At 65.7% G+C, this 56141-nt stretch carries 50 protein-coding genes and 1 pseudogene (2 of these 51 only partly in view); 27 read left to right on the forward strand and 24 right to left on the reverse strand.

Annotated features, from left to right (window positions below):
- On the forward strand, positions 1-326 hold the end of the coding sequence (locus tag SFA35_RS09220; protein WP_320577509.1) for an acyl-CoA dehydrogenase. It extends 883 nt beyond the left edge of the window; the window shows 326 of its 1209 coding nt (coding positions 884-1209); the start codon falls outside the window, past its left edge; its stop codon occupies positions 324-326.
- Positions 327-341: 15 nt separating this feature from the next.
- Here SFA35_RS09220 and SFA35_RS09225 read toward each other — a convergent pair whose 3' ends face one another.
- Positions 342-1658: a phosphate ABC transporter substrate-binding/OmpA family protein gene (locus SFA35_RS09225; protein ID WP_320577510.1), complete on the reverse strand. Its 1317-nt coding sequence runs from the start codon at positions 1656-1658 to the stop codon at positions 342-344.
- Between the two features lie 45 nt (positions 1659-1703).
- Positions 1704-2522: an exodeoxyribonuclease III gene (xthA, locus tag SFA35_RS09230; protein WP_320577511.1), complete on the reverse strand. Its 819-nt coding sequence runs from the start codon at positions 2520-2522 to the stop codon at positions 1704-1706.
- Positions 2523-2698: 176 nt separating this feature from the next.
- Here xthA and SFA35_RS09235 point away from each other — a divergent pair, with 176 nt between their 5' ends.
- From SFA35_RS09235 to SFA35_RS09245, 3 genes are read left to right on the forward strand one after another with little or no spacing between them, the layout of a single operon-like run.
- Complete coding sequence (locus SFA35_RS09235; RefSeq protein WP_320577513.1) at positions 2699-3349, forward strand: GNAT family N-acetyltransferase; 651 nt, start codon at positions 2699-2701, stop codon at positions 3347-3349.
- A gap of 60 nt (positions 3350-3409) precedes the next feature.
- Positions 3410-5140, forward strand: a complete 1731-nt coding sequence (locus tag SFA35_RS09240; RefSeq protein WP_320577515.1) for an autotransporter assembly complex family protein — start codon at positions 3410-3412, stop codon at positions 5138-5140.
- An 8-nt stretch (positions 5141-5148) separates the two neighbouring features.
- Entirely contained in the window at positions 5149-8847 is a 3699-nt protein-coding gene (locus SFA35_RS09245) for a translocation/assembly module TamB domain-containing protein (RefSeq protein ID WP_320578934.1), read from the forward strand.
- Positions 8848-8889: 42 nt separating this feature from the next.
- Here the strand turns inward: SFA35_RS09245 and SFA35_RS09250 are convergent, their stop codons facing one another.
- Positions 8890-9267 (reverse strand): transcriptional regulator, encoded by a 378-nt coding sequence (locus SFA35_RS09250; RefSeq protein ID WP_320577518.1) that lies wholly within the window; start codon positions 9265-9267, stop codon positions 8890-8892.
- Positions 9268-9570: 303 nt separating this feature from the next.
- The gene (locus SFA35_RS09255; protein ID WP_320579247.1) at positions 9571-9765 is read right to left on the reverse strand and encodes a hypothetical protein; all 195 of its coding nucleotides are present in this window, start codon (positions 9763-9765) and stop codon (positions 9571-9573) included.
- A gap of 151 nt (positions 9766-9916) precedes the next feature.
- On the opposite strand from SFA35_RS09255, the gene SFA35_RS09260 reads away from it, so the two are divergent.
- Positions 9917-10105, forward strand: a complete 189-nt coding sequence (locus SFA35_RS09260) for a hypothetical protein (RefSeq protein ID WP_320577520.1) — start codon at positions 9917-9919, stop codon at positions 10103-10105.
- Here the strand turns inward: SFA35_RS09260 and SFA35_RS09265 are convergent.
- Positions 10095-14444, reverse strand: a complete 4350-nt coding sequence (locus tag SFA35_RS09265; RefSeq protein WP_320577522.1) for a dermonecrotic toxin domain-containing protein — start codon at positions 14442-14444, stop codon at positions 10095-10097. The two genes, SFA35_RS09260 and SFA35_RS09265, sit on opposite strands and share 11 nt — an antisense overlap.
- Before the next feature lie 126 nt (positions 14445-14570).
- Between SFA35_RS09265 and SFA35_RS09270 the strand changes: the two genes are divergently transcribed.
- Positions 14571-15596, forward strand: a complete 1026-nt coding sequence (locus tag SFA35_RS09270) for an Ldh family oxidoreductase (protein WP_320577524.1) — start codon at positions 14571-14573, stop codon at positions 15594-15596.
- Between the two features lie 80 nt (positions 15597-15676).
- On the opposite strand, the gene SFA35_RS09275 is transcribed toward SFA35_RS09270, so the two are convergent.
- Positions 15677-15997, reverse strand: coding sequence for a DUF883 family protein (locus SFA35_RS09275; protein ID WP_320577525.1), 321 nt, complete (start codon positions 15995-15997; stop codon positions 15677-15679).
- A 160-nt stretch (positions 15998-16157) separates the two neighbouring features.
- On the opposite strand from SFA35_RS09275, the gene SFA35_RS09280 reads away from it, so the two are divergent.
- On the forward strand, positions 16158-16412 hold the full coding sequence (locus SFA35_RS09280; protein WP_320577527.1) for a hypothetical protein: 255 nt from the start codon (positions 16158-16160) through the stop codon (positions 16410-16412).
- A 14-nt stretch (positions 16413-16426) separates the two neighbouring features.
- On the opposite strand, the gene SFA35_RS09285 is transcribed toward SFA35_RS09280, so the two are convergent.
- Genes SFA35_RS09285 through SFA35_RS09300 form a run of 4 tightly spaced genes read right to left on the reverse strand, consistent with a single transcriptional unit; the run spans position 16427 to position 19410 of the window.
- Positions 16427-16882 (reverse strand): LEA type 2 family protein, encoded by a 456-nt coding sequence (locus SFA35_RS09285; protein ID WP_320577529.1) that lies wholly within the window; start codon positions 16880-16882, stop codon positions 16427-16429.
- A gap of 43 nt (positions 16883-16925) precedes the next feature.
- Positions 16926-17885 carry a D-2-hydroxyacid dehydrogenase family protein gene (locus SFA35_RS09290; protein WP_320577531.1) on the reverse strand — a complete coding sequence of 320 codons (960 nt, stop codon included), beginning with the start codon at positions 17883-17885 and terminating at the stop codon, positions 16926-16928.
- Between the two features lie 24 nt (positions 17886-17909).
- Positions 17910-18935: an alpha/beta hydrolase gene (locus SFA35_RS09295; RefSeq protein ID WP_320577533.1), complete on the reverse strand. Its 1026-nt coding sequence runs from the start codon at positions 18933-18935 to the stop codon at positions 17910-17912.
- A gap of 40 nt (positions 18936-18975) precedes the next feature.
- Entirely contained in the window at positions 18976-19410 is a 435-nt protein-coding gene (locus SFA35_RS09300; RefSeq protein WP_320577535.1) for an SRPBCC family protein, read from the reverse strand.
- Between the two features lie 122 nt (positions 19411-19532).
- Here SFA35_RS09300 and SFA35_RS09305 point away from each other — a divergent pair, with 122 nt between their 5' ends.
- From SFA35_RS09305 to SFA35_RS09325, 5 genes are all read left to right on the forward strand, one after another.
- Complete coding sequence (locus SFA35_RS09305; protein WP_320577537.1) at positions 19533-20552, forward strand: AraC family transcriptional regulator; 1020 nt, start codon at positions 19533-19535, stop codon at positions 20550-20552.
- Positions 20553-20622: 70 nt separating this feature from the next.
- Positions 20623-21390: an SDR family NAD(P)-dependent oxidoreductase gene (locus SFA35_RS09310; protein ID WP_320577539.1), complete on the forward strand. Its 768-nt coding sequence runs from the start codon at positions 20623-20625 to the stop codon at positions 21388-21390.
- Between the two features lie 78 nt (positions 21391-21468).
- A complete protein-coding gene (locus SFA35_RS09315; protein WP_320577541.1) occupies positions 21469-22656 on the forward strand; it encodes an acetyl-CoA C-acyltransferase in 1188 nt (395 codons plus the stop codon).
- Between the two features lie 10 nt (positions 22657-22666).
- Complete coding sequence (locus SFA35_RS09320; RefSeq protein WP_320577543.1) at positions 22667-23794, forward strand: acyl-CoA dehydrogenase; 1128 nt, start codon at positions 22667-22669, stop codon at positions 23792-23794.
- A gap of 14 nt (positions 23795-23808) precedes the next feature.
- A complete protein-coding gene (locus tag SFA35_RS09325; RefSeq protein WP_320577545.1) occupies positions 23809-24582 on the forward strand; it encodes an enoyl-CoA hydratase in 774 nt (257 codons plus the stop codon).
- A 23-nt stretch (positions 24583-24605) separates the two neighbouring features.
- On the opposite strand, the gene map is transcribed toward SFA35_RS09325, so the two are convergent.
- Positions 24606-25397 carry a type I methionyl aminopeptidase gene (map, locus tag SFA35_RS09330; RefSeq protein ID WP_320577548.1) on the reverse strand — a complete coding sequence of 264 codons (792 nt, stop codon included), beginning with the start codon at positions 25395-25397 and terminating at the stop codon, positions 24606-24608.
- Between map and SFA35_RS09335 the strand changes: the two genes are divergently transcribed.
- From SFA35_RS09335 to SFA35_RS09345, 3 genes are all read left to right on the forward strand, one after another.
- The gene (locus tag SFA35_RS09335; RefSeq protein ID WP_320577550.1) at positions 25396-25551 is read left to right on the forward strand and encodes a hypothetical protein; all 156 of its coding nucleotides are present in this window, start codon (positions 25396-25398) and stop codon (positions 25549-25551) included. The genes map and SFA35_RS09335 overlap by 2 nt on opposite strands.
- 49 nt (positions 25552-25600) lie before the next feature.
- Positions 25601-25873, forward strand: coding sequence for a general stress protein (locus SFA35_RS09340; RefSeq protein WP_320577552.1), 273 nt, complete (start codon positions 25601-25603; stop codon positions 25871-25873).
- 190 nt (positions 25874-26063) lie between these two features.
- The gene (locus tag SFA35_RS09345; protein ID WP_320577554.1) at positions 26064-26615 is read left to right on the forward strand and encodes an ATP-dependent Clp protease proteolytic subunit; all 552 of its coding nucleotides are present in this window, start codon (positions 26064-26066) and stop codon (positions 26613-26615) included.
- Here the strand turns inward: SFA35_RS09345 and SFA35_RS09350 are convergent.
- The 4 genes from SFA35_RS09350 to SFA35_RS09365 all read right to left on the reverse strand — a co-directional run bounded on the left by SFA35_RS09350 (position 26589) and on the right by SFA35_RS09365 (position 31003).
- Entirely contained in the window at positions 26589-27377 is a 789-nt protein-coding gene (locus SFA35_RS09350; RefSeq protein ID WP_320577555.1) for an SRPBCC family protein, read from the reverse strand. The genes SFA35_RS09345 and SFA35_RS09350 overlap by 27 nt on opposite strands.
- 86 nt (positions 27378-27463) lie before the next feature.
- Positions 27464-28240 carry a transporter substrate-binding domain-containing protein gene (locus SFA35_RS09355; RefSeq protein WP_320577556.1) on the reverse strand — a complete coding sequence of 259 codons (777 nt, stop codon included), beginning with the start codon at positions 28238-28240 and terminating at the stop codon, positions 27464-27466.
- A gap of 91 nt (positions 28241-28331) precedes the next feature.
- Complete coding sequence (locus SFA35_RS09360; protein WP_320577557.1) at positions 28332-29606, reverse strand: glucarate dehydratase family protein; 1275 nt, start codon at positions 29604-29606, stop codon at positions 28332-28334.
- On the reverse strand, positions 29603-31003 hold the full coding sequence (locus SFA35_RS09365; protein WP_414058505.1) for an MFS transporter: 1401 nt from the start codon (positions 31001-31003) through the stop codon (positions 29603-29605). Before SFA35_RS09365 ends, SFA35_RS09360 begins: the two co-directional genes overlap by 4 nt.
- 115 nt (positions 31004-31118) lie before the next feature.
- Here SFA35_RS09365 and SFA35_RS09370 point away from each other — a divergent pair, with 115 nt between their 5' ends.
- Complete coding sequence (locus SFA35_RS09370) at positions 31119-32018, forward strand: LysR family transcriptional regulator (RefSeq protein WP_320577558.1); 900 nt, start codon at positions 31119-31121, stop codon at positions 32016-32018.
- 157 nt (positions 32019-32175) lie between these two features.
- Here SFA35_RS09370 and SFA35_RS09375 read toward each other — a convergent pair whose 3' ends face one another.
- Positions 32176-33087, reverse strand: a complete 912-nt coding sequence (locus tag SFA35_RS09375) for an AraC family transcriptional regulator (RefSeq protein WP_320577559.1) — start codon at positions 33085-33087, stop codon at positions 32176-32178.
- A 316-nt stretch (positions 33088-33403) separates the two neighbouring features.
- Here SFA35_RS09375 and SFA35_RS09380 point away from each other — a divergent pair, with 316 nt between their 5' ends.
- From SFA35_RS09380 to SFA35_RS09400, 5 genes are all read left to right on the forward strand, one after another.
- On the forward strand, positions 33404-34753 hold the full coding sequence (locus SFA35_RS09380; protein WP_320577560.1) for an MFS transporter: 1350 nt from the start codon (positions 33404-33406) through the stop codon (positions 34751-34753).
- A gap of 25 nt (positions 34754-34778) precedes the next feature.
- A complete protein-coding gene (locus SFA35_RS09385; protein ID WP_320578938.1) occupies positions 34779-35477 on the forward strand; it encodes a fumarylacetoacetate hydrolase family protein in 699 nt (232 codons plus the stop codon).
- Positions 35478-35517: 40 nt separating this feature from the next.
- Positions 35518-36279, forward strand: coding sequence for an SDR family oxidoreductase (locus SFA35_RS09390; protein WP_320577561.1), 762 nt, complete (start codon positions 35518-35520; stop codon positions 36277-36279).
- A gap of 30 nt (positions 36280-36309) precedes the next feature.
- Complete coding sequence (locus SFA35_RS09395) at positions 36310-37266, forward strand: 2-hydroxyacid dehydrogenase (RefSeq protein WP_320577562.1); 957 nt, start codon at positions 36310-36312, stop codon at positions 37264-37266.
- Between the two features lie 207 nt (positions 37267-37473).
- Positions 37474-38130 carry an ATPase gene (locus SFA35_RS09400; protein WP_320577563.1) on the forward strand — a complete coding sequence of 219 codons (657 nt, stop codon included), beginning with the start codon at positions 37474-37476 and terminating at the stop codon, positions 38128-38130.
- Between the two features lie 54 nt (positions 38131-38184).
- Here the strand turns inward: SFA35_RS09400 and SFA35_RS09405 are convergent, their stop codons facing one another.
- Positions 38185-38721, reverse strand: a complete 537-nt coding sequence (locus tag SFA35_RS09405; RefSeq protein WP_320577564.1) for a hypothetical protein — start codon at positions 38719-38721, stop codon at positions 38185-38187.
- A gap of 1248 nt (positions 38722-39969) precedes the next feature.
- Here SFA35_RS09405 and SFA35_RS09410 point away from each other — a divergent pair.
- The 4 genes from SFA35_RS09410 (at position 39970) to SFA35_RS09425 (ending at position 44869) form a co-directional block, all read left to right on the forward strand.
- Positions 39970-41688, forward strand: a complete 1719-nt coding sequence (locus tag SFA35_RS09410) for a thiamine pyrophosphate-dependent enzyme (RefSeq protein ID WP_320577565.1) — start codon at positions 39970-39972, stop codon at positions 41686-41688.
- 94 nt (positions 41689-41782) lie between these two features.
- Positions 41783-42637 carry a pirin family protein gene (locus tag SFA35_RS09415; protein WP_320577566.1) on the forward strand — a complete coding sequence of 285 codons (855 nt, stop codon included), beginning with the start codon at positions 41783-41785 and terminating at the stop codon, positions 42635-42637.
- 80 nt (positions 42638-42717) lie between these two features.
- Positions 42718-44463 (forward strand): ATP-binding protein, encoded by a 1746-nt coding sequence (locus SFA35_RS09420; protein ID WP_320577567.1) that lies wholly within the window; start codon positions 42718-42720, stop codon positions 44461-44463.
- The gene (locus SFA35_RS09425) at positions 44456-44869 is read left to right on the forward strand and encodes an SRPBCC family protein (protein ID WP_320577568.1); all 414 of its coding nucleotides are present in this window, start codon (positions 44456-44458) and stop codon (positions 44867-44869) included. The genes SFA35_RS09420 and SFA35_RS09425 overlap by 8 nt, the downstream gene beginning before the upstream one ends.
- Positions 44870-44913: 44 nt before the next feature.
- Here the strand turns inward: SFA35_RS09425 and SFA35_RS09430 are convergent, their stop codons facing one another.
- From SFA35_RS09430 to SFA35_RS09440, 3 genes are read right to left on the reverse strand one after another with little or no spacing between them, the layout of a single operon-like run.
- Positions 44914-45576, reverse strand: a complete 663-nt coding sequence (locus tag SFA35_RS09430) for a response regulator transcription factor (RefSeq protein ID WP_320577569.1) — start codon at positions 45574-45576, stop codon at positions 44914-44916.
- Between the two features lie 2 nt (positions 45577-45578).
- Entirely contained in the window at positions 45579-46970 is a 1392-nt protein-coding gene (locus SFA35_RS09435) for a HAMP domain-containing sensor histidine kinase (RefSeq protein ID WP_320577571.1), read from the reverse strand.
- Positions 46948-47631 carry a response regulator transcription factor gene (locus SFA35_RS09440; protein WP_320577573.1) on the reverse strand — a complete coding sequence of 228 codons (684 nt, stop codon included), beginning with the start codon at positions 47629-47631 and terminating at the stop codon, positions 46948-46950. Before SFA35_RS09440 ends, SFA35_RS09435 begins: the two co-directional genes overlap by 23 nt.
- Positions 47632-47939: 308 nt before the next feature.
- Here SFA35_RS09440 and SFA35_RS09445 point away from each other — a divergent pair, with 308 nt between their 5' ends.
- Positions 47940-49658, forward strand: a complete 1719-nt coding sequence (locus SFA35_RS09445; protein WP_320577576.1) for a putative bifunctional diguanylate cyclase/phosphodiesterase — start codon at positions 47940-47942, stop codon at positions 49656-49658.
- Between the two features lie 1931 nt (positions 49659-51589).
- Here SFA35_RS09445 and SFA35_RS26685 read toward each other — a convergent pair.
- From SFA35_RS26685 to SFA35_RS09460, 4 genes and pseudogenes are all read right to left on the reverse strand, one after another.
- A complete protein-coding gene (locus SFA35_RS26685; RefSeq protein ID WP_414058534.1) occupies positions 51590-52462 on the reverse strand; it encodes a methyl-accepting chemotaxis protein in 873 nt (290 codons plus the stop codon).
- Positions 52463-52492: 30 nt separating this feature from the next.
- Positions 52493-53215: pseudogene (locus SFA35_RS26690) on the reverse strand (MCP four helix bundle domain-containing protein); the annotation flags it as partial.
- 97 nt (positions 53216-53312) lie between these two features.
- Positions 53313-54719, reverse strand: a complete 1407-nt coding sequence (locus tag SFA35_RS09455; protein ID WP_320577579.1) for a heavy metal sensor histidine kinase — start codon at positions 54717-54719, stop codon at positions 53313-53315.
- Positions 54692-55387 (reverse strand): heavy metal response regulator transcription factor, encoded by a 696-nt coding sequence (locus tag SFA35_RS09460; RefSeq protein WP_320577581.1) that lies wholly within the window; start codon positions 55385-55387, stop codon positions 54692-54694. Before SFA35_RS09460 ends, SFA35_RS09455 begins: the two co-directional genes overlap by 28 nt.
- A gap of 204 nt (positions 55388-55591) precedes the next feature.
- Between SFA35_RS09460 and SFA35_RS09465 the strand changes: the two genes are divergently transcribed.
- Positions 55592-56141: the 5' portion of a hypothetical protein gene (locus SFA35_RS09465; RefSeq protein WP_320578941.1), read on the forward strand. It continues 56 nt past the right edge of the window; only the first 550 of its 606 coding nucleotides appear in the window; it begins with the start codon at positions 55592-55594; its stop codon lies off the right edge, out of view.

Genomic DNA, 56141 nt, shown 5'->3' on the forward strand with positions numbered 1-56141 from the left:
GTGGCAATGTCGACAGGATCGCCGACTCGCGCATGGAGATCGACATGGCCCGGCTGCTGACCCTGAAGGCGGCCTACATGATGGACACCGTGGGCAACAAGGTGGCCCGCAGCGAGATCGCCCAGATCAAGGTGGTGGCGCCCAACGTTGCCCTGCGGGTGATCGACCGCGCCATCCAGATGCACGGTGGCGCCGGCGTCAGCAACGATTTCCCGCTGGCCTACATGTACGCCATGCAGCGTACCCTGCGCCTGGCCGACGGCCCTGACGAGGTGCACCGCGCGGCGATCGGCAAGTTCGAGTTGGGTAAGTATATGGCCCAGTAAATGTGGGGCCGGCGGTCAATACACCCAGACCTCCACCCGCCGGTTCTTGATCCTGCCCTCGTCCAGATCGTTGCCCGCCACCGGCATCTCGCTGCCCAGGCCCTGCACGTCGCGCAGCACCACGCCCTGTCGAACCAGCTCGCGGCGTACCGCCATGGCGCGCAGGCGCGAGAGCAGGCGGGCGCGCTCGGGGTCATCCTTTTCGTCGCCGAAGCCGACCAGGGTGACCTGGCTCTTGAGCTTGTTGTGCCGGGCCAGGTAGCCGATCACCCGTTGCAGGTCGGCGCGCGCCTTGTTGTCCAGGGTGGCGCTGCCCTCGGCGAAGCGAAAGTTGACCGACAGGCGCTGGGCCTGGCGCGCGAGGTCGCGGTAGGTCGCGGGCATGCGTGGCGTCGCGGCCACATCGATCGCCTGCACCGTCTGCGCGATGAACCCGGCCTGGGCGACGATCGCCTGGCCCTGCTCGCTCTGGGTAAAGCGCACCAGCGCCTGGGCCCAGGGATTGCTGCGCTCGGGCGGCAGATAGAAGAACAGGCGCCGCGACAGCGGGTAGTCCTCGGTGGCGATCAGGCTGCGAGTTGGCAGCATCGGTTGTCCGGCACCGTCGGCGATGGCCAGGGCGCGGGCCTGGCGCACGTAGGGCAGGCCGATGAAGCCGATGGCCTGGGGGTCGTGGCTGACTTCGTCGGACAACTGTTCGCTGGACTCCAGGCGCCGCGCGCTGGCCCACAGCGCCTTGCCGCGGGGGGCCAGGACCAGCTCGCGGAAGGTTTCCCAGGTGCCGGACTGATCGTCGCGGGCATACAGATGCACCGGGCCCTTGCCGCCCAGGCTGTCCCAGGAGGTCAGCTCGCCGCTGAACAACTGCGCCAGTTGCGCGGTGCTCAGCTGGCGGATCGGGTTGTCGGGATGCACGATCACCGCCACGCCGTCGATGGCGATCACCTGCTCGGCTTCGCTGCTTTTCAGGTCGCCCAGCGATTGCAGATTCTTCACTTCCCGTTCGTTGATCGGCCGCGAGGAGGCTGCCAGATCGGCGTCGCCGATCTTCAGCGCGGCAAAGCCGGTGCTTGAGCCGTGGGCCGCGAGGTCGACGTCCAGCGGCTGGCCGCGGGCGTCATCACCGTTGATGTGTACTTCATTGGCCAGGGTGCCCGGCCGGGTGCTGATATTCGTGGCGCCTTGCTGTTGCAGCAGCGCGCGCACCAGCGCCGGCCCCAGTTCGGCACCGATGGTATTGGAACCCTGGATGCGCAGCACCGGGGCGGCGCTGGCAGGCAGGGCCAGCAAAGGCGCGAGCAGCAGCGCGAGGGCAAAAGCGGGGAATTGCATGGCGGGCACCCTGGCAAAGTGCCCGCAGATTAAGACAGCCTGATGTCAGCTGGATGACAGCTCAAGCCAGATTGGCGCATGGTCAGACGGTTTTTCCATCCCGCGCAGCTCATAGTCGACGCCGCCAGCCTTGACCCGCGGCAGCAGCCCCTCGGAGGCCATGATCAGGTCGATGCGCAGGCCGCGCTTGGGCGCGTCCTCGAAGCCGCGGCTGCGGTAGTCGAACCAGCTGAATTGATCGACCACTTCCGGGTACAGGTGGCGAAAGCTGTCGACCAGGCCCCAGTCCTTCAGGCGCGCCAGCCATTCGCGCTCCTCGGGCAGGAAGCTGCACTTGCCGGTCTTCAGCCAGCGCTTGGCGTTGTCGGCACCGATGCCGATGTCGCTGTCCTGCGGCGAGATGTTGATGTCGCCCATCACGATCAACGGCTGGTCCTTGCGATACTCGCTTTCCAGCAGCGCCTGCAGGTCGCTGTAGAAGCGCTGCTTGGCCGGGAACTTGGTCGGGTGGTCGCGGCTTTCACCTTGCGGGAAGTAGCCGTTCATGATGGTCACCGGCATGCCGTCGGCGTCTTCGTAGGTGCCGCGAATGAAGCGCTTCTGCGCTTCTTCATCGTCGCTGGCAAAGCCCTTGTGCAGGCTCAGTGGCGGCTTGAGGGAGAGCAGGGCGACACCGTAGTGGCCTTTCTGCCCATGAAAGTGCACGTGATAGCCCAGGGCTTCGACTTCGGCGCGCGGAAACTGCTCGTCAGAGACCTTGGTTTCCTGCAGGCCGATGACGTCGGGGCGGTGCTTGTCGATCAGCGCGGCGAGTTGGTGAGGGCGCGCGCGCAGACCGTTGATGTTGAATGAGACGATCTTCATGAGGCGGCAATCCTGAACAAAAGCGCGATGCTAACGGAGCAGCCTCGCCATCGCCAGCCTGTTTGCCGGCGTGCTGCGGCCCCTGAAGCCGCCACGGGAAGGAACTGCCGGCGCGCACCGCCCTCCATTACTGGGCATGCAGCGCACCGCTGGCACCTCGTTCAAGGAGTTTCACCATGTCTGGCCAAGCCACTGCTGACATTCGCACCCTCGATAGCGGCTATTCGCGAGAGATCCGCGCCCTGTTGTTTCAGACCTATCGCCACGACTCGACCTTCGCCTGGGTGTTCGAAGCCGAGCGTGAAGGCTACGAGCAGCGGGTGCTGGCCACTGTGCGCCAACGCGTCAAGCAGCACTTCCTGCAGGACCTGCCGGCCCTGGGCCTGCTGCTCGACGATCGCCTGGTGGGCGTGGCGCTGATCGCGCCGCCTCAGCGCCGCCTGGGCGTCACTGAAAGTTGGGCCTGGCGCATGCGCATGGTCATCGACACGGGCCTGGACTGCACTCGCCGTTACCTGGAATACCATGACGCGGTGATGGCCTGTGTGCCCACCGATGCCGTGCACGTACTGCCGATGCTCGGCCTGCACACCGATTTCGAAGGCGCGCATTTTGCCGGGCAACTGCTGGCCGCAGTCCATGACTGGTGCGCCGAAGACCCGCACTCCGAAGGCGTGGTGCTGGACACCGGCAACCCGCACTACCTGGATTTCTATGAGCGTAACGGCTACCAGCAGATCGGCGAGATCGCCGTGGGCCCGGTGCTCGAACATGTGTTCATGCACCCCAGCCCGCAACTGGTCGAACGCATGGTCGCCGAAGGCTAGCCTGGGCGACAGGCGCGGGAGAAACACCTTTTACAAATCTGCGTGTTAGCATCCGCGCCTATGAGATTTTCAGTTCCCATTACCAGCGGCCTGGTGCTGCTGGTCGCAAGCATAGGCGCGCAGGCCCAGGGGCTGCTCGACGTGCGTGTGCAGCCGGCCGACCCGGCGCTCAAGGCCAACATCGAAGGCTACATCGGCAGCGTCGCCGAGCGCGACGAGCGGGCCCTGCGCCGCTCGCGCCGGGCCGCCACCGAGCAGGCGAAAAAGGCCGCTCAGGCCCTGGGCTTCTACCAGGCGCAGATCGACGCCAGCGTGCAGCCGGGCAGCAACCCGACCCTGATCCTCACCGTGCAACCGGGCGAGCCGGTGCGCCTGCGCCATGTGACGCTGCGGGTCGAAGGCGGCCTGGCCGAGCTCAAGGGCTTTCGCCTGCCCGACGTCAAGGCCCTGCGGCCGGGCATGCCGCTGAACCACGGCCTGTACGACGACGCCAAGCGCCTGATCCTCAACCAGGCCTCGCGCTACGGTTTTTTCAGCGGTCACTTCACCGCCCAGCGCCTGAGCGTCGACCCGGCGGCCAACGTCGCCGACATCGAGCTGGTCTACCAGAGTGGCCCGCGCTACACCCTCGGCGCGGTGCAGTTCGCCGGCGATACGCCCTTCGACCATGAACTGCTGCAACGCATGGTGCCGTTCAAGGAAGGCGCGCCCTACGACTCCGACTTGGTCAACGAGCTGAACCAGGCGCTGCAGTCGAGCGGCTACTTCGAAGGCGTGCGGGTCGACGCCTCACCCACCGCAGCGACGGCGCAGAAGGTCATCCCGGTGCAGGTCAACCTGACCACACGCAAACCGCGCACCATGGGCCTGGGGGTCGGCTATTCGACCGACGTCGGCCCGCGCCTGAAGGCCAACTGGACCCGCCACTGGGTCAACTCGGCCGGCGACAGCTACGGCGCCGAGGCCGAGGTGTCGTCCCCGCGGCAGAATATCGGGCTGTGGTACGACACCCCGCTGGACCCGCCGCTGACCGACAAGCTGCGCTGGGCCGGCGGCTATCAGTACGAAGAGATTGCCAACACCGACGCCCTCAGCAAGCTGCTCACGGTCGGCCCGGAATGGCACAGCAAGCTGCCCAGCGGCTGGGAGCGGGTGATCTCGCTCAAGGCCCAGCGCGAGGAGTACCGCCTGGGCGACGATTCCGGCCTGAGCACCCTGCTGATGCCCGGTATCAGCTACGGCTACCTGAAAAGTGACAACAAGGTCGACCCGCACAACGGCTACCGGCTGCAGTTCGACGCCCAGGTGGCCAAGCAAGGCCTGCTCTCGGACACCAACCTGGTGCACGGCAACGTCCTGCTCAAGGGCCTCACCACCGTCGCCGACAACCACCGCCTGCTCGGCCGCCTGCAACTGGGCGGCAGTGTCACCAACGGCTACAAGTCGATCCCGCCGTCACTGCGCTTCTTCGCCGGTGGCGATCAGAGCGTGCGCGGCTATGCCTACCAGAGCCTGTCACCGGAGAACTCCGACGGCGACCGCATCGGCGGCCGCTACATGGTCGCCGGCAGTGTCGAATACCAGTACTCGATCGCCGAGAAGTGGCGCATCGCGACTTTCGTCGACCAGGGCAATTCGTTCAACAACCTTGAACTGCCCAGCCTCAAGACCGGGGTCGGCGTCGGCATTCGCTGGGTCTCACCGGTCGGGCCGATTCGCGTCGACCTGGCCCACCCGCTGGACGACGACGGCGGCATCCGCCTGCATTTTTCCATGGGACCTGAACTGTGAACCAGGCTGTGCGCCGTACCTTGAAATGGACCGCCATCGCCGGCGCCAGCCTGCTCGCCCTGTTACTGCTGGCGGTGCTCGCGGTGTACCTGACACTCACCAGCGAAAGCGGCAGCCGTTGGCTGCTGGCACGGGTGCCAGGCGTGCAGGTCGAGCAGTTCAGCGGCCAACTGGCCGGCAGCTGGAGCGCGACCCGGTTGACCTGGCAGCAGGGCGCCGATCGCGTCCAGGTGCAGGCGCCAGCGTTGGCCTGGACCCCGGCTTGCCTGTTGCGCGGAGCCCTGTGCATCGAGCGCCTGCACGCTGACAAGGTGGAGCTGAGCTTTCCGGCCTCCGCTGCCCCGGCCGGTACTGAACCCACTCGCCTGCCGGCGCTCAAGCTGCCTGTGGCCATCGAGCTGGGCGAGCTGCAACTGGGCAGCCTGTGGCTCGACGGCAGCCAGCTGCTGGAGAACGCCCGGCTGGCGGCGCACTGGCGCGGCAGCGAACTGCGGATCGACAGCGCCCATGTGCAACACGGCGACCTGCAACTGGACCTCAGCGGCACGCTGCAGCCCAATGGCGACTGGCCGTTGCAAGCGTCGGCGCAGTTGCAGCTGCCCGCGGTCGATGGCCGCTCCTGGCAACTGGCCTTGCAAGCCCAGGGCCCGCTGCAGGGCGCGCTGCAATTGAGCGGGCAGAGCAGTGGCTACCTTGATGGCAAGTTGGTAGGCCAGGTGCAGGCCCTGGCCGAACATCTGCCGGCCCAGCTGCGGATCAGCGCCGATGCCTTCAAGGCCAGCGCCGGTCTGCCCGACACCCTGACCCTCGAGCAATTGGTGCTGGACGCCAACGGCGACCTGCTGCAGGGCTACCGCATCGATGGCACGGCGCAGTTGCCGGCCCAGGTCAGCCTGCAGCACAAGGGACCCATCAGCCTGGCGCTGCACGGCCGGGCCGACGCCCAGAAGGCGCGCATCGACGCCCTGCAATTGCTGGCCGCCGATGACCAGCGCCTGGAACTCAGCGGCCTGATCGACTGGCAGCAGGGCCTGCTTGCCAATGCCAAACTGCATTGGCAGGATTTTCCCTGGGAGCGGCTGTACCCGCAGCCGCAACCGGTGCCGGTCAAGCTGCGCCGCTTCGATGCCGAGATCGACTACCGCGACGGCAATTACCTGGGCAACCTCAACGGCGATCTGGACGGGCCGGCCGGCGCCTTCAGCGTGCTGACGCCGTTCAGCGGCAACCTGCAGCAGCTGTTCCTGCCACAGCTGGAAGTCACCGCCGGCAAGGGCAAGGCCAGTGGGCGCCTGGCCTTGCAGTTCGCCGACGCGATCAAATGGGACACCGCGCTGGAATTGGCCAATATCGATCCTGCGTACTGGCTCGCCGAGTTGCCAGGCAACCTTGGCGGAACCCTGAACAGCACCGGCCAGCTGCACGATGGCCAACTGGACCTCGACCTCGGCGCCGATATCAAGGGCCGCCTGCGCGGCCAGCCGGCGCTGCTGCAGGCGCAAGTCAAGGGCACCGGGCAACGCTGGGAGGTCAGCGCCCTGCAAGCGCGCCTGGGCGACAACCGAATACAGGGTACAGGCCGCCTGGAACAGAAGCTCGCGGCGCACCTGGACATCGATCTGCCGCGCCTCGGCCAGCTCTGGCCGGGCCTGCAAGGCCAGCTCAAGGGCCAGTGGGATGCCGCCGGCAGCCTGCAAGCACCGCAAGGGCAGTTGCAACTGCGGGGCCAGCAACTGGCGATGTCCACTGCTCGTCTGCAAACCCTGACCTTGAGCGCCGCGGTCGACGCGCGTCAGCATGGCAGTCTCGACCTCACGGCGACCGGCCTGCACAGCGGTGACACCGACCTGGGCACTCTGACCGCCAAAGGCGGCGGCGACCTGCGCCAGCAGGCGCTGCAATTGGGCCTGCAAGGGCCGCTGCTGAAACTGGCGCTGGCGCTGGACGGCGGCTTGGCGCAGAACGATTGGCGCGGCCGCCTGGTCAGCGGCCAGGTGCAGAGCGGCGGGCAGAACTGGCAGCTGCAGGCGCCTGCCCGGCTGGAGCGGCTGGCCAACGGCACGATCAACTTTGGCGCGCATTGCTGGCGCTCCGGCCCGGCCAGCCTGTGCGGCGAAGACCAGCGCCTGGCGCCGGAGCCGCGCCTGCGCTATCACCTCAAGGACTTCCCGCTGGACAGCCTGCGGCCGTGGCTGCCGCGCGACCTGGCCTGGCAGGGCAGCCTCAACGCCGACCTCGCCGTCGACCTGCCGGCGTCCGGGCCCAAGGGCCGCATCGTGGTCGACGCCAGCGGCGGCAGCCTGCGCATCCGCGATCAGCGCCAATGGCTGGACTTTCCCTACCAGGCGCTCAACCTGACCAGCCAGCTAAGCCCGCAACGGGTCGACACCGAGCTGATCTTCGCCGGCGGCAAGCTGGGCAACCTGCGCGTGAGCACGCGGATCAACCCGCTGGCCAACGGCAAGCCGATCTCCGGTGAGTTCAACCTGTCCGGGCTGGATATCTCGGTGGCGCGGCCCTTCGTACCTCAGGTCGAGAAACTTGCCGGCCACCTCGATGGCCATGGCCAGCTCGCCGGCACCCTGCTGGCGCCTCAGGTCAACGGCACCCTGACCTTGAGTGGCGCCGAACTCTCCGGTGGCGATCTGCCGACGCCTTTGCAGGACCTGCGCATCAACGCCGCCATCAGCGGGGAACACCTGCAGCTGGACGGCGGCTGGAAGGCCGGCGACAGCGGCCAGGGCAGCCTTGGGGGCCAGGTCGACTGGGCCAGGGGGCTGGCGGCGCAGCTGTGGCTCAAAGGCACGCGCCTGCCGGTCACGGTGGAACCCTACGCGACCCTGGAGGCACAGCCTGACCTGAAGATCGAACTGGCGGACAACCGCCTGGCGGTGTCTGGAAAGGTCAGTGTACCCAAGGGCGCGATCACCGTGCGCCAGTTGCCGCCCACGACGGTGAAGCTGTCCGACGACACCGTGATCGTCGGCGCCCAGGCGCCTGCTGCCGAGAAGCCCATGGCCATCGCCATGGATATCGACGTGGTGGTGGGCGAGGACAAGCTGTCGTTCAACGGTTTCGGCCTGACCGCCAACCTGGCCGGGCGCGTGCACATCGGCGACAACCTCGACACCCGCGGCGAGCTGAACCTCAACGACGGTCGCTACCGGGCCTATGGCCAGCGCCTGACCATTCGCCGGGCGCGGCTGCTGTTCGCCGGGCCCATCGACCAGCCCTATCTGGACATCGAGGCGATTCGCCAGGTCGACGACGTCATCGCCGGTATCCGCCTCAGCGGCAGCGCCGAGGAGCCCACCAGCACGGTGTTCGCCGAACCGGCGATGGATCAGCAGGAGGCCTTGTCATACCTGGTTCTGGGGCGGCCCTTGAGCACCAGCGGCGAGGACAACAACATGCTCGCCCAGGCGGCCCTGGCCTTGGGGCTGGCCGGCAGCTCCTCGACCGCCGGCAAGCTGGCCAGCGACCTGGGCATCAAGGATTTCCAGCTTGACACCCAGGGCAGCGGCAACACCACCAGCGTGGTCGCCAGCGGCAACCTCACCGACAAGCTGATCCTGCGCTACGGGGTCGGGGTCTTCGAGCCGGCCAACACCATTGCGCTGCGCTACCTGCTGAGCAAAAAGGTGTATGTCGAGGCGGCCAGTGGGGTCGCCAGCTCTCTGGACATCTTCTACAAGCGTGACTTCTGAGAAGGGCGAGGGACGGCGGCAGAGCAGGCTCTGCCGCAGGGTTCAGGCGCTCAGGGCCTGGCGGCGGATGTTGCCGATCTGGCGCAGGCTCAGGCCGTAGCGGTCGGCGAGGATGCTGCGTGAGCAGCCCTGTTCGGTGGCCTGCTTGATCTGCAGGTTGCGCAGCTGGCGCTCGAAATGATCCACCTTGGGAATCTCCAATGCCGCGCCAGCATAGCGCTGGATCAACCGGGCCAGGGCGTCGGGCGGCAGTATCAGCGCCAGCGAGGTGCGCCGGGCGTGCTTGGGGATGTACTTGGGGCGTCCGCCGTAGCGGCAGGTCATGTGATAGGCGCATTCCAGGCCGATGCAGTCGATCAGGGCCTGTAGCGAGGCGGGGAGTTGGCTGATGTCTATCTGCTTGAGATCGTGAACGTCCATGTCTGCTTCCTTGTAGGAATGATTGCGCTGATGGCGCCGGCAGGGGCCGACGCCGCCCGATCATTCTCCGGTGCTGCGGCAGACCGCCGCCAGCCGTCAAAAGGGGCGTGGAGGGGTCAGTTAACCGGACAAGGGACGTAGGATTTGTGTAAGGCGGATGTAGGAAATTTCTTTATGATCAGCCTGCAGGCCGCGTTGGCTCGTTGCGAGGCCCAAGCAAGGGTGCAAAGGGTGGGTCAAGGTGCAGTCCTGGCCAACCGCACCGCAGCGGGTCGACCAGGGTCAGCGGGTCAAGCGTTGGTATCAGCCGCGAAAGCCAGGGCCGGGACCACCGCCGCCGCCACCACCACCCCCGCCGCCGCCACCATGGTAGCCGCCGCCTCCACCCCCGCCGCCGCCATGGCCGCCACCGCCACCCCCGGGCGGGAAGAACAGCCAGCAGCCGCTCAGGCTGAGGGTCAGAATCAAGGGAATCAGCAATGTGATTCGACGAAGCATCAGCAAGTCCTCATGTTGAAAGTGCCTGCTCCCTAAGCGGAGCTGGCACTGTAATATGAGACCCTTTCCTGCCCCGACCATTGCGCCTGTCGCGTAAGTGCTTGGTGTGGCAGGGGATACAAAGCCGATACAGAGTAATCAGGAACTCTCAATGACCCAGAAGCAACGACTCAAATATTCCATCCTCATGTCCCTGGTGGTCCTGCTGATCATGTTCGGGCTGACCTGGCTGCAGCGCCAGGGTCAGCTGAGCGAAGAGACCTTCAAGTACATCGCCATCGGTGTGGCCATCGTCGTCGTCTTCATCAACGGCATCATGCGCCGCAAGGTCAAACCGTAGGTTCGGGGCGCCCCAGCAGCATGATCAGCATGGTCACCGAATCGGCGTTGGCGAGGATCACCGCTGCACGTTTTTGCGCGTCGGCGTAGAAGATCCGTCGCGCATCGGCCAGATCCACCCCGCCGGTTTCAGCAAGCACACGCTGCGCCGCCGGTGGGTCGATCAGGTCCAGCGACACCCAATAGCCGCGATCACGACGCATGAACAACTCGGTATCCGGGGTGTTCACCGACAGTCGATCGGCCAGTTCGCGCAGCTCGTCCCTGAAACTGGGATCAATCGGGTCGTTGCTGGCCACCAGGTCCAGATAGGGTGCGCCGGGCTCGATGTAGGCAATGTCCTCGCAGTCGTTGGTCAGGTGCGACACCTCGTGGAGCAGGGTCGCCGCGCGCACATGCGATGGCAGGTCGAAGGGGCGCAGCAGGCGCGTGCTGTGATAGCGCAGGCGAGAGGGCAGGTCGAAGAACAGCTCGGTGACGAAGATGCGCCGTGCCGGATCGCCCTGGGAGATCATGCCCATCATCCGTTCGCCGGTCCTGGCGATATTTTCGCCGTAGACGAAGCGCTGTGAAGTGCCCGGGGCAAGGCTCGGATCGATCATTTCGATAAAGATCTGGCCAATCGCACGCTTGACCTTGTCCAGCAGTTGCGGCGACGGCTGCGCGACCCCGAAGAAGTCGGCGATCACCTGTTTTGGTCGCGCTCCCAGCGCCTGTGACGGGTCCTGCACATTGAGGTTGTCCAAGGCGGTGATCAGGCGGCTTTTGGCGTAGGCGTGGGCCTGGCCGATGCGCCGCGCCTTGTCCCTGGAGAAGCGGCGGATATCCCGCATGCCAACGGCCCGTACCCTGAGCAATTGCGCGATGGACGAGCTGGGTGTGGCCGGGCGTGCTCGTTTGGTCAGGGCACCGCCGTAGCGCAGGTCCCACAGCCGTTCAAGCTGCCACTGGCCGTCGCCGACCGTCTCCAGCCAAGGCCCGGGGTGCGCCTGGCTGCCGATGCGCCAGCGCCCGTTGGCCAGCCACACCGGGTAGACCTTGCCGGCTACTGCCGCGTATTCAAGCCCATGCCGGGCTTGATAGAGGCCGGTCGCCGGCTGGTAGAGCATCTGCTCCAGCGCCTGATCGGTTTCGAACTCGCGCAGCTCGTCGGCCTGCAGCGAGTCCTGGGCCACGTGCGCCGCTGACGTCGACGGCGCTTGCCCGGTGCTGGCGGTCAGCGGCGCCAGCAGCACCAGCGCGTAGGCCAGCCGGCCCAGGGCGTTGCCCCACTGGTGGCGGCGGGTGGCCTCGGCTGCCGAATCGAGCTGGGCGATCCCGGCCCACAGGCTCAGCAGTTGCGCCAGGCGGCCTTCGGCAAGGAAGCCGACCTGTTCGATCCCCAGGCCCATCAGGAACTGGAACGACTGCCAATGAGCTTCTGCGTTGCTGACGGTCTGGGTTTTCGCCAACCGGTGCAGCAGCTGCACGCGATCGTCGAACAGCAGGTGCCAGGCGTTGCCGGTCCAGGGTGTGGGGTCCAGGGTGGGCGGCCCGGAGGGCAGAGGGATGTCGAACGGGTCGGCGGCGTCGGTGGGCAGGTGCACTTCGCGCAGGCCACCATGGGCGTAGCGGCTGCGCACGTCGTCGGCCACCTGCTGCACGATCAGTTCCTGCAGCGGCCCGGCGGTTTGCGCCTGGCGCAGCAGGTCGGCGGCGTCGGCGAACTGTTTGAAGACAAAGCCGGCGCCGGCGCTGGCGTAGAGCACCAGCGGGCCCTTGTTCGGCTCCTGTGGGCCGATCAGGCACAACCCGGCGACGCGGTCGCTGCTGCGGCCAGGCCCGGGCACCAGGCTCAGCGGCCGAAATGTCACCGCTTGCCCAAGCACCGGCTGGCGGGCCACGCCATCGGGCATGTCCAGCACGGCCTGCACGTAGGCATAGGCGGTGGCGTCCAGCTCCCCCGCCAGGCGCGCCTGCAGCGCCGCGACCCGCAGCTGGGCGTGGGAGTGCTCGCCGAACAGCGCGCGGCGGCGCTGGAAGTCCGGGTCCTGGCTGCTGAGTTTTTCCGCCAGAAGCTGGCGGTAGCGACCGCCGATGTCCAGCCGGTCGACCAGTTGGTGCAGGGCCGGTGGGGTCATCCAGCTCGGGGCGGGGCTGCCATCGGCCATGCGCGCGCGCAGCACAGCCGTCTGGCTGCGCGAGAAGTGACTGATGGCGTAGGCGGTCAGGCTGTCGCGCTGCACGCTGCTGGCCGCCGGAATGCTTTCCGGTACCAGGCCTTCATGGCTGAACAGCCAGGGCACTGCAGGCGTGTAGGTCGGCAGTTCGATCAGTACCTGGTCGGGGTCCGGGGGGTTGTCCGGCTGCACTCGGGCCAGGCGTTCGGCGATGCGGCTGCGGGCGTATTCGTGCAGTGGTGCGATGCCGAAGCGGTAATCCTCGCGGCTGGCCTCCAGGTGATCCAGCGCCTTGAGTGCGGCGGCGTACTCAAGGCGCTCGTTCGCGCTCGCCTGCTTCAACCAGGCGGGCAGGACCTGTTCCAGGCGGGCGGCGCGCAACTCGCTGATCTGTTGGTCCAGGCGCTCGTCCAGAGCCGTGTTCGCGCAGGCCGAGCGCAGCAGTTGGTCGAACGGCGCGGGCGCCAACTGCAGCGCCATGGCCAGGGCCCAGGCGGCTTGCGCCTGCTCGACAACGCGCAGGTTCTCGCGTTTTTGCAGCTCCTGGGCGAAGCGAAGCGGCTGCTGCTGGGCTTGCTCGGGCCACCCCGGCGGCTGCGAGTCGAGGCGGCCCAGCAGGCGCTGCTGCTGCAACGCGAGGTTCAGGGCCTGCACCCGCAGGTCGGCCAGCAGCGCCAGGTTGTCCTCCTGGGTGCGCTGCAGCAGGCGGCGCCAGGCAGGTTGCACGCGCGGTGCACAGGTCTGCAGCAGAGCCCGCAGCAGCGCTGTCGGCACCTTGACGCTGCTGCTGAGGTTCTCGAGGGAGGCCTTGGCGGTGAGCCGGTGCAGCAGCAGATCCGCCAGGCTGCCACTCACGCCATCGGCATTGACGGTTACCCCGGTGGCAGTCAGCGTGTTCCAGCCCATGCAGGCCAGGCCGCGGTCGAGCAGGCGCGCGGCGCAGCCACGGGGGTCCGGCAGCCGCGCATCGATGGCGTGCAGGCGGCGCTGCAGGGCCTGTGCCTGTTCCGGCAGGGCCAGCGCCGGGTTGGCAGACGGCAGTGCAGGTGGCGGCGCTGGGCTGAACCGCAGCAGAGTCGGGTCGATCAGGCTGCGCACGTCGACGACGGCGGCCAGGTCGGCCGCCGCGCCAGCCCCGCCGAGGCTGAAGGCCAGGTTGCGGCGCTGCAGGCCGATCACTGAGTTGGCGCGGTCCAGAAACAGTTCGTGGCTCGGCGGGTCCAGGCGCAGCAGCGGCCTGGGCATCTCGCGCAGCCTCGCGTGGTCGTCGAGCGAAAGGTAGTCGCCGAGGTTGGCGAGCCCGGTGAGGGTATTCAGCACGGCCGCCTCGTCAGCGCAGTGATGCAAGCCTTCTTCGGGCAGGTACAGGAACCAGGCGGCGTTCGGGCGCTCATGGTCATGCAGGACGAAGGCGCCGGCCAGCTTGATCGGCTCGCCGCCCTCTACATACAGCGAAGCTTTTTGTGCATCGACCAGCGGTGCCTGCTGCAACCACCGGGCTTCGTCGCGACGGATCAAACGTTCATGCGCCGCCTCGATCAGCGTGTGCTGGTAGGCCTCTTCCAGCACGGCGGCCAACCGCTGGCGGCGGCTGCTGGCCTTTCCCGAGGCCGCCGCCCAGTAGTCACCGAGGGCTTGTTCGGCTACGGCCACCGAGTCGCTCGACTGCGCTTTGGGCAAGCCCTCCCAGTCCTGCCAGAACTCCTCCAGGCGTTGCAGGCGGTCGACGAAGATGCGTTGCATGCGCTCCTCGAAACACTCGGCGCCAGCGGGCACCTGGACCCAGTCGGTGCCCGGCTGGCCCAGGCGATCGTCGAGCACATGGGTCAGGGCGGGCATGTCGTCGAAGGGCTCCAGCCCGGCCCAGCTGCTGTGCAGGTAGATCGTGCTGGCGCTGCTTTGCAGGTCGCGCAGCACAATCGCGCCCGAGAGTGAACAGGGCAGGGCATGGCCGTCGGCCGGTTGCAGGTGATGCACGCTGAAGGCGCCTGCGCTGCCAGCGGCATCGGCCCAGGCGAGCAGGGGCTGGCGCTGTGCCGTGGTGAGGGCGGCGTCCTGCACATCGCGCAGGAAATCGGCGCGCAGCGCCTGGCTCAGGAAGTATTGGTTCTGGAAGTGTTCGGTCGGCATGGCCGGCTCCTCGGTGGCATGCCCTTCACCGACGAAGGGCGAGGACGGCACTATTGCTCGGGGTTGCGGACAGCCGGTGTTACATAACGCTGAGGCTGGCCCGTTGACGTCGGCGCCAGGCAACTGCTAACAAGGATGTTTTTCCCGACAGGGCGCCAATGCCCCTGGAGCCCCGCCATGACCGACGCCCTATCCCCCGCGCCAACCCTTGCCTTCAACGAACTGGTCGAGCTGCTGCAACAGATCTTCGTGCGTCATGGCGTGGCTGCATCCGTCGCTCGCTGCCTGGCCGAGAACTGCGCCACTGCCGAGCAGGACGGCGCCCATAGCCATGGGGTGTTTCGTATTCCCGGCTACCTTTCGACCCTGGCCAGTGGCTGGGTCGATGGCCAGGCGAGCCCGCGGGTCGAGGATGTCGCTGCCGGGTTCGTGCGCGTCGATGCCGCCGGTGGCTTTGCCCAGCCAGCGCTGGCGGCGGCCCGCGAGTTGCTGGTGGCCAAGGCCCGCGAGGCCGGCATCGCGATTCTGGCGATCCGCAACTCGCATCATTTCGCCGCCCTGTGGCCGGACGTCGAGCCATTCGCCCGCCAAGGGCTGGTCGCTCTCAGCGTGGTCAACAGCATGACCTGCGTGGTGCCCCACGGGGCCCGCCAGCCGCTGTTCGGCACCAATCCGATCGCCTTCGCCGCGCCCTGTGCCGGTGGTGACCCGGTGGTGTTCGACATGGCCACCAGCGCCATGGCCCACGGCGACGTGCAGATTGCCGCGCGCGAAGGGCGGCCGGTGCCACCTGGCACCGGGGTTGATCGCCACGGTGAGCCTACCACCGACCCCAAGGCGATTCTCGATGGCGGTGCACTGCTGCCGTTTGGCGAGCACAAGGGTTCGGCCCTGTCGATGATGGTCGAGCTGCTGTCGGCGGCCCTGACTGGCGGGCATTTCTCGTTCGAATTCGACTGGTCGCAACACCCGGGGGCTCGCACGCCGTGGACGGGCCAGCTACTGATCGTCATCGATCCAGACAAGGGCAGCGGCCAGAGCTTTGCCGTACGCTGTCGCGAGCTGGTGGAAAGGATGCAGGGGGTGGGGCTGACGCGGCTGTCGGGTGACCGGCGTTACCGCAACCGGGCGCACGCGCAGGTCAGTGGCATAGCCATCGCGAGCGAAGAGCTGGCGCAGCTGCGTGCGTTGGCGCTGGCCTGAAGGGGCGGGGTGATGGGTGCAGGATAGCGTCTGCTCGGGAACCGGCGGCAAGGTTCCCGAGCGAGCTCGGTCCTATGGGGTCAATCGCGGCGAGCGAGCAGCAATCCCACTACCAGGCCGAAACCGGCAGAAATGGCCACGGTCTGCCACGGATGGCCACCAATATAGGTTTCGGTAGCCTCGACCACCGGTTGGGCGCGGGAGCTGAGCGCGGCCATGGCGTCCTTGGCTTGCTGCAGCTTGGCGCTGATCTGTACGCGCAGACCTTCGCCGTCTTCACCGACCAGCGAGGCGGCATCGTGCAGCAGTTTTTCCGACTGTTCGATGAGCGCCTGCAGCTCGCTGAAGGCCTGATCCTTGATTTGTTCCCCGTGAGCCTGGGCGGCGGTCTTGCGGGCCATGGGCATACTCCTTGGCGTCTGATGGCATTGATCAGTTGAACATCCGAGGCCTTGAAAGTTGCACCGTCAGGCTGAAGGTTTCATCAAGGCGAGTCAGAAAGCCCTGACATGCGTGTAAGATGTTTCCCACATTTTTACCGTGACACGCAGGTGATCCTTCATGAGCTTCAATCTGGCCAACCGCAGCCTGGCCGAGCGCGCGACGCTCGAAGACGAAAAATCCCGCCTGTTCGAACTCTGGCAAGCCAACCTGGGCAAGGCCAAGGCCGATGCCTCGCGGCTGATCGGCGAGAAAGCCAAGCGCAAGGGCAAGTGGTCGGAGTGGGTACGCAGCGAACTGGACGGCATGACCCCGCCCGAATACGCCAACATGGTGCGCGCCGAGGTCAACCGCTTGATGGCTGCCGCGCGCTAGCGGGGCCGTCGCGTCTAGTTGCCTGCCGGCAGGCGCAGGCGGCCACTGTCGCTGAAGCGCACGGTGCCGAACAGGCCGCCGGCCAGCTTGCCATCCAAAGTGTAGGGCAGGTTGTCTAGGCTCTGGGTCTGGCTGAGCCCCAGGGTCTGGCGCAGCACGGAAAACGCCGAGACGCTCAGCGGGATGTTCAGCACGGTCTCTGAAAAGCGTTCCAGGCGCCCGTGCTGGTTGCTGACCCCCGAGGCCAGTGGCTGACCGTTGACCGTCAGGTTCAGCGCCAGGCCGTCATAGTCGATGGCGCTGTCATTGGGGTTCTGCACCCGCAGCTTGACCGCGAACCGCACCTCCAGATCCTGTGAAGGCAGCGGGTCGATGCCCACCACGGTGATCTGCAGGGGGTCGCGCTGGGGCAGCAGAGCACAGGCGCCCAGGGTCAGAATCAGCACAAGCAAGGTCAGCCATCGGCGCATGTCGAGTCCTCTCGGTGAATAGGTTCAGCCTGGCCGCGAGCGGCTACCGCAAAACCCGGATCGGCTGGCCGCTGTGCCAGGCCAGCACGTCCTCGATCATCTGACGGTAGAAGACCTGGTAATTGGCTTGGCTGACATAGCCCACGTGGGGCGTGGCCAGCACATTGGGCAGGTGGCGGAACGGGTGGTCGGCCGGCAGCGGCTCCACGGCATAGACGTCCAGCGCCGCGCCGCCCAGGCGCTGTCGCTGCAGCGCCGTGATCAGTGCGGCCTCGTCGACGATCGGCCCGCGTGAGGTGTTGACCAGCAGTGCATCGGCCTTCATCCAGGCCAGCGCCTGGGCGTCGACCAGGTGGCGGCTGCGCTCGCTGAGCACCAGATGGATGCTGAGCACGTCGGCCTGTTGGAACAGGCTCTGCTTGTCGACGTAGGTCACGCCCACTTCGCTGGCGCGCTGCTCGGTAAGGTTCTCGCTCCAGGCGATCACGCGCATGCCGAAGGCCTGGGCAAATTGCGCCACCCGCTGGCCGATGCTGCCCAGGCCGAGCAGGCCCAGCGTCTTGCCGTACAGGTCACGGCCCAGGCCCACCTGCCAGCCACCGTCGCGCACCGATTGCGCTTCGACCAGCAGGTTGCGACTCAAGGCCATGATCAGCGCCCAGGTCAGCTCCGGAGCCGCCTGCTTGTAGCTGTCACCGCCGCTGACCACGATTCCCAGTTGCGCGGCGGCGGCCAGGTCGATGGCGGCGTTGCGCATGCCGCCGGTGACGATCAGCTTGAGGTTGGGTAGGGCGCGCAACAGCTCGGCGTCGAACAGCGTGCGCTCGCGCATCACGCAGAGCACCGCGTAGGGCGCCAGCCGCGCGGCCAGGGTGGCGGTGTCGGCCGGGTAGTCGTGCACAAAGGTCAATTCGCCGAGCGAAGCCAGCGGGCTCCAGTCGACGACCTGCTGGGCGACGGCCTGCCAGTCGTCGATCACTGCGATACGCAAAGGCTGTGGCATGGGTGCTCTCTATTTGCGGGCTGCTCAGGATCCGGGCTTGCTCAGCCAGCCCAGCAGCGCCTGATGAAAACGCGCCGGTTCTTCCATTTGCGGCGCATGGCCCAGCCCCTCGAATTCGATCAGGGTGCTGTGGGGAATCTGCTGGCTGACCTGCTTGCCCAGCACGTTGTAATGCCCGACCCGGGCCTTGACCTCGGCGGGGGCGATGTCGCTGCCGATGGCCGTGGTGTCGGCGGTGCCGATCAGCAACAGGGTCGGCATCTGCAGCTTGCTGAATTCGTAGACCACCGGCTGGGTGAAGATCATGTCGTAGATCAGCGCCGAGTTCCACGCCACCACGTTGTGCCCGGGGCCCTGGTTGAGGCCGGCGAGCATGGTCACCCAGCGGTCGTATTCGGGTTTCCAGCGCCCGCCGTAATAGGTGCTCTGCTCATAGCGCTTGACGCTCTCGGCGTTCAGCTTGACCTCACGGGCGAACCAGTCGTCGACGCTGCGCCAGGGCACGCCGAGGGCTTTCCAGTCTTCCAGGCCGATGGGGTTGACCAGCGCCAGGCGCTCGACATCGCCGGGGTACATCAATGCGTAGCGCGTGGCCAGCATGCCGCCGGTGGAGTGGCCCAGCACGATCGCCTGTTCGACGCCGAGCTTGTCCAGCAGATCGTGGGTGTTGCTAGCCAGCTGTTGGAAACTGTACTGGTAGTGCTCCGGCTTGCTGGAACTGCAGAAGCCGATCTGGTCGGGGGCGATGACCCGGTAGCCGGCTTCGCTCAGGGCCTTGATCGAACTGCCCCAGGTGGCGGCGCAGAAGTTCTTGCCGTGCAGCAGGACCACGGTGTGACCGTTGGCCTTGCCCTGCGCGGCCACGTCCATATAGCCCATCTGCAGGGCGGTGCCCTGGGATTCGAACGCAAAGTGTTGCAGCGTGTAGGGATAATCGAAACCTTGCAGCTCGGGGCCGTATACCGGGGCGTCGGCGGCGGCCAGGGCTGGGTGGGCCATGAGCAGGCCCCAGGTCAGGGCTGACAGGCAAAGAGCGGGCAGGCGAAGCATCGATGTTCCTTGTCGACGGCGGTGAATGTGCAGCAGGTGCTCAGGCGCCTCGCAAGGCCTCGACCCGGCGCTGCAGATTGGCCATGGCCTGCGCCGAGATGTCGCGCATGCGCACGTTGAGCTTGGGCAGCGGTTCGTTCAGTTCGTAGGTCAGGGTGCGCTTGAACAGCGTGCCGGTGCCTTGATGGTGAAGGTCGTAGCGTACTGAACCCTGGCCCTTGCTGGAAGTGAATTGCGTGGCAAAAGCCAGTGGCCGCTCGTCCAGGACCACGCGGTGGTTGAGCGTCAGCTCCACGCCCATCAGGTCGACCACCTCGACAAATTGCACGTCGCTGGCCGGAGTGCCGCCGTCGCCGACGTCGGCGCGCAGCGAGGTCGGATGCCATTGCGGCCAGTGTTCCGGCTGGGTGGCGTAGTCGTAGACGGCGTTGATGGGTGCTTCGATATAGATTTCAGCAACACTTTGCTCGAGCATGATGGGTTTCCCGCTGCTGGATAAAAAAGCTGGCTGACAGGCAATGGCACAAGCCTAGACCTGCGCGATGACAATTGCCTGCTCTGGGCCTAAGATCGCCAAGGCTCTGATTAAGGCATCCCATGGCGCAAAAAGATTCCATCTCCATGCAAATGGTTGGCGAAGCGCTGCAACAATGCGCCCTCGGCGAACGCGAGCGCCAGCAATTGCTGGCCGCTGCCGGCATTGCCGGGCCGACCCATGGGCGGGTCTCGGCCCAGGCCTACGCGCGATTGTGGCGGCGCCTGGCGCAGGTCACCGACGATGAATTCTTCGGCATGGACCCGCGCCCGCTGCGCTCGGGCAGCCTGGCCTACCTGTGCCGCGTGGCGGTAAGCCAGCCGACCCTGGCCGATGCGTTGCAGGTGATGCTCGGCTTTCTCTCGCTGATGCTCGGGCAGACCCCGGCGCAGCTGGATGTGCATCAGAGCCTGGCGCAGATCGTACTGGGCCGCGACGGCGGCCCGCCGCAGCGACCCTTCACCTATTTCACCTACTGGCTGATCGTCCAGGGCCTGGCCAGCTGGCTGGTGGACCGGCGCCTGCCGGTGGTGGCGGTGGAGCTGCCCTGTGCGGCGCCCGAGTACCTGGATGACTACCGCGTGCTGTTCAGCGACAACCTGCGCTTCGAGCGCCCGCAGGCGCGTCTGGTGCTCGCCGCCGAGTGCCTGGACTGGCCGGTGCGCCGCAGCCTCGCCGAGGTGCCACGGTTTCTCGCGCGGGCGCCCGGCAACATCCTCGTGCGCTATCGCGACCCGGACAGCCTGGCCCAGCGCATCCGCGGACAGCTGCGCCGGCTCGACCCGGCGCAGTGGCCGGAGATCGAAACGTTGGCGCGCCAGCTGCACATGTCTGCCTCGACCTTGCGCCGCCGCCTTGGCGAGGAAGGCCAGGCCTGGCAGGGCCTCAAGGACAGCGTGCGCAAGGAGCTGGCCACCGGCTGGCTGGCCGACGCGGCGCTGCCCGTGGCCGAGATCGCGGCGCGCCTGGGTTTTGCCGACAGCCGCGCGTTCTACAAGGCGTTTCGCAAATGGACCGGCGCCAGCCCCGGGCATTACCGCAGCCTGATGCTCGGCGGTGTCCAAAACGCGCAGGCCGATTGAGCGATCCGAGCCTTGTTGGCGCCCGGTTGCAGCGCGAGTATCGGCGCATCCCTGCATTCGAGGCTTGACCATGCGCATCCACGATCACGTCTTTCTCGTCAGCGGCGGCGCTTCGGGCCTGGGCGCCGCCACCGCGCAGATGCTGGTGCAAGCCGGCGCGCGGGTCATGCTGGTGGACATCAACGCCACGGCGTTGGCCGAGCGCGCCGCCGCGCTGGGCGACAACGCCGCGTTCCAGGTCGCCGACATCAGCCAGGGCGCTGCCGCCCAGGCCGCGGTGCGGGCGGCCGTTGACACCTTTGGCGGTCTGCATGGGCTGGTCAACTGCGCCGGTATCGTCAGCGCCGAGAAGATCCTCGGCAAACAGGGCCCCCATGGGCTGGACAGTTTCGCGCGGGTCATCGACGTCAACCTGATCGGCAGCTTCAACCTGCTGCGCCTGGCCGCAGCAGCCATCGCCGAGACCGCCGCGGATGAGGATGGCGAGCGCGGGGTGATCATCAACACCGCGTCGGTGGCCGCCTTCGATGGCCAGATCGGCCAGGCCGCCTATGCCGCGTCCAAAGGCGCCATCGCCGCGCTGACCTTGCCGGCCGCCCGCGAACTGGCGCGCTACGGTATTCGCGTGATGACCATTGCCCCGGGCATTTTCGAGACACCGATGATGGCCGGCATGACCGAAGCGGTCCGCGCCTCGCTGGCCGCCGGGGTGCCTTTTCCGCCACGCCTGGGGCGCCCGCAGGAATACGCCGCGCTGGTGCGGCATATCCTGGAGAACACTATGCTCAACGGCGAGGTGATCCGCCTCGACGGGGCCTTGCGGATGGCTGCCCGATAGCGCAAGGCTCGGGCTCCTGGTCCCGCCAGGGCGGTTTGGCCTTGATGCCTTGCACCGATAAAAACAAGAGAATCCACCATGAACCAGGATCCGATCGTCATCGTCAGCGCCGTTCGCACCCCCATGGGCGGCCTGCAGGGTGAACTGAGCAATGTCACTGCCCCGCAACTGGGCGCCGTGGCCATTCGCGCCGCCGTCGAGCGCGCCGGCCTCGACTTCGCCGCCGTCGACCAGGTGCTGTTCGGCAACGTGCTGTCCGCCGGCCTCGGCCAGGCGCCGGCCCGCCAGGCGGCGCTGGGCGCCGGCCTGCCCAGCGCCACCCCTTGCACCACCTTGAACAAGATGTGCGGCTCGGGCATGCAGGCCGTGCTGCTGGGCCATGACGCGCTGCTGGCGGATTCGGCCAGGGTGCTGGTGGCCGGCGGCATGGAGAGCATGTCCAACGCCCCGTACCTGCTCGACCGCGCCCGTGGTGGCTACCGCATGGGCCATGGGCGGGTGCTCGACCACATGTACCTCGACGGCCTGGAAGACGCCTACGAACCCGGCCGGCTGATGGGCACCTACGCCGAAGACTGCGCCCAGCGCCTGGGCTTCAGCCGCCAGGCCCAGGACGACTACGCCCTGCGCTCGCTGCAGCGAGCGCGCCAGGCCATGCAGGAAGGCGCCTTCACCGACGAGCTGGTGCCAGTGCCGGCCACCCGCGGCAAGGAGCGGGTGCTGATCGAGCAGGACGAACAACCGCCCAAGGCGCGCCCGGAGAAGATCCCCACCCTCAAGCCGGCGTTTCGCGAGGGCGGTACGGTGACCGCTGCCAATTCCAGTTCCATTTCCGACGGCGCCGCAGCGCTGGTGCTGATGCGCCGCAGCGAGGCCGAGCACAGGGGCTTGGCGCCGCTGGCGCTGATCCACGGCCATGCCGCCTTCGCCGACGCCCCCGGGCTGTTCCCCACCGCACCCATCGGCGCGATCCACGCCCTGCTCAAGCGGGTCGGCTGGCAGCAGGGCGAGGTCGACCTGTGGGAAATCAACGAGGCCTTCGCGGTGGTGGCCATGGCCGCCCAGGCGCAGCTTGAACTGCCCGTCGAACGCCTCAACGTGCACGGCGGCGCCTGCGCCCTGGGCCACCCCATCGGCGCCTCCGGGGCGCGCATCCTGGTGACGCTGCTCTGGGCCCTGCGCCAGCGCCGGCTGTCACGCGGGGTTGCGGCCATCTGCATCGGTGGCGGCGAAGCCACCGCCATCGCCATCGAATGCCTGTATTGAGGAGCTCGCCATGCTAGCCACCGCCGAACAACAACAGATTGCCGACGCCGCGCGCCATTTCGCCCAGGAGCGCCTGCGGCCTTTTTCCGAACAGTGGGACCGCGACCACAGCTTTCCGCGCCAGGCTCTGGCGCAAATGGCCGAGCTAGGCTTCTTCGGCATGCTGGTGCCCGAGCAGTGGGGCGGCAGCGACACCGGCTACCTGGCCTACGCCATGGCCCTGGAGGAAATCGCCGCCGGTGACGGCGCCTGCTCGACCATCATGAGCGTGCACAACTCGGTGGGCTGCGTGCCGATTCTGACCTTTGGCAGCGAGCAGCAGAAAGCCCGGTTTCTCGAACCGCTGGCCAGTGGCGCGATGCTCGGCGCCTTTGCCCTCACCGAAGCCCAGGCCGGCTCCGACGCCAGCAACCTGAAGACCCGCGCCCGCCGCGATGGCGACCATTATGTGATCAGCGGCAGCAAGCAGTTCATTACCTCCGGCAAGAACGCCGGCGTGGTGATCGTCTTCGCCGTCACCGACCCGGCGGCCGGCAAGCGCGGCATCAGCGCCTTCCTGGTGCCCACCGAGACCCCGGGCTACCAGGTCACCCGCGTCGAACACAAGCTGGGGCTGCATGCCTCGGACACCTGCCAGATCGTCTTCGACGAGGTGCGCATTCCCGAGAGTTATCGGCTGGGCGAGGAGGGCCAGGGCTACAGGATCGCTCTGGCCAACCTCGAGGGCGGGCGCATCGGTATCGCCGCCCAGGCCGTGGGCATGGCCCGCGCGGCGTTCGAGGTGGCCCGCGACTATGCCCGCGAGCGCCACAGCTTCGGCAAGGCGCTGATCGAACACCAGGCGGTGGCCTTTCGCCTGGCCGACATGGCCACCCAGATCGCCGTCGCCCGGCAGATGGTCTGGCATGCCGCCGCCCTGCGTGACGCCGGCCAGGCGGCGCTCACCGAAGCATCCATGGCCAAGCTGTTCGCCTCGGAAATGGCCGAGAAGGTCTGCTCCGACGCCTTGCAGACCCTGGGCGGCTACGGTTACCTGAATGACTTTCCGCTGGAGCGCATCTACCGCGACGTGCGCATCTGCCAGATCTACGAAGGCACCAGTGACATCCAGCGCATGGTCATCGCGCGCAACTTGTGAAGGAGGCTTGTGACATGACGTACGACACGCTCTTGCTGGAAATCCACGACCGCGTGGGGCTGATCACCCTCAACCGCCCCGAAGCGCTGAACGCACTCAACGCGCGCCTGATCGACGAGCTCAACCAGGCTTTGGACAGTCTGGAGGGCAATCCCGAGATCGGCTGCATCGTGCTGACCGGCTCCGCCAAGGCCTTCGCCGCCGGCGCCGACATCAAGGAAATGGCCGGCCTGGGCTATCCCTCGATCTACCTTGACGACCTCTTCGTCGAAGGCGACAAGGTGGCCAACCGGCGCAAACCGCTGATCGCCGCCGTGGCTGGTTTCGCCCTGGGCGGCGGCTGCGAGCTGGCGATGATGTGCGACTTCATCCTGGCCGCCGACAACGCGCGCTTCGGTCAGCCGGAAATCAAGCTCGGCGTGCTGCCCGGGATGGGCGGCACCCAGCGCCTGACCCGCGCGGTGGGCAAGGCCAAGGCCATGGAACTGTGCCTGACCGGGCGCCTGATGGACGCCGCTGAAGCCGAGCGCGCCGGTCTGGTGGCCCGGGTAGTGCCGGCCGAGCGCCTGCTCGAGGAGGCCTTGCAGGTGGCGGCCGACATTGCCGGCAAGTCGCTGCCGATTGCCATGATGGTCAAGGAGAGCGTCAACCGCGCCTTCGAAGTCAGCCTGGCCGAAGGCGTGCGTTTCGAGCGGCGGGTGTTTCACGCCGCCTTCGCCACTGAAGATCAGAAGGAGGGCATGGCAGCCTTCGTCGCCAAACGCCCGGCGCAGTTCAAGCACCGCTGAGCGACGCGCGACAGCGCTCTACTCTATAAGGCGGGCAGCGGCTCGCTGCTGCCCGGCCAGCGGCTGAGCACTTCGAAACCATCGTCGGTGACCGCCACCATGTGTTCCCACTGCGCCGACAGCGACTGGTCGCGGGTGACCACAGTCCAGCCATCGCCCAGGGTCTTGACCCCGGCCTTGCCGGCGTTGAGCATCGGTTCGATGGTGAAAATCATCCCGGTCTTGAGCCTCAGGCCTTCGCCCGGGTTGCCGTAGTGCAGCACCTGCGGCTCGTCGTGGTAGACCTTGCCGATGCCGTGGCCGCAGTACTCGCGCACCACGCTGTAGCCGTCACGCCGGGCCACGCTCTGGATGGCATGGCCGACGTCTCCCAGGGTGGCGCCCGGGCGCACCGCACGGATGCCGGCGCACATGGCTTCATAGGTGGTGGCTACCAGCTGCCGGGCTTGCGGGCTGGGCTCGCCGACGAAGTACATGCGGCTGGTATCCCCGTACCAGCCGTCCTTGACCACTGCGATATCGATATTGAGGATGTCGCCATCGACCAGCGGCTGGTCGTCGGGGATGCCGTGGCACACCACCTGGTTGACCGAGGTGCAAACCGTCTTGGGAAAGCCGTGGTAGCCGATGTTGCCGGGGATGGCACCCTGAACATTGACGATGTAGTCGTGGCACAGGCGGTCGAGCTCGTTGCTGGTGACGCCTGGCACCACGTGGGCGGCGATCATCTCCAGCACCTGCGCGGCCAGTTGCGCTGCCTGGCGCGACTGCGCCACCTCGGCGGCAGTCTTGAGAACCACACGACTCTTGCTCATGAATAACACTCTGGAAGTCAGCGAAGCGCCGCAGCGACCGGTAGCGGCGCTGGCGGCAATCTGCCAAGTATATTTAAAGCGCCAATCTTTAACACCTTTCGTCCACTCGACGGCGCCGCTTGAAATTTTCCCCGAGCCGCAGACTCCTAATTAGGCGAGCACTGGCTCGGCTTGTCCTGCCTATTTATCGAGGTAAATGCAAAATGGCTAATACCGGAAATAACAACCCAGGCAACTTCGCTAACGACAAACAAAAAGCATCCGAAGCTGGACAGAAAGGGGGGCAGGCCAGCACTGGCACCACCCGCGACAACAACACCGGCAACAATCAGCAAGGTAACCAGACCCAGCGTGACCAAGGGCAGAAAGGCGGCCAGGGTCAAGGTTCTGGCGGCAACTTCGCGAACGACCGCGAAAAAGCCTCGCAAGCCGGGCAGAAAGGCGGCCAGCACAGCCACGACAACGACCGCAAATAAGCCCGAAGCCTGGCCCTGAGGGGCCGGAAGGGCACGTACGGCGACCGTCCGTCGTGCCCGCTACCGCCTATCCGTGAGTGGTTCAAGCCACTGGGTAATGGGCCGATGAATTGCATGAGCGTAGTCAAGGTGCGTGGTTTGAACCGCACCCGCTCTTCACTTCATTCGGCCTCTTGCCACGGGTATTGCGATGACCACTCATATCGTTCACTTCACCGGCGCGATCAATTCCACCACCTGTGGCCAGTTGATCGACAAGTGCTCCAAAGCCATCGCGCAAGACGCCTCGGAAATACTGCTGACGGTCGCCACCATGGGCGGCGAATGCAGTTACGGCTTCACCATGTTCAACTTTCTGCGTTCATTGCCAATTCCGGTACATACCCATAACCTGGGCACGGTCGAGTCCATGGGCAATATCCTGTTCCTTGCGGGAGAGCGCCGTACCGCCGGCAAGCACAGCAAGTTCCTGTTCCACCCTTTCCACTGGAACCTGCACGGCGCCATCGACCACGCGCGCATGTCGGAATACTCCATGACCCTGGATCACGACCTGCAGGCCTACGCGCGCATCGTCGCCGAACGCACCGAAGGGGCGCAGGAATCCCTGGACATCGCACGTTATCTGATCGCTGCCCCGCGCATCCTCGACCCGGAACATGCCGTGACGACCGGCATGATCCAAGCCGTGGAAGAGCTGCGCATCAATCCAGGGTCAGTGGCCTGGGGCATTCACGAGTAAGGTCTGTTCTTCGTCACGCACCGGGTGCACGAACAGAAAGTCGTGCTCCGGCTCACCGCCCATGGTCTGCGGGCTGACCTGGCCGGTTTCCAGTTGCGCCTTCAAGCTGCGCAGCAGGTTGTGCACTGCCTTGTCGGCGAACTTGCCGAGCAGCGCCGCCAAGGCGTGGCCAGCCGCGCCGGCCGGAGCCTTGCACGCCACCATCACGCGAATCAGGGTGGTCTTGCCGTCATTGCCCTCGGCGAAGTCGGCGACCACGTCATGGTCCCACGGGCCCTGCCAGGCGGAGGTCCAGCGCAGCCGCTGGGCGCTGCGCGACACGCTGCGCACCTGGGTGCAACGCAGCGTCTGCTGCAGCGGGCCGTGGGCGCGCCATTCGTAGGTGCCTTCGCCGACCTCCTCGATTTCGTCGATCCACGGGATCAGCGCACCCAGGTTGGCCGGCTCGCGGCAATAGTCGAACACTTCTTCCAGCGGCCGCTCGATGGCGATGCTGCGGCTGACCACGCGGGTGGCCGGGCTGCGCAGTTGCCGCGCATGGGCCTTGCGCTCGGCGAGCGCCTGCTTGACCTGGCAATTACCCGAATAGCCGCGCCACGCCGCGCCGGCGCCGGCCACCAGTTGTGCCAGGCCGAGCACGCCACCCTGGCGTACGCCGTTGAGCAGCAACAAGGCGCCAGCCACCATGGACACGCCGCGTTCACCTCGTGACAGGTTGGCCTGCGGCCGCTGCTCGATAACCTGTGGCAGTTGATCCGTCATGATTGTTTTTCCTCTGCGATATCACCTAGTTCACAGAGTGAAGAGCATGCGGGGTCGTTCCCTCGATCCGACCCAAGGTAGCCCGCCTAGAAATCCGTTGGCAGTGGCTCGCGCAGCCACTTCTCGGCCAGCCCGTTCAAGCTGCCATCGCTCCTGGCCGTGGCGATCACCTCGTCGACCTTGGCCGTCAAGGCGCTTTCGCCCTTGGCGATGCCCACGTAGCAGCCGGAATCCTTGAGCTTGAATTTCAGCAGGGGCGGGCGCTTGGGGTTTTTTTCGGCGATCACGGCCATGGTCGCATTGCCACTGGCGATCAGCTGCACCTGGCCGGCGAGAAAGGCCGAGATCGAGGTGTTGTTGTCTTCGAAACGCTTCACTGTGGTGCCTTCGGGCGCCACCTTGCTGACTTCCAGGTCTTCCAGGGCGCCGCGCGCCAGGCCGATGCTCTTGCCGGCCAGATCGGCCGGGCCGTGCACCTGTACCTCCTGCGGCCCGTACACGGCCATGTAGAAGGGTGCGTACTTGTGGCTGAAATTGATCACCTCTTCGCGTTCGGCGGTCTTGCCCAGGCTGGAGATGGTCAGGTCGACCTTGCCGGTGGTGAGGAAGGGGATGCGGTTGGCCGAGCTGACCGGGGTCAACTGCAGCTTGACCCCCAGCCGGTCGGCGATCAGCTGCGCCATGTCGATGTCCAGGCCGCGTGGCTTGAGGTCAGGGCCGACCGAGCCGAAGGGCGGAAAATCCTGCGGCACGGCGACCTTGAGCACGCCGCGCCCGGTGATGTCGGACAGCGCGTCGGCGTGGGCGGTGCACGCCAGGCCGGTGAGGATCAGGGCAGGCAGGAAACGGCGCAATGCATTCATGGGGCCTCGGTGCGGGTTGCGAGTGAATGCATTCTTCTAGCAATTCATGGGCCGGCCTCGTCGCGTGGGCAGAGCCCCCACGCCAAGCGCTTCAGAATCGCGGCTTGAGCGCCTGCCAATCCGGCTTGTACTTGCGCATCTGGCGCACATCGTCGCGCTGGCGGATGCCGCAGCTGAGGAACTGCTCGTGCAGCTTGGCCAGCTGGTCCTGATCGATTTCCAGGCCCAGCCCCGGCGCGCGAGTGATCTGCACGCAGCCGTCGACGATCGGCAGCTTGCCGCCCTTGATCACCTCTTCGTCGGGCTCCTGCCAGGGGTAGTGGGTGTCGCAGGCGTAGTCCAGGTTGGGCACCGAGGCGGCGACGTGGGCCATGGCCATCAGGCTGATGCCCAGGTGCGAATTGGAATGCATCGACACCCCCAGACCGAAGGTCTGGCACATTTTCGCCAGCATCTGGGTGTCGCGCAGGCCGCCCCAGTAATGGTGGTCGGCGAGCACGATCTGCACGCTGCCGAGGGCCACGCTGCGGCGAAACTCGTCGAAGTCGGTGACCACCATGTTGGTCGCCAGGGCCAGGCCGGTGCGCTTGTGCAGTTCGCTCATGCCCTCCAGGCCGGGGCAGGGGTCTTCGTAATACTGCAGGTCGTCACCCAGCAGCTCGGCCATGCGGATGGCGGTCTCCAGCGACCAGTTGCCGTTCGGGTCGATGCGCAGCGGGTAGCCGGGAAAGGCTTTCTTCAAAGCCTTGATGCACGCCACCTCATGCTCGGGCGGCAGGGTGCCGGCCTTGAGCTTGATGCTCTTGAACCCGTAGGCCTCGATCATGCGCCCGGCCTGGGCGACGATCTGCGCCTCGCTCAGCGCTTCGCCCCAGCTGTCGGGCGCGTAGGGCGCGTCGATGTGCTCGGCGTACTTGAAGAACAGGTAGGCGCTGAACGGCACCCGGTCGCGGATCGCGCCGCCCAGCAGGTCCACCAGCGGCACGTTGAGGTAGCGCGCCTGCAGGTCGAGGAAGGCCACTTCGAACGCTGAGTAGGCATTGCTCGCCGCCTTGCTGGCGTGGGAGCCGGGCGCCAGTTCGGCACCGGCCAGGCTCGCCGGCTTGTGCGCCGCGACGGTGGCCTGGACCACGCTGCGCAGCTGGTTGAGGTTGAAGGGGTCCAGGCCCAGCAGTTGCTCGCGGACCTGCTGCTGGATCAACAGCGCCGGTGCATCGCCGTAGCTTTCGCCGAGGCCGATGTAGCCGTTGTCGCTTTCGATTTCGATGATCGAGCGCAGCGCCCAGGGTTCGTGGATGCCGCTGGCGTTGAGCAGCGGCGGGTCGCGAAAGGCGATGGGAGTAACGGTTACGCGGACGATTTTCAAGAGGCGGCTCCCGAGAGGTCAGGGTCGAAGGTCTGGCAGTGCGCAGAGGAACTGGCTGGCGGTTCGCCGGCGCGCCCGGGCGCCGCAGCGTGCACAGGCAGGTCGCCACGCGGCTTGGTGCGGGCGAAAAACACCACCGCAGCGGCCACCAGCGAGGTGATCGCCAGGCCATACAGGCCGCCCTCGATCGAGCCGGTGGTCTGTTCGAGAAAACCGAAGGCGGTGGGCGCGACGAAGCCGCCGAGGTTGCCGATGGAGTTGATCAGGGCGATCACGGCGGCGGCGATGCGGGCGTCCAGATAGCCTTGTGGAATCGGCCAGAACAGCGCCGAGGCCGCCTTGAAGCCGACTGCGGCGAAGCATATGGCGACAAAGGCGAACACCGGGCCACCGGTGGTGGACATGAACATGCCGACGGCGGCGATCACCAGGGTCAGGGAGACCCACGCCTGCTGGTGTTTGAAGCGCGCCGCCAGGGCGGCAAAGCCGTACATGGCGACGATCGAGATCAGCCATGGGATAGAGTTGAACAGGCCGACCTCGAAGTCGCCCAGGGTGCCCATCTTCCTGATCATGCTTGGCAACCAGAAGGTGGCGCCGTAGATGGTCAAGGCCACGGAGAAATAGATGAAGCAGAACAATGCGATCTGCCGGTCCGCCAGCAGCTTGAACATCGACGGCCGCACGCTGTGCTCGGCCTCACGCTCAAGCTGCTCCAGGGCGATGGTCTCGACCAGGGCCTGCTGCTCGTCACGGCTCAGCCACTTGGCCTGGTTCGGGTACGATTGCAGCCAGAACCAGACGAAACCGCACAGCACGATGGAGGCGAAGCCTTCGATCAGAAACATCCACTGCCAGCCGTGCAGCGCCAGCCCGCTGACCTGGAGCAGGGCGCCGGACACCGGCCCGGAGATGACCGAGGCCAACGCCGAGCCGCTGAGAAAGACCGCCATCGCCTTGCCGCGCTCGGACGCCGGCAGCCACTGGGTGAAGTAGTAGATGATGCCAGGGAAGAAGCCGGCTTCGGCGGCGCCCAGGATGAAGCGCAGCACGTAGAAGCTGGTCTCGCCCTTGACGAAGGCCATGGCCATGGCTGCCGCGCCCCAGGTCAGCATGATCCGCGCCAGCCAGGCACGGGCACCGTAGCGTTGCAAGAGGATGTTGGAGGGGACTTCGAACAGCGCATAGCCGATGAAGAACAGCCCTGCGCCCAAGCCGTAGGCTGCGGCGCCGATGCCCAGGTCGGTTTCCATATGGCTGCGCACGAAGCCGATGTTGACCCGGTCGATGTAGTTGACGATGAACATCACCACGAACAGCGGCAACACATGGCGTTTGACCTTGGCGGCAGCCCGGGCAAGGGTGGCCGGGTCGATCGAGCGGGTGGTATCGGTCACGGGCAACTCCAGGAATTATTTTTTTGGTTGGCGTCTGGCGTGGCATGATCATGGGCCGGGGCATTGATCCCCGTCCAATTCAACTTGGCTCATGATTGATACCCGGAATGGATCAATGTTCGAACTTGCCCAACTGCGCTGCTTCACCACGGTGGCCACGGAACTGAACTTCCGCCGTGCCGCTGAACGCCTGAACATGACTCAACCGCCCCTCAGCCGGCAGATCCAGCTGCTTGAGCACCACCTGGGCGTGTCGCTGTTTACCCGCAGCACGCGCAGCGTGGCGTTGACCGCCGCAGGCCGGGCTTTTTTCGCCGAGGCGCAGAGCCTGCTGGAGCAGGCCCAGGCCGCCGCGCTGTCGGCCAAGCGCTTCGCCGCCGGTGATATCGGCTCGGTGACCATCAGCTTCGTGGCCAGCGCGGTGTACGAGTTTCTCCCTCAGGTGATCGCCGAGGCCCGGCTCAAGCAGCCGGACATCAGGATCTCGCTGAGCGAAATGAACACCTACCAGCAACACGAGGCCCTGCGTTCGCGGCGCATCGACCTCGGCATCGCTCGCTCTGCGCTGCGCCAGCCGGGGTTCGAAAGCGAGTGCCTGGTGCGCGAACCCTTCGTGCTGGCGGTGCCGGCCGGCCACCGCCTGGCCGCAGGGCCGGTGCAGGTCGGCAACCTGCAGGGCGAGCCGTTCCTGATGTACGCCCACTCGGCGTATCAGCCGTGGAACGAGCTGCTGACCGGCATGTTCCGCTCGGCTCGGGTCGCTCCGGAATATGTGCAGTGGCTGGGTTCGTCGCTGACCATCCTGGCCCTGGTCAACGCCGGCATGGGCCTGGCCCTGGTGCCGCGCTGCGCGTCCAGCGTGGTGTTCAGGAACGTGGTGTTCCGCGACATCGACCTGGGGCCGGGAGTGGAGAGCGAACTGCACCTGATCTGGGGCGCAGACAACGACAACCCGGCGTTGCTGATGCTGCTGGATGCACTGCGCGGGGCGATGCGCGGGGTGAATCCGGCCTGATATTCATCACGGCCACCATTGGCTATCGCGGGCTTAGCGCGCTCCTGCGCTGTTCCAAAAATCATCAACCGTAGGAGCGCGCGAAGCCCGCGATAGGCCGCTCGGCCGGCCGGTGATGGCCATACTGGCATATCAGGAAACACATCTGCCACGCCCCTCAACCCTCCACGACCCCCTCCCGCTTGCGGAACTGCCCCGGCGGCAGGCCATGGGCCTGGCGAAAGCGCCGTGAAAAGTAGGCTTCGTCGGCGAAGCCGCACAGCCGTGCGATTTCGCCGACCGGTTTGCGGCCGTTGAGCAGCAGGCTGCGGGCCAGATGCATGCGCCGTTCCAGCAGCATGTCGCTGAAGCTCTTGCCGCTGTCCTTGGCCAACCAGTGGCTAAGGTAGTCGGGCGCCAGATAGGTGGCGGCGGCGACCTTCTTCAGGTTCAGCTCGGGGTCGGCCAAGTGCCTGCGCACGTAGTCGTTCATCCGCGCCATGGCGTCGCGGCGGCTGGCCTGGGCGGCGTTGGTGGCGGCCAGCGCCTGCAGTGGCTCGGCATAGTGCTGGCACACCGAGCCGATCAACTGTAGCAGGCACCCCTTGAGGTATTCCCGCGAGCCAAAGGCGCGGCTGCTGTCCAGCCGGCGCATGCGCTCGATCAGGGCGCGGGTTTCGGCGAACTGCTCGGTATCGAGGATGAAGTCCAGGTGCTCCTGGAAACGGAACGGCGACAGTTCTGGTGCCTGGGTGATGGACACTTCCTCCAGGTCCAGTGGCGAGCAGGCCAGGTGCGGCAGCAGGAAGTTCTGGTCGAAGTTGATGACGATGAATTCGCCGTCCTCAGGGTGCGGAATCAGGTGCACCCGATGGGGCAGGATGAACGCCAGGGTGCGCCGCGGGAACGGCCGTTGCACGTTGCCGATGTGCTGCACGGTGTCGCCGCCCAGGTTGAACTGGATCTGGAAATATTCATGGCGATGGGGCGTGGTGGCGGTGGCGCCGCCGCGCTTGTCGCGTATGTAGAAGTCCGGCCGCTCGCTGCGCTGCTGCATGGCGAAGGTCGGCACCGGGGGCGTGGCGGACATGGCAGGGCCCTGCTGTTGTTTCTTGCAATCATACGATGACTACTCGCCAGTGGTCATGCTCGAGAAAAAAGTAGCTGTCACCCGCTGTCCAACTTTCATCACTCCCTGGAGCCGGCGCGGGAGGCTCTGGAACAGGCATTTCAGCGATAAAAAAAGCGCCGGTGGCAGTCGCAGAATGCCGTCATTTTTTTTGGACAAGTCAAAAGAGTCCAAGCGACTGATGCAAAACGGTATAAGCAGACCGTTGCACTGCTGTGGTTGTACGATAACTTAGAGGCTCGCTTCAGGACCATCTCTAAAAATAACGAGGTCTAACATGTCGAGCATTTCCGATACCCGGCCGGCCGCCGCCGTCGAGGCTGCGCCGCCCAGAGACGCCGTATCATCCCGCGCACTGCCAACCCGGCGCCGCTGGTTCATGCTGTCGCTGCTGCTGGTCGCCACCATCATCAACTACGTCGACCGGGTCAACATCTCGATCGCCGCGCCTTTCATGGCCAAGGACCTGGGCCTGGACAAGATCCAGATGGGCCTGATCTTCTCCGCCTTCGCCTGGACCTACGCCTTCGCCCTGGTACCTGCCGGTTTCATCGCCGACCGCTTCGGTTCGCGCTTCACCTACGGCGTCTCGCTGCTGTCGTGGTCGGCGGTCACCGTCTGCCAGGGCCTGGCCGGCGGCTTCACTTCCTTGTTCGGCCTGCGCCTGGCCATCGGCGTAATGGAAGCGCCGGCGTTCCCGGCCAACACCCGCGCGGTGGCCGTGTGGTTCCCGGCGCGCGAGCGCGGCATGGCCAGCAGCATCTATGTCTGTGGCCAGTACCTGGGCACGGCGCTCTTCACCGGCGCGCTGCTGTGGCTGGCCACTACCTATGACTGGCGTCACGTGTTCTACAGCACCGGCATCGCCGGCATCCTGTTCGGTGGCCTGTGGCTGTGGATCTACCGCGATCCGCTGTCGTGCAAGAAGGTCAGCAAGGAAGAGCTGCAGTACATCGAGGACGGCGGCGGCCTGGTCAAGAGCAGCCAGGAGCGCACCCGATTCAACTGGCGGCAGATCACCGAGCTGTTCCGCTATCGACAGATCTGGGCCATCTGCATCGGCAAGTTCGCCAGCACCTCGGCACTGTACTTTTTCCTGACCTGGTTCCCCACCTACCTGATCGAAGAGCGCCACCTGACCACCATCAAGGTTGGCATCTTCGCCGTGATGCCGTTCATTGGCGCCACGGTCGGCATTCTCCTGGCCGGCATCGTCTCCGACATGCTGATCCGCCGCGGCGTGTCCCTGTCGTTCGCCCGCAAGCTGCCGCTGGTGGTGGGCTCGATGCTCGGCATGTCGATCGTGCTGATCAACTTCACCGACTCCAACGTGGTGTGCATCGCCATCCTCACCGTAGCCTTCTTCGCCCAGGGCATTGCCTCGGCTTCGTGGGCGGCGGTGGCTGAAGTGGCGCCCAAGGAACTGATCGGCCTGACCGGCGGCGTCACCAGCCTGGCGGCCAACATCGGCGGCATCGTCACGCCAATCGTGATCGGCGCCATCGTCCACGAAACCGGCTCGTTCGCCTACGCCTTCTGGTTCATTGGCGGCGTCGCCGCGATCGGCACCCTGGCCTACTCGCTGCTGCTGGGCAAGCTCTACCGGATACAGCTGCAGGCACGCTGAACGTGCCCCCTTTTCGAGATGAGGAATTGACGTGAGCGACCTGATTTTTGCCCCTGCCGTGGCCAGCCTGCCGATTGACGGCAGCTCGCAGCGTTTCCCGATTGCCCGGGTGTTCTGCCTCGGCCGCAACTATCACTGGGGCGCGACCAGCAGCGAGCCGCGCAGCTTTCCGCTGTTCTTCATGAAGCCGGCCAGCTCCGTGGTCGAAGCCGTGGGCGAGGTTGAATACCCGCCGCAGACCAACGAATTCTGCCACGAGATCGAGTTGGTGGTGGCCATCGGTACCGACGGCTTTCGCATCAGCCCGCATCAGGCCCTGGAGCACGTCTGGGGCTATGCCGCCGGCCTGGACATGACTCGCCGCGACCTGCAGATGGCGGCCAAGGCCGTCGGCCAGCCGTGGGAAGCGGCCAAGGCCTTCGACGGCTCGGCGCCGATCACTGCGATCGTGCCGGTCAGCCGCATCGGCCATCCGCAGCAGGGTGCCGTGTGGCTCAGCGTGAATGGCGTGGAACGCCAGCGGTCGGACCTCGACGCGCAGATCTGGTCAGTCGCCGAGGTGGTCAGCCAACTCTCGCAGTCGGTGCGCCTCAAGGCCGGCGACCTCATCATGACCGGCACGCCGCCGGGGGTCGATGCGCTGCTTCCAGGGGATGTGATCACCGCCGAGATCGAGGGCGTGGCCCGTTTGCAGGTGAAGGTCGGCGCACGCCAACCCGCCTAGACTCAAGCTTTCTTCAAGATTCTGCCAAGGAGTAATCAACATGAGCCAATCCTCCAACAAGATCGCCCTGGTCACCGGCGCCGGCAGCGGCATCGGCCGCAGCGTGGCCCTGGGCCTGCTGGCCGACGGCTTTAAGGTGGTGCTGGCCGGGCGCCGGATCGAGCCGTTGCAGGAACTCGCCGAACTGGCCGCCAGCCAGGGCGGCGAAGCGCTGGCAGTGGCCACCGACGTGCGCGATGCGGCCAGCGTCAAGGCGCTGTTCGCCACGGTCGAGGAAGTCTATGGGCGCCTCGACGTGATCTTCAACAACGCCGGCATCAACGCCCCGGCCATACCGGTCGACGAGCTGGAAGTCGACAACTGGCTCAACGTGCTCAACACCAACGTCACTGGGGTGTTCCTCTGCTGCCGCGAGGCGTTTGGCCTGATGCGCCGCCAGGTGCCCCAGGGTGGGCGCATCATCAACAACGGCTCGATCTCGGCGCACACCCCGCGGCCGTTTACCGCGCCCTATACCGCCAGCAAGCATGCCGTGCTCGGCATCACCAAGAGCCTGGCCCTGGACGGCCGCGAGTACAACATCGCGGTCAGCCAGATCGACATCGGCAACGCGCTGACCGACCTCTCGGTGCGCATGACCAAAGGCGTGCGCCAGGCCAATGGCAGCATCGCCGTGGAGCCGATGGTCGACGTGCAGCACGTCGCCGATGCGGTGCGCTACATCGCCGGCCTGCCGCTGTCGGCCAACGTGCTGAACATGACCGTGATGGCCACCAACATGCCCTTCGTTGGCCGTGGCTGATCCCAACCCCCTAGATTCCCGAGGTCTTCGATGAAGCCTGAAATTCTCCAGCTCAGCCCCATCCTTATTGCCTCGGTACGCGAGAAGCTGGCGGCCACCTACACTGTGCGGCCTTATTACGAGCAAGCCGACAAGGCCGCCTACCTGCGCGAGCATGGTGCCAACATTCGTGGCGTCGTCACCGGGGGGCACACCGGCATCACCCGCGAAGTCATGGCGCAACTGCCGAAGCTCGAAGTGGTAGCGGTCAATGGCGTTGGCACCGACGCGGTGGACCTGGCCTATGCCCGCGACCGCGGTATCGTGGTCAGCGCCACCATTGGCGCGCTGACCGAAGACGTCGCCGATCTGGCCATCGGCCTGCTGATCGCCAACTGCCGCGGCCTGTGTACCGCCGACCGTTTCGTGCGGGCCGACTTGTGGCACCAGAGCAAGACCCCGCTGGCGCCGATCCCGCTGGCCCGGCAATTCAGCGGCATGCGCATCGGCATCGTCGGCATGGGCCGGGTAGGGCGGGCGGTGGCCGTGCGCGCCGCTGCGTTCGGTTGCCCGATCAGCTACACCGACTTGCAAGCCATGGCCGACGTGCCCTATAGCTTCGTCGCCGACCTGGTCGAGCTGGCGCGCCAGAGCGACGCGCTGATTCTGGCGGCGGCGGCGGACAAGGCCGAGGGCATCATCGACGCCAAGGTGCTCGACGCCCTGGGCGATCAGGGGTACCTGATCAACGTCGCGCGCGGGCGCCTGGTCAACGAGCCAGACCTGGTGGCCGCACTGCAACAGGGCCGCATCGCCGGTGCCGGTCTCGATGTGTTCGTAGATGAGCCACGGGTGCCCGAGGCCTTGTACTCGATGGAGAACGTGGTGCTGCAACCGCATCGCGCCAGCGCTACCGAGCAGACCCGCACGCGCATGGGCGAGATGGTCCTGGCCAGCCTGGCCGCCGCTTTCGCCGGGCAGCAACCCGTCGGCTGCGTGACGGCCTGAGGCGCCAGGAGGTCCAGCCTGCGGGCTTGCCATCAAAAGCAGACGGGCCTTGCGGCCTCTCGGGGGCTCTGCCCCCTCCCACGGTCAACGCCCGCTTTTCCAATCATCGCTACAATCAATAGTGACCATCAACTATTGCAAGTTCTGTTTTCCACGCAAGAGAGCAAGATGGCGTCATACCCAACCTCTTCTTGAAGGAAATCGGCGATGAGGATCTCTACGCTGTTGAAGTTCGCCGCAGTACTGCTGGGCTTGTCCATGGGCTCGGCCTGGGCTGACGCTGGTGACAGCTGCCACCTGCTGCCGGTGGGCAGCAGCAGCCTGCAGCTCAAGCCATCGCAAACCGTGGGCGTGCTCTACAGCGAGAACACCACCGGCACCCTGGCCTACCTCGAACGCTACCACGCCATGGCGCTGCAGGGTGCCAAGGGCAGCGCGCTGGACGGCCGTATCCGTGAAGCCTTTGCCCGCAGCTCCGACCCGCGCCTGGCCATCGACTGGCTGCAAGCTTCGTTGCACAAGCACTTCGCCGCGGTCACCGTCTACCCCAACCTCGATGCGCTGGTGCAGGCGCACCCGGACGTCACGGTGATGCTCGATGCCTACAGCCAGTTGGTGACCTCGCACAACACTCAGGTCGAAGCCCGCTACAGCGCCACGTTCTATGACGCCAACCTGCAGTACATCGGCCGCGCCGCCGGTGCCGGCAGCGAGCGCCTGTCCGCCGTTTGGGTACATGATAAGACCGCACCCCAGATTGCTGCGCAGATCGACCGTCAACGGCTGTTGCAGGTCGATGCACTCAAGCAGTTCGATGGGTCGTTGCGGGCGTTGGTCGCCCCGGGTGAGGTTGCCGCCAGGTAATCAGCCAGCGGCATGTTGGTCACAAAGGCTTCACAGGACTGCAGGACACCCGCTTCAACCGGCGTAGGCCCTGGGCGACTTGAGCACCCCGCGCAGGCTGAACACGGCCAGCAAGGCGCCGCCAAACGCCAGCCACATGTCGATCTTGGGCCGCAGCGAAGCGGCTTCCAGGGTCGCGAACAGCGAGCAGGGTTGCGCCTGGTCGTTGGCCTGGTAGGTGTCGCCCGCCAGGGTCTGGAGCTGATACACCTCGCCGGCCGCCCGCCAGACCTTCACCGTTTGTCCGCCCTGAATATTCGCCTCGCCACGCCGGTAGCCCGAACAGCCGCCGTGCAGACTTTGCAGTTGATCGCCGATCCGCACTTGCAGGGTATACAGGCGCGGGTTGGCCATGCGCACCAGTTCGGTGGTAGCGGTAAACACTTGCAAGTTATCCAGGGTGGGCATGGTCATCTGATAATAAAGCGCCTGCAGTGAGGCGCTCAATGAAAGCAGTACGCCGACGCGAAGCAGGATGACCAAATGTGACCGGTCAACCCGCTCGCGCCATCGTTTGAGCCAGGACAGTGGTTTATCGGCGGCAAGTTGCATGGGGACGCTCCTATGAAAGCCTGAAACTTCAAGAGTTATGGTGACGCACAGGCAACCCACTGCATAAACAGCAACGACGCGACGACGGGGAGTCTTGTGAGGTAAGTTGACAACTAAAACACTGCAGGCCGGGCTGGCGAACAGGCGCGCACCGGGGTTCGCCGACCCAAGGGTGCGTGTCTGCTACAGACAGGTACAGGCGTGAGCCCAGGCTGCACTTCCACAGGGGAGGTCGGGACGATCCCAGAACAGGACCGCCAGAAGTACCGCAATTCAGTGGAAACTGGGCCTACTTTATATTTACCCTAATAAAGTACAAGCCCCTCCGGAGAATATTTTTCAGGGAATAAAAGCCGGCTGTCAGAAAGTAGCACTTTGCCAAACAGTGCCACTATTTTGATATCAAAAAGCTATATTTTACAGGATAACATGACGAGAAAGTGCCACTACGCGCTGTAGCATTGACGTCATGATTAAAAATTAATTTTCAATTTCAATAAATTTGGCGTCATCCAAATGGCGTATTTTCTTGAGTAAATTCATAAACTTATGACCAACAAGTCATAATACTGCAAGCAGATGGCGGAATCGTTTCCCCTGGTGAGCGTTGGTATGGGTTCGGGGGGTGGAACTTGACTATGCTGGGTACGTCCGAACTAGTGCTTTCCGGACTCGTTACCAGGAAGTTTCACGACCCCCTTCATTCGCTCAGGAACGAGATATGAACCCCTTCACATCATTCCAGGACCCCAGCGCCTCCGGCCCCGGCAGCGCTTGCCCAGCGAACTCGTCGAGTTTCGATCGCCACGCAGAACGCCAGCCCACACCCGCCAGCCACTCCTCGGGGCAACGCCAGGCGCCATTCTGTTCGTTTCAGGATCCGTCAGCATCTGGTCCGGCCGTTGCTTCTTCGCCAACCACTGCCAATGGTGGCAAGACTTTGGATGAGTTCTTTGTAGCCGGCCAGGACGCCGGTGCCACGACGCCAGGTTATCGCCCCAATGTCGCGCCGGGCACCCGTGCCTGGTCATTGCTCTGAATCAAACCTTGTAGCGCCAGCCATTGATGTTCGAGTTTGCGGAGCCGGTAGTCCCGCCTCGTTCATCCATGCCGGCCCAGCCAATACTTGCAGCGGCGCAGTTTATTGCATCTATAACGATACAGCGTTGCATCTTTCTCTCTGAACTCCCGCCGACTCCCTCCTGACTAAAACCCATACGCGCTGCAACCCTGTCCGAGGAGGCCTCCATGGCTAGCAAGAAAGTCGCCGAGATAGTGATCGAAACGCTCCAGGCCGCCGGTGTGCGCCATTGCTACGGCATTGTCGGCGACACGCTCAACCACGTCACCGATGCCATTCACCGTAGCGACATCCAATGGGTGCACGTGCGCCATGAAGAAGTGGCGGCGTTCGCTGCCGGCGCCGAGTCGTTCATCAGCGGGCGCCTGACGGCCTGCGCCGGGTCCTGCGGCCCAGGTGGGCTGCACTTCATCAACGGGGTCTTCGAAGCGCAGCGCAACGGCGCGCCCATGGTGCTGATCGCCAGCCAAGTGGTGACCAGCGAACTGGGCATGGACTTTCCCCAGGAGGTCGACTTCAAGGCCATCTACGGTCCCTGCACAGTGTTCTGCGAGCAGGTCTACACCCCGGGCCAGGCTCGTCGAGTCACGGCGCTGGCGGCGCAGACCGCGCTCAATGAGGGCGGCGTGGCGGTCATCATCCTGCCGTCGGACATCAGCATGGCCGAGGTCAAGGACGACCAGCCGTTTGCCGCCCACCACCCCCGGCCGGTGTTGCAGCCCAGCCCCGAAGAGCTGGTGGAAGTGGCGAGGCTTTTGGCGGCCGGCAAGAAGGTTTCGATCTACGCCGGCTTTGGCTGCGAGGGCGCCCATGACGAACTGGTGGAGCTGGCGCGCCTGCTCAAGGCGCCCATCGCTCACACCTCGCGGGCCAAGGACTTCGTCGAATACGACAACCCCTACAACATGGGCATGACCGGGGTATTCGGGGTCGAGTCCGGCTACCACGCCATGATGGAGTGCGACACGCTGTTGTTGCTCGGCGCCGACTTTGCCTGGAAACAGTTCTACCCGCAGAAGGCCAAGGTCATCCAGGTTGATCGCAAGGGCGCGCACCTGGGCCGGCGCCACCCGATCGACCTTGGCGTGGTCGGCGATGTGCTGGCGACTCTGCGCGCACTGCTGCCGCTGGTGGAGGAGAAAACCGCCGTCGACTGGCTCGAGGAGTGTCTCAAGCACCGCCAGAACACCCTCAAGACCCTGGCCCACGACCAGCGTCACAGCGACGGCGAGCTGATTCATCCGCAGTACCTGACTCATCTGCTCGACAAGCATGCCAGCGCCGACGCGCTGTTCACTGCCGACGGCGGCTCTCCCATGGTCTGGGTGTTGCGCCACATCAATGTCAACGGCGCGCGGCGCACACTCACCAGCCTGCGCCACGGCACCATGGCCAACGCCATGCCCCAGGCGCTGGGCTTGCAGAAAGCCTATCCGGGGCGCCAGGTGATTTCGCTGTCCGGTGATGGCGGCCTGGCCATGCTGCTCGGCGATCTGTTGACCGCTGTGCAGGAAAAACTGCCGATCAAGGTGGTGGTGTACAACAACGCCTCGCTGAACTTCGTGCAGATCGAGCAGAAGGTCGAAGGGCTGCTGGACAACTACACCGACCTGCTCAACCCCAACTTTGCCGAAGTGGCCAGTGCCATGGGGCTGTACGGTCAGCAGGTGACCGATGGCGCCGAACTTGAAGGTGCAGTGGCGGCGTTTCTTGCCCACCCGGGGCCGGCCCTGCTGGACGTCAAGGTCAATCCGGAGGAACTGGTGATGCCGCCAAAGGTTGAGTTCGCGCAGGTCGCGGGCATGGCGCTGTACTCGGCGCGGGCAGTGCTGGGTGGCCGCGCTGCGGATGTCAAGGACCTGCTGGTGGATAATTTCATCAAGTAGCAGTCCCCTGCGGGGCCGTTTGCCATTATCCTGACCCTTTGGCCGGTCGGGATGACGGCAGCATTGGCAGACGGCTCATTCAAGGGACAGCATCGTGGCTCGAATTCTTCAGCAGCACCCCGCCTACCGCGACGACATCGCCGACCTGGTGACCCGTCGCCCGGTGCCGGGCCCGCAGCTCGAGCAGCTGGACCCCTTCCTGTTTCTCAACCACCACGGCCCGCAAACCTACGCGCCAGGCAATCGCGGCCTGCCGTTCGGCCCACACCCGCATCGCGGCTTCGAAACCGTGACTTTCATCCTTGCCGGCGAGCTCGCGCACCTGGACAGCGGCGGCCACGAGAGCATTATCAAGGCCGGCGGCGTGCAGTGGATGACCGCCGGTTCAGGCCTGGTGCATGCCGAATTATCGCCGGCGGCGTTCAAGCGCCAAGGTGGCCCGCTGGAGATCCTGCAACTGTGGGTCAACCTGCCGGCGCGCCTGAAGATGACCGACCCGGCCTATATCGGCCTGCAACGCGAGCAGATTCCGCAGCTGAGCCTGGACGCCGGCCGGGTCGAGGTGGCGGTGGTCAGTGGCGAGTTCCAGGGCACTCTAGGCGCCATCCAGTCGCTGACCGGCATCACAATGCTGACCGTCACCCTCAAGCCGGGCGGCAAGCTCGAACTGCCGACCCCGGCCGGTCGCCAGGTGTTCTGCTACACGGTCGGCGGCGAGCTCAGCGTGGCGGGCGAGCCGGCGCAGCTGCATCATCTGTTGCAGCTGAACGACGGCGGCGAGAGCCTGGTGGTGGAGTCTGCCCAAGGCGCGGTGCTGTTGTTCGGGCATGCTGCGCCGATCGGCGAGCCGGTGGTGTCCCATGGGCCGTTCGTGATGAACACGCGCGAGGAGATCGTCCAGGCGATCGATGACTATCAGCGCGGCCTGTTCGGTTCGATACCTGGCTGACCGAGGCCCGGGATCTTTTCCCCGGGCCGTCGATCCAAGCAGACGTTCACACTCCCTCAAAGACCCGCAAGAGTTTTCCGATGCATTTTTTGACCGACAGTCACGGCTGTGAAGGTTGGCGCGGCGAGATGGCCGGGCGCATCCGTGAGTTTGCCTGGGAGACCACCCAACTGGGGCCAATCGAGCAGTGGGGCCAGGCGCTCAGCGGTGCCGTGCAGTTCCTGCTGGGCTCGCCGGTGCCGCTGGTCATGCTGTGGGGCGAGCCGGGCTACATGCTCTACAACGACGCCTACTCCGGCTTTGCCGGGGGCCGCCATCCTTTTCTGCTGGGCAAGCCGGTGGAAGTCGGCTGGCCGGAAGTCGCCGATTTCAACCGCAACGTCGTCAACACCTGCCTGGCCGGCGGCACCTTGTCCTATCGCAGCCTGCAGCTGCAGCTGTTTCGCAACGGCCAGCCGGAAGATGTCTGGATGGACCTGTACTACAGCCCGGTGCCCGGCGATGACGGGGCCCCGGCCGGGGTCATGTCGATCGTGGTCGAGACCACCGCGCATGTGCTCTCTGAACGCCAGCGCAAGGTCGCCGAGCAGTCCCTGCGCGAGCTCACCCGCCACCTCGAGCAGCGCGTGAACGACGAAGTGCAGGCACGCTCGGCCGCCGAAGAACAACTGCGCCAGTCGCAGAAGCTGGAAGCCATCGGCGGCCTGACCGGCGGCGTCGCCCACGACTTCAACAACGTGTTGCAGGTGATCGCCGGCAACCTGCACCTGCTGGCCCGCCAACGCGCGGACGACGAGGTGATCCAGCGTCGGGTGCACTCGGCCGTGGCGGCGGTGGAGCGCGGCGCCAAGCTGTCCGCGCAACTGCTGGCCTTCGCCCGGCGCCAGCCGCTGTCGCCGGCGGTATACAACGTGCACCGGCTGCATGACAGCCTCGGCGAACTGCTGCAGCGCGCGCTGGGCGAGACCATCCACCTGCAACTGAGCCTGCCGGCCGAGGCCTGGGCCATTTACGTCGACCGCAACCAGCTGGAAAACGCCGTGCTCAACCTGGCGATCAATGCCCGTGACGCCATGCAAGGCGAGGGCATCATCCAGTTGACCGGGCGCAACCTGCGGCTGGACGAGGAATTCTGCCAGGGCAAGGACATAGGCCCAGGCGAATATGTGTGCCTGACGGTCAGCGACGAGGGCTGCGGCATGAGCAGCGAGGTGCTGGAGCATGCCTTCGAACCCTTCTACACCACCAAGCCCGACGGCCACGGCACCGGCCTGGGCTTGAGCATGGTGTTCGGTTTCGTCAAGCAGAGTGGTGGCCATATCGAGATGCTCAGCACCCCGGGAGTGGGCACCACGGTGCACCTGTACTTTGCCCGCAGCCATCAGCCCGAGGCGGCCGAGCCGGCGGCCCTGGAGGCCGCTCCGGCCGCCGTCGGCGCGCGGGTGCTGGTGGTCGAAGACGATCCCCAGGTGCGCGAGACCGCTGTCGAGCTGCTGCGCCAGGCCGGTTACAAGGTGCAGGTCGCCGGCAACGGCGACGAGGCCCTGCGGCTGCTGGAGACTGGCGAGCCGATCGACCTGATCTTCACCGACGTGGTGATGCCCGGCCGCGTCAAGAGCGCCGACCTGGCCGTCTGGGCCAAACGTCAGCAGCCTCCGGTTGCGGTCCTGTTCACCTCGGGCCACACTCGCGACATCATTTCCGACAACCATCAGCTCACCCCTGACACCCACCTGCTGAGCAAGCCCTACTCACCACAGACCCTCTGGTCGATGGTGCGCGCGGTACTCGGCAGCGACCAAGACCCTGGAGATACTCATGCCTGAAGCAAGCGCAAGCCTGGACCTGCCGGTGTCGGCAGAGGATGTATGGAAACTGGTCGGCGGCTTTCAGAGCCTGCCCGACTGGCTGCCGCTGATTGTCGAGTCACGCCCGGAGGAGGGCGGCCATGTGCGCCACCTGCGCACCGCCGACGGCGCCGTGGTGGTCGAACGCCTGCACAGCTACGACGCCGAGGCGCGCACCTACAGCTACACCATCGTCGAAGGGCCGTTTCCGGTCAGCGACTACCTGGCCACCCTCAAGGTCGAGGCCACCGGTGACAAAAGCTGCAAGGTCACCTGGGGCGGCCGCTTCAAGCCGGTCGGGATCAGCGACGCCGAGGCCGAGGCCTTGTTCAAGGGGGTCTACGAAGGCGGCCTGGAGGCCTTGAAGGCGCATTATCAGGCGTGAACCCGTTTGGCTCGGGGGCTTGGCCCCCGAGTTTTACGGCGACCTCAATCCATGCGCAGATGCACAGTCTCGCGCAGGCTGTAGCCATAGCCGCGCAAGGTCTGCAGCGCGTTCGGCGCATCGAGCACCGCCAGTTTGCGCCGCAGATTGCACACGTGCCGTTCGATCAGCGCACTGCGTGATTCCTGGGCGTCGCCCCACAGGTGCTGTTCGATCAGGTCGCGGCTGACCGCGCCCGGGTTGCGCGCAAGAATCGCCAGCAGGCGCTGCTCGCTCACCGTCACCGCCTGGTGGCGACTGCCGCGGCCCACCAGCAGCCGCGTCGGCGACAGCCAGAGCAGGCTGTCGCCCAGGTTCACCGTGCTGGAAAACTCTCGGGACAGGGCCTGCAAACGCGCCTGCAGTTCGACGAAGGCAATCGGCCGCGACAGGCACAGTTCGGCGCCGCCGCGCAGGGTGTCGATGCGCGCCTGGCGGTCGCCTTCGGCCAGCAGCACCAGCACCACCGCCGGGCCCGCGCCGGCCAGGCAGCGCTGCAGCAGCTCGGGCTGCGGCGCCTTGAGGTCGAGCAGGATGAAGCGATACTCGCCGCCCTGCAGGGCCCAGTCGGCTTCCGCCGTATTTGCCGCCTGAACCAGCCAGCCGCCGTCGGCGAAGGCGCGCAGCAGGGTCGGGTCAGCTTCTTCGCTGAGATAGAGCAGACTCATGATTACACCAACGCCTTGCTTTGACGGCAATGAAGGGTCAGGCGTGCGCCGCCCTGATCGCTGCCGCCTACGTCCAGAGTGAAGCCGTGCAGCGCGACGATCGCCGCGACGATCGACAGGCCCAGGCCGAAGCCCGAGTACTTGCTGCCGTCGTCGGTGCGGTAGAAGCGCTGGAAGATCGCCTCGCGCTCGGCTTCGGGAATGCCCGGCCCGCTGTCGCTGACCTCGATCACCGTGGCGTCGTTGACCCGTGTTGCGCGCAGCACCACGATGCCGCCCGGCGGGGTGAACTTGATCGAATTGCTCAGTAGGTTGCCCAGCGCCTCGAACAGCAGGGCGTGGTCGCCATTGAGCACTGGCAGGTCATCCTGCACGTGCAAATGCAGGTGCACTTCGCTTTCCTCGGCCAGCGGCAGGTAGAAGTCATACAGCTCGTGCAGCAGCGGCCGCGGCGCCAGCTTGACGAAGCCGGAGCGGCGCTGGTGGTCCTCCAGCTCGGAGATGCGCAGCAGGCCGCGAAAGCGCGCCATCAAGGTGTCGGTTTCAGCGATCACTTCGTCCAGTTGCAGGGCCTGCTGAGAGTCTTCCGGCGCCTGCTGCTGGATGCGATAAAGCTGGGCGCGCAGGCGTGTCAGCGGCGTGCGCAGGTCGTGGGCGATGTTGTCGCTGACACTCTTGACCTCCATCATCAGGCGTTCGATGCGGTCGAGCATGGCATTGACGATCGCCGCCAGCATGTCCAGCTCGTCGCGCCGATCGGACAGCGGCAGGCGCCGCGTCAGGTCGCCGGCGACGATCGCGTCGGCACTGGCCTGGATAGCCCGAATGCGCCGGATCGGCCGGCGCCGCAGCAGGTGCCAGCCGGCCGCGCCGGGCAGGATGGTCAGCGAGGCGCCCCAGAGCAATGCATGGAGAATGATGCGGGTAACCGCGAACAGCGAACCGTTGTCGCGCACCAGCACCAGCCAGCGCCCATCGTGGGTGCGGGTGGCGGTGGCATCGCAACTGCTTTGCGGCACTTTCGGGTCGTCCGAATCGATGCAGTCGTCCAACTCGTGGATGCGGTTGTCCAGCGGCAGCCCCCTGGGCACCGAGCGCAGCTGGCCGCCCAGCGGCTTGAGCTCGTTGTCGAACAGGCCATAGGCGTCGAAGGCGCGTTCGTCGAAGGTTTCGCTGGCGGCCAGCGCCTCGTCCAGAGCCTCTCCGCGAAAGCGCATGAACAAGTGTTGACGCTGCATCAGCGAATGCTTGGCCAGGCTGGCCAGGTAATCGGACACCTCGTAATACAGCACTCCCATGAGAATGCTGCTCCAGGCCACAAACAGAAAGCTGTAAAGCGCCAGCAGTCGACTGCTGGAGGAGCGCCAGCCCTTAGAGGGGTTCGGCGATGACATAACCCGAGCCTCGTACGGTCTTGATCAGCGGGGCCACGCCAGGTGGATCGATCTTCTTGCGCAGGCGCCCGATGTGCACGTCGATCAGGTTGGTGCCGGGGTCGAAGTGGTAGCCCCAGACTTCCTCGAAAATCATCATGCGGGTGAGGATCTGCCCGGCATTGCGCATGAGGAATTCCAGCAGCTTGTATTCGGTGGGCAGCAGGTTCAGGGACTGGTCGGCGCGGCGTGCCTCGCGGCTGATCAGGTCCAGCTCCAGGTCGGCAACCTTCAGCGAGGTGTCGGCGGCGGTCACGGTGCTCTTGCGCCGCAGCAGCACTTCAACGCGGGCGGCCATCTCGTCGGAGGCGAACGGCTTGGTCAGGTAGTCATCGCCACCGGCGCGCAGGCCGCGCACCCGTTCGTCGACATCGGATAACGCACTGATCATCAAGATTGGCGTGGACACGCCGATAGTACGCAAGGTGGTCACGATGGCCAGGCCGTCCAGCTCGGGCAGCATGCGGTCCAGGGTGATTACGTCGTAGGCGCCGCTGACGGCCTTGACCAGGCCTTCACGGCCGTTGTCAACCCAATCGACTTGCAGCCCGTGGCTGCTGAGTTCGGCGACGATTTCCTTGGCTGTCACGGCATCGTCTTCGATGGTCAATACGCGAGTCATCTTCGTTTTACCCGGGGATTTGTCCAGTAGAGGCCTCCATTGTGCCAAGTAAACCCAGATGACTTTCTGAAGATTAATTTACGTAGGCTGATGACCTGAGCCTATGTGTGCCTCGTGAAGTGCGCAAGGAAACCGCGCCCGGTCGTCCAATTTGCTGCTGCAGGGGCTAGCTTTGGCCGGGGAATATGACTATGTTGCCATTAGATTGATATCATTCTGGCATTATGCTGATTGGAGATTCACGAGTGTTTATGTCACCGGCGACGCGCGCCCAGGAACAAAGGCTCGCCGCGCTCCATGCGCTCCAATTGCTCGATACCGCAGGCAATGAATGCTTCGATCGAATCTGCCGCCTGGCCGCCGCCTATTTCAAGGTGCCGACCGTGCTCATCTCGCTGCTGGACCGTGACCGCCAGTGGTTTCTCGGCCGGGTCGGTTTCGACCTCTGCGAAACCCCGCTGGAGCAGTCGTTCTGCGCCTATACCGCGCAGGGCGAGCGGCTCATGGAGATTGCCGACGCCAGCCAGGACCCGCGCTTCTGCGACAACCCGCTGGTGACCACCCCCGGCGGTATCCGCTTTTACGCCGGCACGCCGCTGCGCACCCGCGCCGGCGTGGCCATTGGCTCGCTGTGCCTGATCGACAAGCAGGCGCATCAGCTCGACGATGCCGAGCGTGACCTGCTGGTGGACCTGGGCGCCATGGTCATGCAGCAGATCGAGCAGCGCCATGCTTCGCTGCGCCATGACCAGGTCAGCGGGCTGCCCAACCGCGAGCAGTTCGCCAGCGACCTGCAGGATCTGGCCCGCGACGCCCTCGGCGAGCGCCGCTCGCTGGTGGTGGTCGACGCCCTGGACATGAACTGGGCCCATGAGCTGACCCTGGCCATGGGCATCCGCCCGTTCGAAGACATCATTCGCTGCATCGCCCGGCGCCTGGACCAGCAGCTGGGCCAGGTCGCCTCGGTGTACCACATCGGGGTCAAGCGCTTTGCCTTCATTGCCCCGCCTCAGGTGCAGGACTTCGCCCTGTTCATCGAGACCCTGGTGACCTCGCTGCGTGAGCCGACCATGGTCGACGGCTTGCCGATCCGGCCGATGGTGCGCGCCGGCAGCGTCGACTTCATGGTCAACCCGCAGGTGCTCAAGGACATCGTGCGCAAGGCCATGTACGCCGCCGAACTGTCGCTCAGCGCCCGCCAGTCCTGGGCGCTGTACGACCCGGTGCAGGACGCCGTGCACCGACGGGCCTTCAGCCTGGCATCGGACATCGGCGAGGCCATGGCCACCGAGCAGCTGTACCTGATGTTCCAGCCACGCTTCGCCATTCCCGACGGCAGCCAGGTGAGTGCCGAGGCCCTGCTGCGCTGGGAGCACCCCAAGCTGGGGCCGATCTCGCCGGTGGAGTTCATCCCGGTGCTGGAAAAGAATTCGCTGGTGCACGAGGTGACCCGCTGGGTCATCGATACCGCCATCGGCAAGCTGGCGGCCTGGCCGGCGGCCTGCGCCAGCAAGCTGTCGCTGAACCTGTCGCCGCAAGACTTCGAAGGCCATGACATCGCCGGCGTGCTCAAGCGCGCCTGCAGCCGTTACAGCATCGCGCCGACGCGCATCGAGGTGGAAATCACCGAAGGCGAGTGGCTGCGCTCCAACCCCCAGGTACTGGCCGAACTGGGCGAGATCCGCGCGCTGGGCATGGACGTGGCCATCGACGATTTCGGCACCGGCTACAGCAACTTCTCCTACCTGCACGAAATCCCGGCCAACATCCTCAAGCTCGACAAATCACTGGTCACGGCGCTGGAAACCGACACCCGCTGCCAGCTGATAGTGAGCTCGATCATCGACCTGTCGACCAAGCTGGGCTACCGCACCGTGGCCGAAGGCATGGAGACCTTTAAGTGCCTGCAGCTGCTCAAATCGTTCGGCTGCGACGAGGCCCAGGGCTACTTCTTCTCCAGGCCCATGGTGGAATACGACTTCGTCGCCTGGAGCTGTGCTTCGCAGTTTCCGTTGAAGCAGGTTTAGCGGCCTATCGCGGGCTTCGCGCGCTCCTGCGTTTGGTTCGGGCGCATGCTTGCAGCGGCCATCGCCTATGACCGTCCCGAGCATCAAAGGCGATCATAGGCGATACCACTGGATGTACATAAATCGAAACAAATGCAGGAGCGCGCGAAGCCCGCGATAGGCCGCGCGGGCGGCCGGTGGTGGCCATATTGGACATTTCGCCAGGCGCCAGGAAGATCAAACCGGCCTGGCGGCCTCTCGGGGCCATGCCCCTCCCAGGTCGTGGGGTGTTGCGCCTTCGACGTGGGAGGGGGCAAAGCCCCCGAGAGGCCGCAGGCCGGTTTGATCTTCGATCAGATCCAGGGCCTGACCTGGATTTCGATCACGACCACCACCGGCCTATCGCGGGCTTCGCGCGCTCCCACATTTGTTTCGGGCGTATGCATGCAGATGCATCACCTATGACCGCCTTGGTGTCTGGCGGTCTATCGTCGAAGATCCAAAGCGCTCATAGGCGATGCCATTGAATGCATAAAAATCGAAACAAGCGTGGGAGCGCGCGAAGCCCGCGATAGGCCGCACGGGCGGCCGGTGGTGGCCATATTGGACATTTCGCCAGGCGCTCGGAAGATCACACCGGCCTGGCGGCCTCTCGGGGCCATGCCCCTCCCACGTCGTGGGGGGTTGCGCCTTCGACGTGGGAGGGGGCAAAGCCCCCGAGAGGCCGCAGGCCGGTTTGATCTTCGATCAGATCCAGGGCCTGACCTGGATTTCGATCACGACCACCACCGGCCTATCGCGGGCTTCGCGCGCTCCCACATTTGTTTCGGGCGTATGCATGCAGATGCATCACCTATGACCGCCTTGGTGTCTGGCGGTCTATCGTCGAAGATCCAAAGCGCTCATAGGCGATGCCATTGAATGCATAAAAATCGAAACAAACGTGGGAGCGTGCGAAGCCCGCGATAGGCCGCACGGGCGGCCGGTGGTGGCCATATTGGACATTTCGCCAGGCGCTCGGAAGATCAAACCGGCCTGGCGGCCTCTCGGGGCCATGCCCCTCCCACGTCGTGGGGTGTTGCGCCTTCGACGTGGGAGGAGGCAAAGCCCCCGAGAGGCCGCAGGCCGGTTTGATCTTCGATCAGATCCAGGGCCTGACCTGGATTTCGATCACGACCACCACCGGCCTATCGCGGGCTTCGCGCGCTCCCACATTTGTTTCGGGCGTATGCATCCAGATGCATCACCTATGACCGCCTGGGTGCCTGGCGGTCTATCGTCGAAGATCCAAAGCGCTCATAGGCGATGCCATTGAATGCATAAAAATCGAAACAAACGTGGGAGCGCGCGAAGCCCGCGATAGGCCGCACGGGCGGCCGGTGGTGGCCATATTGGACATTTCGCCAGGCGCTCGGAAGATCAAACCGGCCTGGCGGCCTCTCGGGGGCTTTGCCCCCTCCCACGTCGTGGGGTGTTGCGCCTTCGACGTGGGAGGGGGCAAAGCCCCCGAGAGGCCGCAGGCCGGTTTGATCTTCGATCAGATCCAGGGCCTGACCTGGATTTCGATCACGACCACCACCGGCCTATCGCGGGCTTCGCGCGCTCCCACATTTGTTTCGGGCGTATGCATGCAGATGCATCACCTATGACCGCCTGGGTGCCTGGCGGTCTATCGTCGAAGATCCAAAGCGCTCATAGGCGATGCCATTGAATGCATAAAAATCGAAACAAACGTGGGAGCGTGCGAAGCCCGCGATAGGCCGCGCGGGCGGCCGGTGGTGGCCATATTGGACCTATCGCCAGGCGCCAGGAAGATCACACCGGCCTGGCGGCCTCTCGGGGCTTTGCCCCTCCCACGTCTGTCCTGAGATTCAATCATGGCCGCACGCGCGGCCGGTGGTGGCCATATTGGACCTATCGCCGGGCGACCAAACTCGCCCTACCGCCGGTCATCAGACCTTGAATCGGCCCACCATCGAATTCAACTCCACCGCCAACCGCGTCAGCTCGTTGCTGGCGGCGCTGGTCTGGTGGGCGCCGGCCGAGGATTGCACCGACAGGTCGCGGATGTTCACCAGGTTGCGGTCGACCTCGCGGGCGACCTGCGCCTGTTCTTCGGCGGCGCTGGCGATCACCAGGTTGCGCTCGGAAATCTCGCCGATGCTGCGGGTGATTTCCTCCAGCGCGTCGCCGGCACTGCGGGCCACATCCAGGGTGCCCTGGGCGCGGTCGCTGCTGTTCTGCATCGACTCCACGGCGCGGCCGCTGCCTTGCTGGATGCCGTGCACCATGCTCTCGATCTCCTGGGTCGACTGCTGGGTGCGGTGGGCCAGCGCGCGGACTTCGTCGGCGACCACGGCGAAACCACGGCCGGCTTCACCGGCGCGGGCAGCCTCGATGGCGGCGTTGAGCGCCAACAGGTTGGTCTGTTCGGCGATGGCGCGAATCACGTCGAGCACCTTGCCGATGTCACGGCTCTGCTCGGCCAGGCTGCGCATCTGCTCGGAGGTGACCTGCACGTCGCTGTTCATCTGCTGGATGGCCGCGACGGTTTCGCGCACGCGCTCACGCCCGGCCATGGCTGCCTCGCTGGACTGCTGCGAAGCGCTGGAGGTGTTCACCGCGTTGCTGGCCACCTCTTCCACGGCGGCGGTCATCTCGTTGACCGCAGTGGCGGCCTGTTCGATTTCGTCGTTCTGCTGGCTCAGCGCACGTGAGCCTTCCTCGGTCACCACGTTGAGCTCCTCGGCGGCGGACGCCAATTGGGTGGCCGAGCCGGAGATCTGCTGCAGGGTGTCGCGCAGGTTGCCCTGCATGGTGCTCATGGCCTGCTGCAGGCGCGTCACCTCGTCGCGACCCTGGACCAGCACCGTCTTGGTGAGGTCGCCGTTGGCCACCTCTTCGGCCGCCTGGACCGCCTGGCCCAGCGGGCGAACGATGCTGCGGGTCAGGACCATGGCGAGGATCGCCGTGAGCAGCGCCACCAGCACCAGCACGCCGATGATGATCAGGCGCGCCTGGCTGTAGTTGGCGGCGGAGCTGGCGACGGCGGCGTCAGCGCCCTTGCGGTTGATGTCGAGCAGTTGCTCGAGCAGCGGCGACATCTGGTCGGAGAACTGCTTGAGCTCGCCATTGATCAACCCGGGGATGTCGGCGTCGCGATGGCCGAGGGAGGCCTGGCGCAGCCTGGCCTGGGCGCCGAGGTAGTTGGCCAGGGCCTGCTTGAACTGGGTGAACGCGGTGCCTTCCTCGGAGCTGCTGACCAGCGGCGCATAGGCGGCGACCGTGGCATTGGCCTGGTCGGAGAGGGTCTGCAGCCGCGCTTCGGCCTTGTCGATGTCGGCTTGGCTACGGTTGACCTGCATGAAGTAGGACAGCGTGCGAAAGCGCGAGGTCGTATCGGTCAGTTGGCCGAGCAGGCGCGTGGACTTGAGCCAGTTCTCGCTCATGTCCACGGTGTTGTCATTGAGGCTGGCCATCTTGTTCAGGCTCATCAGCCCGAGGAACAGCACGAACAGGGCAATCAGGGTAAAGCTGAGGGTGGCTCGCGGAGCGATGCCCAGGTTTCGCAGCGACATGGCGTCTGACTCAAGAGTATTGATAGCCAGCTATCGGCGCCAAGGGCCGAAGCTGGATACCGCCGGTCGTGGATCCTATACCCGGCCCTACCCGGCCCTACCCGGCAGAGGCCGGTTGTGGAAAGTCCAGGGCAAAGGCGATCAGCCCCGGCTGCGGCTGTTCGACGCTGACGCTGCCGCCGTGCAGGTGCATGATCGCTGCGACAATGGCCAGGCCCAGGCCATTGGAGTCCGAATGCTGGTGGCGCGAGGCATCGCCGCGGTAGAAGCGGTCGAACAGCCGGCCCAGCGCAGCGGCTGGCAGCGCAGGGCCCTGGTTGAGCACCTGGATGCGGCAACCCTGGGCATTGGCGGCGACTTCGACAAGCACCTCGCTGGCCGGATCGGCGTAGCGAATGGCGTTGGCCACCAGGTTGCCCAGGGCCCGGCGCAGCAGCAACGGGTCGGCGCTGAGGGTCGCCTGGCCGCCGATGCGCAGGCTGATCTGGCGCTCTTCGGCCAGCCCCTCGAAGTACTCGGCCACCCGCAGCAGCTCGGCGTGGCCATCCAGCGGCTGGCGCTCGAGCACGGCTTGCGGCTCGTCGGCACGGGCCAGGAACAGAATGCTCTCGACCATGCGCGAGATGCGTTCGAGCTCTTCCAGGTTGGAAGCCAGCAGTGCCTGGTATTCGTCGACGCTGCGTGCCTGGCGCAGGGCAACCTGGCAGTGGCCCATCAGCGAGCCGACCGGCGTGCGGATCTCGTGGGCCAGGTCGGCGGAGAACTGTGTCAGGCGCTGATAGCCATCAGCCAGGCGGTCGAGCATGGCATTGTAGGCGGCGCTGACCTGTTGCAGCTCGACCGGGGTGTCGGTGCTGCTCAAGCGGCTGTGCAGGCGCGCCGGGGTGATGTCGGACGCGTGCGCGGCCATCTGCCGCAACGGCCGCAGGCCGCGGCGCAGGAGAATGAAGCCGAGCAGGGCGGTGAGGGCGAAGGCCAGCGCCATGGCCAGGTAGATGCGCTGGCGGAACTCGCCGAGCATGGCCAGTTCCTTGACCATGATGTGCGCGGCCGTGAGCTTCACCGGGTGCCCGGCGGAGGTGGTCTGCACGCTGGCAGCGCGCAGCGGCGCCCCGGCAGGGGAGGTTCCGGTGCGCAGGTCAGCCACGCTCAGGGGCGCGTCCAAGGCCACCAGCGGCAGGTCCGGCAGGCTCGCCTGCAGCGGGTTGACGCTGATCACCGGGGGTTGCCCGGGCTGCTCGATGATGAAGATGTCGTCCTCGCTGTCGAGCATGTTCTCGAACAGTTGCGGGCTGCCCTGCAGCTTTTCCAGGGTCAGGTCGTAATGCAGAAGCTTGCGAAAGTGGTCGAGCCGGGCCAGCACGGCGTGGTCGCTGCGCAGCAGCATCGAGGCTTTCATCGAGCCATACAGATAGACCCCGGCACCGGCAACGGTGAGCATCGCCACCAGGGCGAACGCCAGGGTCGAGCGCAGGGTCAGGGAAGGGGAGCGTCGAGCGCGCATGGGCGAACCTCGCAGACGTAGCCGATGCCGCGCACAGTGTGGATGAGCTTGACCGGGTAGGGCAGGTCGACCTTGTTGCGCAGGCGCTTGACCGCGACGTCGACCACATTGGTGTCGCTGTCGAAGTTCATGTCCCACACCTCGGAGGCGATCTGCGCCCGCGACAGCACGTCGCCTTCGCGGCGCAGCAGCAGGTGCAGCAGGGCGAACTCCTTGTTGGTCAGGGTAATCACCTGTTGCTGGCGGGTGACGCGGCGGCGCAGCAGGTCGAGCTCCAGGTCCGCCAGGTGAAAGTGATCGGCCTCGCGCACGGCGCCGCGGCGCAGGATGGTGCGAATGCGCAGCAGCAGTTCGGTAAAGGAGAACGGCTTGACAAGGTAATCGTCGGCGCCCAGTTCCAGGCCGCGAATGCGGTCGTGCAACTGGTCGCGGGCGGTGAGGAACAGCACCGGCACGTCCTGCCGCGCACGCAGCACTTCGATGATCTGGAAGCCGTCGATGCCGGGCAGCATCACGTCCAGCACGATCAGGTCGTAGCGGGTTTCCAGGGCCAGGTGCAACCCATCGGCGCCATGCTGGGTCCAATCGACGTTATAGCCGGATTCGCCGAGGCCCTTTTTCAGGTACTCGCCGGTTTTCGTGTCGTCTTCGATGAGCAGGATGTGCATGGTCGGGCTCGTTGGGGGCTTTTGCCGAGCGGGCTCGGGCCGACTGGGCCAAGCTTGCTCGCGAGGGTGATTGCGCGGAGTCTACCCAATGCCACCCGGCGAATCCGGCAAATGACAGAAATGTAATCCCTCGGTCATCGTCCAGTCCCGGTTTCGGGTCGAGGATGGCTGCACTCTCACTGCAAGGAAACTGCCCCGATGAAGATCAAGACTGCCCTGTCCAGCACCTTTGGCCTGCTCCTGCTCAGCGCTGCCGTCATCGCTTCGGCCGCCGACATGCCGGTGGTCAAGCCGCTGCGTGGCACCGTCGACAGCCTCGACAACAACACCCTGACCTTCACCACCCGCACCGGCGCGCACCAGAGCATCGGCCTGACCGACAAGACCGGCATCCGCCTGGTGTCCAAGACCGACATCGACCAGATCAAGTCCGACAGCTTCATCGGCTCGGCCGCCACTCCCCAGCCCGACGGCTCGCTCAAGGCCCTGGAAGTCACCGTGTTCGAGCCTAGCCTCAAGGGCAGCGGCGAAGGTCACTATGGCTGGCAGAACGCCGACGGCAGCACCGGCACCATGACCAACGGCACGGTCGGCAAGGTGGCCAACACCAATGGCCGGACCCTCACCGTGGCCTACAAGGGCGGCGAGAAGCAGCTGATGGTGCCGCAGGACGTGCCGATCGCCTACGTCGAAGCCGGCAAGCCCGAGCAACTGGTCAAGGGTGCCAAGGTCGTGGTGTTCCCCGGTGAAGACG

The sequence above is a fragment of the Pseudomonas sp. HR96 genome (assembly GCF_034059295.1).
Lineage (GTDB): Bacteria > Pseudomonadota > Gammaproteobacteria > Pseudomonadales > Pseudomonadaceae > Aquipseudomonas.

Bases quoted from the DNA above. Each gene is read 5' to 3' on its own strand.
- SFA35_RS09225 (WP_320577510.1), bottom strand. From the start codon at position 1,658: ATGCAATTCCCCGCTTTTGCCCTCGCGCTGCTGCTCGCGCCTTTGCTG.
- xthA (WP_320577511.1), bottom strand. From the start codon at position 2,522: ATGAAGATCGTCTCATTCAACATCAACGGTCTGCGCGCGCGCCCTCAC.
- SFA35_RS09235 (WP_320577513.1), top strand. From the start codon at position 2,699: ATGTCTGGCCAAGCCACTGCTGACATTCGCACCCTCGATAGCGGCTAT.
- SFA35_RS09240 (WP_320577515.1), top strand. From the start codon at position 3,410: ATGAGATTTTCAGTTCCCATTACCAGCGGCCTGGTGCTGCTGGTCGCA.
- SFA35_RS09250 (WP_320577518.1), bottom strand. From the start codon at position 9,267: ATGGACGTTCACGATCTCAAGCAGATAGACATCAGCCAACTCCCCGCC.
- SFA35_RS09255 (WP_320579247.1), bottom strand. From the start codon at position 9,765: ATGCTTCGTCGAATCACATTGCTGATTCCCTTGATTCTGACCCTCAGC.
- SFA35_RS09260 (WP_320577520.1), top strand. From the start codon at position 9,917: ATGACCCAGAAGCAACGACTCAAATATTCCATCCTCATGTCCCTGGTG.
- SFA35_RS09270 (WP_320577524.1), top strand. From the start codon at position 14,571: ATGACCGACGCCCTATCCCCCGCGCCAACCCTTGCCTTCAACGAACTG.
- SFA35_RS09275 (WP_320577525.1), bottom strand. From the start codon at position 15,997: ATGGCCCGCAAGACCGCCGCCCAGGCTCACGGGGAACAAATCAAGGAT.
- SFA35_RS09280 (WP_320577527.1), top strand. From the start codon at position 16,158: ATGAGCTTCAATCTGGCCAACCGCAGCCTGGCCGAGCGCGCGACGCTC.
- SFA35_RS09285 (WP_320577529.1), bottom strand. From the start codon at position 16,882: ATGCGCCGATGGCTGACCTTGCTTGTGCTGATTCTGACCCTGGGCGCC.
- SFA35_RS09290 (WP_320577531.1), bottom strand. From the start codon at position 17,885: ATGCCACAGCCTTTGCGTATCGCAGTGATCGACGACTGGCAGGCCGTC.
- SFA35_RS09295 (WP_320577533.1), bottom strand. From the start codon at position 18,935: ATGCTTCGCCTGCCCGCTCTTTGCCTGTCAGCCCTGACCTGGGGCCTG.
- SFA35_RS09300 (WP_320577535.1), bottom strand. From the start codon at position 19,410: ATGCTCGAGCAAAGTGTTGCTGAAATCTATATCGAAGCACCCATCAAC.
- SFA35_RS09305 (WP_320577537.1), top strand. From the start codon at position 19,533: ATGGCGCAAAAAGATTCCATCTCCATGCAAATGGTTGGCGAAGCGCTG.
- SFA35_RS09310 (WP_320577539.1), top strand. From the start codon at position 20,623: ATGCGCATCCACGATCACGTCTTTCTCGTCAGCGGCGGCGCTTCGGGC.
- SFA35_RS09315 (WP_320577541.1), top strand. From the start codon at position 21,469: ATGAACCAGGATCCGATCGTCATCGTCAGCGCCGTTCGCACCCCCATG.
- SFA35_RS09320 (WP_320577543.1), top strand. From the start codon at position 22,667: ATGCTAGCCACCGCCGAACAACAACAGATTGCCGACGCCGCGCGCCAT.
- SFA35_RS09325 (WP_320577545.1), top strand. From the start codon at position 23,809: ATGACGTACGACACGCTCTTGCTGGAAATCCACGACCGCGTGGGGCTG.
- SFA35_RS09335 (WP_320577550.1), top strand. From the start codon at position 25,396: ATGAATAACACTCTGGAAGTCAGCGAAGCGCCGCAGCGACCGGTAGCG.
- map (WP_320577548.1), bottom strand. From the start codon at position 25,397: ATGAGCAAGAGTCGTGTGGTTCTCAAGACTGCCGCCGAGGTGGCGCAG.
- SFA35_RS09340 (WP_320577552.1), top strand. From the start codon at position 25,601: ATGGCTAATACCGGAAATAACAACCCAGGCAACTTCGCTAACGACAAA.
- SFA35_RS09345 (WP_320577554.1), top strand. From the start codon at position 26,064: ATGACCACTCATATCGTTCACTTCACCGGCGCGATCAATTCCACCACC.
- SFA35_RS09350 (WP_320577555.1), bottom strand. From the start codon at position 27,377: ATGACGGATCAACTGCCACAGGTTATCGAGCAGCGGCCGCAGGCCAAC.
- SFA35_RS09355 (WP_320577556.1), bottom strand. From the start codon at position 28,240: ATGAATGCATTGCGCCGTTTCCTGCCTGCCCTGATCCTCACCGGCCTG.
- SFA35_RS09370 (WP_320577558.1), top strand. From the start codon at position 31,119: ATGTTCGAACTTGCCCAACTGCGCTGCTTCACCACGGTGGCCACGGAA.
- SFA35_RS09375 (WP_320577559.1), bottom strand. From the start codon at position 33,087: ATGTCCGCCACGCCCCCGGTGCCGACCTTCGCCATGCAGCAGCGCAGC.
- SFA35_RS09380 (WP_320577560.1), top strand. From the start codon at position 33,404: ATGTCGAGCATTTCCGATACCCGGCCGGCCGCCGCCGTCGAGGCTGCG.
- SFA35_RS09390 (WP_320577561.1), top strand. From the start codon at position 35,518: ATGAGCCAATCCTCCAACAAGATCGCCCTGGTCACCGGCGCCGGCAGC.
- SFA35_RS09395 (WP_320577562.1), top strand. From the start codon at position 36,310: ATGAAGCCTGAAATTCTCCAGCTCAGCCCCATCCTTATTGCCTCGGTA.
- SFA35_RS09400 (WP_320577563.1), top strand. From the start codon at position 37,474: ATGAGGATCTCTACGCTGTTGAAGTTCGCCGCAGTACTGCTGGGCTTG.
- SFA35_RS09405 (WP_320577564.1), bottom strand. From the start codon at position 38,721: ATGCAACTTGCCGCCGATAAACCACTGTCCTGGCTCAAACGATGGCGC.
- SFA35_RS09410 (WP_320577565.1), top strand. From the start codon at position 39,970: ATGGCTAGCAAGAAAGTCGCCGAGATAGTGATCGAAACGCTCCAGGCC.
- SFA35_RS09420 (WP_320577567.1), top strand. From the start codon at position 42,718: ATGCATTTTTTGACCGACAGTCACGGCTGTGAAGGTTGGCGCGGCGAG.
- SFA35_RS09425 (WP_320577568.1), top strand. From the start codon at position 44,456: ATGCCTGAAGCAAGCGCAAGCCTGGACCTGCCGGTGTCGGCAGAGGAT.
- SFA35_RS09430 (WP_320577569.1), bottom strand. From the start codon at position 45,576: ATGAGTCTGCTCTATCTCAGCGAAGAAGCTGACCCGACCCTGCTGCGC.
- SFA35_RS09435 (WP_320577571.1), bottom strand. From the start codon at position 46,970: ATGTCATCGCCGAACCCCTCTAAGGGCTGGCGCTCCTCCAGCAGTCGA.
- SFA35_RS09440 (WP_320577573.1), bottom strand. From the start codon at position 47,631: ATGACTCGCGTATTGACCATCGAAGACGATGCCGTGACAGCCAAGGAA.
- SFA35_RS26685 (WP_414058534.1), bottom strand. From the start codon at position 52,462: ATGAGCACCATGCAGGGCAACCTGCGCGACACCCTGCAGCAGATCTCC.
- SFA35_RS09455 (WP_320577579.1), bottom strand. From the start codon at position 54,719: ATGCGCGCTCGACGCTCCCCTTCCCTGACCCTGCGCTCGACCCTGGCG.
- SFA35_RS09460 (WP_320577581.1), bottom strand. From the start codon at position 55,387: ATGCACATCCTGCTCATCGAAGACGACACGAAAACCGGCGAGTACCTG.